This window comes from Arthrobacter sp. Bi83 (assembly GCF_918698095.1).
In the GTDB taxonomy this organism is placed as follows: domain Bacteria; phylum Actinomycetota; class Actinomycetes; order Actinomycetales; family Micrococcaceae; genus Arthrobacter.
In genome coordinates this window covers 1-57,671 of record NZ_CAKKLY010000004.1, presented here as the reverse complement: position 1 = coordinate 57,671, position 57,671 = coordinate 1, and the positions used below count along the sequence as shown (strand labels likewise).

The following is a 57,671-nucleotide window of genomic DNA, read 5'->3' as shown; positions in this document are numbered from 1 at the left end:
CGCCTCCCGTTCGGAGGACACCGTCAACGGCCTGCTGACGCAGGCACTGGATGTGTTTGGTGCCAGAGGTGCCGGAGTGTTCGCCGTCGACGGTGGAGCAACCGGTGCCACAGGAGTCCCGGACGCCGCCGGCCACGCCCCGCCGCCGGGGGACGCCGGGGGTGACAAGCTGCGGCTGCTCGCGAGCGCCGGCGAGTTGACGGAACGGGAGCGCGGCGGCGCCGATTTCGCCGGCAACACGGTCGAAAAGCTCGACGGCGGAACCTGGCTCGTGCTGTTCGGCCGGACCGTGCCGGCCGCCGAAAGCCGGCTGCTGGGTGCGTTCGCGGTCCACGTGATGGCCCAGCTTGAACGCCAGCAACTGGCAGCCAGCCGCCTCGAGGTTGTGCGGCTGGCCGAAGGGAACACCATGCGCACAGCGATTCTGCGGGCTGTGTCCCATGACCTCCGGACGCCGCTGGCCGGGATTAAGCTCGCGGTGGGCGGCCTTCTCCAAACGGCAGTGACGTACAGCCCGGGGGAGGAAAAGGAACTGTTGGAAACCATCGATGAATGCACGGACCGGCTCGATGTCCTGGTGGGAAACCTCCTGGACATGTCAAGGATCACGGCCGACTCGGTACGGCCGCTGCTCAGGCCCGTCCGGTGGTCCGAAGTGGTTCCTCCGGCCCTCCGGGGACTTCCCGACGGCGCAGTGCGGGTGGAACTTGCGGCCAACATGCCGGCTGTTGATGCTGATCCGGGATTGCTGGAACGCGTCATCGCCAACATTGCCGAGAACGCAGTCAAGTACGCGCCCGGTTCGGACGTCGTTGTCAGCGGGGTGCCAGGAGGCCTGAGCCTGTCCGACCTTGAAGGACGTCCCGCGGGCGAGCTCCGAATCATCGATCACGGAAGCGGCGTGCCTGCCCGGAATGTGGTGGATATGTTCAGGCCGTTCCAGCGGCTGGATGACGTGCCGCAGACCACCGGCGTGGGCCTTGGCCTCGCCGTTGCCAAGGGATTCGTTACCGCGATGGGAGGCGAACTTTCTGCCACCGAAACCCCCGGCGGGGGCCTGACCATGGTTCTCCGGCTTCCCCTGTCTGCCGGCCCCGTGGGCGGGACCGGCGGGGCCGGGTTCCCGGATTCGGCGGCCGGCAGCGGCGCGGACTACCCCAGGGAGGCGGCCCTGTGACCGGAGTACTGGTGGTGGACGATGACCAGCATCTGCTGAAGGCCCTTCGGATAACCCTGCAAGCCCACGGGTACAGCGTGGACACTGCTGCCGACGGCAGGTCGGCCTTGCTGGCGGCGTCACAGCACCCGCCGGCCCTCGTGGTCCTGGATCTCGGTCTGCCGGACATGGACGGAGCTGAGGTGCTCCGGGAGCTCCGCCGCTGGAGCGCCGCGCCTGTCCTGGTGCTCTCGGCGCGGCACGGTTCCGCCGACAAAGTGGAAGCCCTCGACGCGGGGGCAGATGACTACATCACCAAGCCGTTCGGCCTTGAGGAACTCCTGGCCCGGCTGCGCGCCCTGCGGCGACGGGCTCCCGGGCCGGAGGCCGAACCCAAGGTGACGACGGCCGAGTTCACCGTGGACCTGGGGCAGCGGCTCGTCACACGGAACGGACAGCCCGTGCGGCTCACTCCGACCGAATGGAGCATCCTTGAACTGCTTGTCCGCAACCCGGGGAAGCTCATTACGCAGCAGCAGATCCTGGCGACAGTCTGGGGACCTGCCTACGAGAAGGAAGCCAACTACCTGCGGGTGTACATCGCGCAGCTCCGGCGCAAGCTCGAGGTAGACACCGGTAACCCGCGGCATCTGCTGACCGAAGCGGGCATCGGCTACCGGTTCCGGCCCTGAGCCCAGCGAAGCCCTATGAAGCGCAGCCGGATTGGGGCAACATGTGTAGTGCGGTCCGCCACAGACGTGGCACCTCACCAGTTCAGCCCTTAAGGAGAATCCTGTGCCCACTGTGCTCAACCCGTACCTTGGCTTCCGCGACAACGCCCGCGACGCGATGACCTTCTACCAGTCTGTCTTCGGCGGAGATCTGGTTCTCAGCTCGTTCGGGGATTTCCAGGCCAGCCAGGACCCCTCCGAAGCGGACAAGATCATGCACGGAATGCTGACCACGGACACCGGTATGGTCCTCATGGGCGCCGATACGCCCAACTCCATGGACTACACGCCGGGGAACACCATCTCGGTCTCTCTCAGTGGCGACGACGACGCTGAGCTGCGCGGCTACTGGGACAAGCTGTCGGTCGACGGCGGCTCCGTCACAGTGCCGCTTGAACAGGCGCCGTGGGGTGACACCTTCGGCATGTGTACCGACAGGTTCGGCGTTGCGTGGCTGGTGAACATCGCCGGTTCGCAGGCAGCGCCTGCTTCTTAACAGCGCAGCGGCGCAACGTTACGGCGGCGCAACCGGCACCTGAAGGATCTCTGCAGTCGACCATTTCACCAGTCGATCACTTCACCACGGCCGGTTGCCCGCCGTTCCCTTGAGGTACGGGCGGCCCGGTGCAACGATGGATGCGTGCAGCCTATCCTTGATTTCCTTGCCCACTACTGGTGGCTCGTTTTTCCACTGAGCGGGCTGGTCGGTGGTTGGACCCGATCATGGTCCAAAGCGAGCGAGCGCAGGCACCAGCGCAGGATCGAGCTCTACCGGCTCAGGAACCAGGCAGTGACCGCAGAACGAGCCAGCGAGTCCGAAGTGGCGGCACTGCTGGCCGCACATGATGACGTGAACAGCAGGTGGCTCGACTATGAGCTTGATGTCGGAAAGCTTATCGACTATCCGGTCATGACGGATGTCCGGGAGCCCCTGACTGTCGCGTTCCTGAGGGCAAAGCGGGAAGCGGACGGACTGCGTCCTGCCGGTCCGGGGGATGTGGAGAGCAGGTCGCGCCTCGATGAGTACCGGGCGGCCGTGCGCGGATACGAAGTCGCCTTTGACGTCGCCGAGCGGGAGGCACGGAGAATCAAGGACAGCAACTTTTCCGGGCCAGAGCGCCAGCGTCTGGCCACCGCCCGGAAGTTGCTGCGGATCGCTGAGGATAAGGCCGCTACGCCCGCCGAGCGACAGACCGCCTATAAGCGGGCGCGGCGGGAGCTGGACGGTCTGATCGCCCTGCCGGACGCCACCCGGGCGGCGCTGGAAGCGAAGATCGCGGGGATGCTGGACGCCGCCTCCTGAAACCATCGCGGGCGGCCAGGCGGGGGCGGTCAGGCGGGAGCGCTCAGCGGGGAGGGCTCCAGGCCCACTCGCGGATCTCCGGAAGATCCTCAAAGTGCTCACGAATATACTCGGCGTGGGCTGCCAGCTGCCGGTTGCAATGATCAGCCAGGTCCTCCGCTCCCGGGAGCTCCCGGGGCAGCCGTCGCAGTGCTTCCAGCGCCAGGTGGTAACGGCTCATTCTGTTGACCACCACCATGTCGAAAGGTGTGGTGGTGGTTCCCTGCTGGCTGTAGCCCCGGACGTGGAACCGTTCCGGGTTGGGACGCCCATGCAGCAGCTGGTGGAACGAGCGGGCGTAACCGTGCCAGGCGACAACGACATCGCACTTGTCGGTAAACAGGCGGCTGAACGCAGTGTCGTCGAGGCCATGCGGGTGGGTGTCCCGGGGCGGCAGCACCATGGCGTCCATGACGTTGACCACGCGGATCCGGGCCTGGGGCACGTGACGCTGAAGCAGCCAGGCCGCGGCCAGCGCCTCCTCCGTGGGGATGTCCCCGGCGCAGGCCAGGACAAGGTCAGGATCGGCGGTGGTCGCCGGCTCCTCGTTGCCGGCCCAGTCCCACCGCGATGCACCGGCCGCGGCGTGGGCCCGCGCTTCCGCCAGGGTGAGGTACTGCGGATGGGATTGCTTGTCCACGACGACGAGGTTGACGTAGTCCGTGCTCAGCAGTGCGTGCTCCGCGGCCACGAGCAGCGTGTTGGTGTCCGGCGGCAGATAGATCCTCGTCACCTCGCCCGAGAGTGAAAGCACGGTATCGATCAGGCCCGGGCCCTGGTGGCTGAAGCCGTTGTGGTCATTGCGCCAGCACGTTGAGGTCAGCAGGATGTTGAGGCTGGGAACGGGGGAGCGCCATTCGAGGTCACGCGCATGCTGCAGCCACTTGGCATGCTGGACGGCCATCGAGGCGCTGACCATGGCGAACGCCTCATAGCTGGCGAAGAACCCGTGCCGGCCGGTCAGGGCGTAGCCTTCCAGCCAGCCCTGGCAGAGATGCTCAGACAGCACCTCCATCACCCGTCCGTCAGCGGAGACATGATCCGCCGGAGCATCCCCGGCCTTCGGCGGAACCAGGAGGCACCTGTCGGTCGCCGCGAACACGTCGCCCAGGCGGTTGCTGTTGGTCTCGTCAGGGCAGAAGAGCCGGAACCGGGGCATATCTTCTGTGGCGCGGTAGAGATCGCGGAACAGTTCCCCGAGCGGTTTGGTGGTCTCACTGCTGGTGGAGCCGGGCCGGCCCGGCTCCACCGCGTACTGCGCCAGATCCGGGATGACGAGCGGCACCGACGGCTGGCCGTTGGCCCACGGCGCAGATCCCATCCTCAGCCTGCCTTTGGGCGCGAGCGCGGCCAGCTCAGGAACGAGCCTCCCCTCGGCGTCGAACAGCTCTTCGGGTCTGTAGGAACGCATCCACTGTTCGAGCAGCGCGAGGTGTTCCGGATTGTCCTTGACGCCGGACAGCGGAACCTGGTGGGAACGGAAGGTTCCCTCCACCGGGCTGCCATCCACCGATTCCGGACCCGTCCAGCCCTTGGGTGTCCGCAGGATGATCGCGGGCCAGCGGGCCGCGGCTGTGACACCGTTGCTGCGGGCGTCCGCCTGGACTTCCCGGATGGTGGCATAGGCACCGTCCAGCGCGGCCGCCATGGCCCGGTGGACGGCGTCGGGCTCGTCGCCCGCAACGGTGACCGGATCCCAGCCGTTCGCCCGCAGGAGCGCCTCCACCTCCTCGTCGGAGCGGCGCCCCAGCACCGTGGGCCCCGAAATCTTGTGCCCATTGAGGTGGAGGATCGGCAGGACAGCGCCGTCCCTGGCGGGATTGAGGAAAAACGGAGCCACCCAGGAAGCGGCCAGCGGTCCAGTCTCGGCCTCGCCGTCACCGATCACGCAGGCGGCAATCAAGTCCGGGTTGTCCATGACCGCCCCGGTGCCGTGCATGAGCGAGTACCCCAGCTCACCGCCTTCGTGGATGGATCCCGGCGTGGCGGGCCCGACGTGGCTGCCGACCCCTCCTGGCGTCGAGAACTGCCGTGCCAGCCGCCTCAGGCCGGCAAGGTCCTGGCTGATGTCCGGATAAATCTCGGAGTAGGTGCCTTCCAAATACACGTTCGCCACCACCGATGGGCCGCCGTGTCCCGGGCCGGCGATGAAAAGGACGTTCGCGGCCGTCCTGCTGATCAGCCGGTTGAGGTGGACGTAGACCAGGGACAGCCCCGGTCCTGTGCCCCAGTGCCCGAGAAGCCTCGGTTTGATGTGGAGGGATTCCAGCGGTTCACGGAGCAGCGGATTCTCCTGGAGGTAGATTTGCGCCACCGTGAGGTAGTTGGCGGCATTCCAGTACCGGTGCAGCAGCTCAAGATCTTCAGCCGATAGTGCTTCGGCTGCGTCGGTGTTGTCCGTGCCCATGCCCCGTGCCTCTCGTCGGATCTGCTCCAGCGTTGACGGCCACAGTCTAACCCCGGAGTTGGCGGCCCAATCCGCGGCAAGGTGGGGTCGACGTCAAGAAGGTGAGATCAGATCCAGTTCGGTGCTGCCGGCACCTCGGGTAGGACTGTTCCGTTCTGTTCGGCGGTGACACCGGAGATGCCGCGGCCGGTGGCCCAGCGGACCACGTCTGCGAGCGTGCCCGAGATCACCAGCGGCGCGTCCGCCCCGGTGTCGCCGAACGTGAGCTCGGTCCCCGTCACCTTGATGAGGAGCCCTGTATCGGTGCCGCGGGTGTGCCAGGCGCCGGCGATGTCCTTCAGCAGCCGACTGAGTACCGGTGCGGGGATGTCGGTGAAGGTGGCGCCGTTGTTCAGGTCGACGGCGTGGACCCAGACTTCGCGGGTGCGCATCCACACTGTCTCTTCGGCGGGGACGGTCCGGCCCTGGACGGTCTTGACCTTGTGGTGCCAGGCGTCCTCGGGCAGGTCGCGCCACTCGACGTTCAGGTGCACGGCGGAATGGTCGAAGAGGTTCCGCAGCGCGATGGGGCTGAGCGTGGCACCGAAGTCGATTTCGTGGTCCCGCACCGACGTGGAGGCGTACATGGGTGTCTCCACGCCGGTGCCCGCCCACTCGACCAGCCGCGCGATGGCCCGCGCGTTGTAGCCGATGTGCGCCGTGACGTGGCGTCGGGTCCAGCCGGGCAGCAGCGAATCACCGTCGAGGTCCTGGTCGGAGAGTTCGTTGAGTTTGCGGGCGAAGAACGCCGTGCCCCGACGCGCCTGCAGCAGCCCCTCGAGCAGCTCTGGGTCCGTGGTCTGGTCGGTGCGGGCGGCCATCAGGCTTCCTTGACCACGCGGTTGTTCAGCTGGCCCAGGCCCTCGATGGTGGTCACGAGGACCTGGCCTTCCTGCAGGTACCGCTTGGGGTCCTGGGCGTGGCCCACCCCGCCGGGCGTGCCGGTGGCGATGACGTCGCCGGGGTTCAGCGTGATGATGGTGGAGATGTAGGAGACCAGGAATTCCGGGGTGAAGACGAGGTCGCCGGTGGGGGTCTGCTGCTGGATCTCGCCGTCCACTGCGGAGGTCATCAGCGGACCGGCGGAGAACTCATCCTTGGTCACCAGGGCCGGACCGAACGGAGTGCTGTTCTCCCAGGTCTTGCCCTGGAGCCACTGGATGGTGCGGAACTGGTAGTCGCGCATGCTGATGTCATTCAGCACGGAGTAGCCGGCGATGTGCTCTGCGGCGTCCGCTTCGCTGATCCGGCGGCCCTTCTTGCCGATCACGACGGCGAGCTCGGCTTCCCAGTCCACGGTGTCCGATTCCTGCGGGAGGGCCAGGTCATCGTTGGGGCCGATCAGGGATTCCTGGTACTTCGCGAACAGGGTGGGGTACTCCGGGATATCCCGGCCCATTTCCTTGATGTGGTTGCGGTAGTTGTGGCCCACGCAGATGATCTTGCCCGGGGCAGGGACGACGGCGGCGAGGTCGGCGCCGTCGAGCGGGTGCGTTGCGCCGCTGGCCGCCTTTGCCTTCTCTTCCCAGGCGGAGTCGCGGAGGAGTTCCCCGACGTCGGCGAAGCCGTCGATTTCGGTGAGGGTGTCGCCGTCCTGGCGGACGGCCGTGGTTCCAGTTTTATCCCCAATGGAGAGGCGGAGGGTAAGGAGTCTCATTTACTTGCGTCCTTCGGTGTAGGTGCGGTTGAAGTTCAGGCGTTCGAGGATGGGGGCGTCGCTGAAGCGGAACAGGTCAAACTCCGTCTCGGCCTGGAGGGACCATTCCTGCCAGGACGGGACGACGAACAGGTCGCCCTTGGCCAGGGTCCTGGTTTCGCCGTTCAGCACCACGGTGCCGGTGCCCTCGAAGACCTGCCAGACACTGGAGCCGACCTCGCGCAGCGACTCGGTGGTGGCGCCGGCGCGGAGGCGGTGGAATTCGGCCCGGATGGTGGGCATCACGTCCCCGCCGGTGGTGGGGTTGGAGTACCGGATGGCGGCGTGGCCCTGGGACACGGTGGCCGGATGCCCCTCGTCCTCGAGCAGCAGTTGCTCGCGCAAGGCCCGGTCGGTGTGCTCCCAGCGGTACGCGGCGATGGGGGAGTTCGTGGTGTCATCCAGGCCCGAAAGCGGCCGCAGGCCCGGGTGCGCCCAGAGCCGTTCGGAACGGGAAATGTCAGGGGTGGCCTCGTCCGTGACGCGTTCGGTGCCGAATTCGAAGAACCCGGCGTCCGCATAGTGCACGAACGGGATGTCCAGGCCGTCGATCCAGGCCATCGGCTGGTCGGTGTCGTTGTGGTGGCCATGGAAGTTCCAGCCCGGCGTCAGCAGGAAATCCCCGCGGCGCATTGCCACCGGATCCCCGTTGACCACGGTCCAGACGCCTTCGCCCTCCACGACGAACCGGAACGCGTTCTGGGAGTGCCGGTGTTCCGGGGCGGTCTCGTGGGCGCCGAGGTACTGGATTGCCGCCCACAGGGTAGGCGTGGCATACGGCGTACCGGACAGGCCCGGGTTCGCCAGGGCAATGGCGCGGCGCTCACCGCCCCGGCCCACCGGGACCAGGTCCCCGGCGCGGGCGGCCAGCGGGTACAGGTCGCTCCAGCGCCAGACATGCGGCACGGCCTTCGGGGACGGGACCATCGGCATCAGGTCCGCGATCTCGGTCCACAGCGGGATCAGGTTACCGCTTTCGAAGTCGCGGTACAGCTGCTCGAGCTGGACGGTCTCTTCGGCCGTCGGCTCCGGGACGGTCTGCCCGGCGGCAACTGATTTTTGCGTTGCGTTCTCGGCGCTGATGGACACAGGGGCCTCCTCGGTGGGTGCGGATAGCGTTTGGGCGTACATCCGACTGTAGAGACCTACCGATGTGATCCCCACGATATTCTGCCTGCCAGAATTATCTAGGGGGTAACCCGCTGGGAGCGCTTAGCCCGGCTCGGCGGGATTGGCGGCGATGTCTATTTCCAGCTGCCGCCGCGTCTCCAGCATCACAGCCACCAGGCCGGCATCGAACAGCCTGCGGAACCTGGCCACCGGAGTGGCGACGCTGAGGGCGCCTACCACTACGCCCTTCCCGTTATGGAGGGCCATGCCCAGGGCGCTGATCCCGTCCTCGGTCCCTTCGAAGTTGGCGGCAAAGCCGTTGGTGCGGACGGTCTCCAGTTCCCGCAGGAAGGCCGGATACTCAGCGTCCGGAATACTGTCGCCGCCGATCTCAGCGTTCTGGCTGCGGAACAGCTGGTCGATCATCGCAGGCTCAAGCTCGGCGAGCATCGCCTTGCCGCCCGACGCCTTGCTGGCCGGCAGCACTGTGCCCTGCCGGTCACCCACGCGGAGAACATTGGTACTTTCAACCGTGTCCAGGAACCGGACCTTTGTCCCCACCCGGATCATCAGGTTGACCGTCTCGTTCACCCGGGAGCACAGCAGCTCCATATGGGGACGGGCCAGGTCTCTCAAAAGCCGCGTCCAGCTGACCCCCGCGGGACCCGCCCCCATGGCGGGCCCCGGCACGTAGCGGCGGGATTCATCCTGGACCGCAAAACCGCGGTACACCAGCATGGCTAAGAGCCGGTGGGCAGTGGAGGGCGCAACCCCGAGCTCCTTCGCCGCATCCTTCAGACGGAGGCTCCCGCCGTCGCGCAGCAACTGAAGCAGCTGGAGCGCGTTGTCCACCGCCTCAATGGAGTATGTGGGTTTCTTCTGGAGGGGCAAGTTCTGCACGACAGAATTTTATAGGTTCCCGATGGCGACTGCCACCACAGTGGTGGGATGAATCACATACCTTCCGCTGCGGCGCCGGAGCGGTCCACCAACGGCGCAACCCTGGCGGCCGGGCCCTCGTCCCGGTTCCCCAAACAAACTGCCATGGCAGTTCTTGTTTGCTGGCTCCTGGTCGTCTTCGACGGCTACGACCTCATCGTGTACGGCACTGTGCAGTCGTCGCTCATCAACAACACCGGCTGGGGCCTGACGAAGGCCACAGCCGGCACCGTCGGTTCCATGGCTTTCCTGGGGATGATGATCGGCGCCATATTTGCCGGCCGGATGTCTGACACCTTCGGGCGCCGCCGGACGATCCTGGGATGCGCGATCGTGTTCTCGGCCTTCACCATCCTGTGCGCCTTCGCTCCGAGCGCCCCTGTCTTCGGCGGGCTCCGGCTGCTGGCCGGCATCGGGCTCGGCGGGCTGGTTCCCTCGGCCAACGCGCTGGTGGCGGAACTGGTGCCGGCAAAATGGCGGTCCACCATTGCCACCCTGATGATGTCCGGTGTTCCGATCGGCGGCTCCATTGCAGCGCTGGCGGGCATTCCGCTCATTCCTGCCTTTGGCTGGCCGGTGATGTTCCTCATCGCGGTTCTGGCACTGCTCGTTGTCATTCCGCTGGGATATCGCTACCTGCCCGAGACTCTGGCCCCGGTGCGTGCCGGTGGCCAGGCCACGGAACCTGCCGGCTTTGGTTTCCTGCTCCGCGCCCCTTACCTGGGCATGAGCGTGCTGTTCGCCATTTCCACCCTGGTGACGCTCTTCGCCTGGTACGGCCTGGGCACCTGGCTGCCCAACCTCATGCAGCTTGCGGGCTACAACCTTGGCTCAGCACTGACGTTCGCCCTGGCGCTGAACCTCGGTGCTGTCGCCGGCTCGGTCATCACCGCCTGGGCAGGCACGCGCTTCGGACCCATTCCGACGGCGATAGCGGCGGCCGCCGTCGCCGCCGTCGCCCTGGTGGTCCTGGTGGCGGGGCCTCCCGTCACCGTCGTTTATCTGATGCTGGTTCTTGCAGGCGTCGGAACGCACGGCACCCAGTGCCTGATCATTGCGGCGGTGGCCAGCCACTACCCGGCGCACCTCCGCGGCACCGCGCTGGGCTGGGCACTCGGCGTCGGCCGCATCGGTGCCGTCGCGGCGCCCCAGGTGGGTGGGCTGCTGCTCGCAGCCGGCCTGGGCGTCAATTCGAACTTCCTGGCATTCGCGGGAGCGGCCGCCGTGGCCGCCGTTCTGCTCGGAGCCATCGGAATCAAAATCAATTCAAAAACCCCAACCTCAGTAGGAGCTCACAATGTCTGACCGGAAAACGTCCACCGATGTCCTCGTTATTGGCGGAGGAATGGCCGGCCTGGCCGGAGCCCTGGCGCTGCGCGAGAACGGCGCCGACGTGACGCTCGTTGAACGTGCACCGGAATTCGGCGAGGTCGGAGCCGGCCTTCAGATGGCCCCGAACGCCTCACGGGTTTTGAAGCGGTGGGGCCTTCTGGACAAGGCGCTGGAGATCGGCGTCCAGCCCAAGCACCTTGTTTTCCGCGATGCAGTCACCGGCGAGGAGCTCACCCGCCAGACGCTCGGCGGCGAGTTCGAGGAACGCTACGGCGCGCCGTACGTCGTGATCCACCGCAGCGACCTGCACCGGGTCCTCCTGGAAGCTTGCCAGGATGCCGGCGTCCGGCTGGTCAACGACGTCATGGTGGAAAGCGTGGAGACCGTGAACGGCCGGGGCGTGGCCCACACCGCCGGGGGCACCGACTTCGAAGCCGATGTTGTGATCGGCGCCGACGGCCTCAAGTCCACCCTCCGCCCCGCAATTGCGCAGGACGGCCCCGTCTCGTCGTCCTACGTCGCCTACCGGGGCACTGTGCCGATCACGGAGAACACCCCCAAGGCCGATCTGGAAGACGTCATCGTCTACCTCGGACCGGACTGCCACCTCGTGCAGTACCCGCTGCGCAAGGGCGAACTGCTGAACACCGTGGCCGTCTTCAAGTCGCCGTCGTTCGAGCGCGGCGAGGAGCAGTACGGCGGCGTGGACGAACTCCAGGCCGCCTATAAGGACTGTGTGCCGGCAGTCCAGGAGGCGCTCAAGAACCTGGCCACGGGCATCCGCTGGCCCATGTACGACCGCGACCCGATCGAAAACTGGGTTGCGGGCCGGATGGTCCTGATGGGCGACGCCGCGCACCCGATGCTGCAGTATCTCGCCCAGGGCGCGTGCCAGGCCCTCGAGGACGCCGCTGTGCTGCAGGACGCCAGCCACGGCACGGTGTTCACCGACGACGGCGTGGACCCAGCCGCCTGGGACCAGGCCATCAGCGACTTCAACGCACGGCGTGCCGCCCGGACGGCCCGCGTCCAGCGCACCGCGCGTGTCTGGGGCGAGTCCTGGCACGTTTCGGGACTGGCTCGGACCCTGCGGAACCTGCTCTTCAAGAGCCGCAAAGACGGGGACTTCCAGTACAACGACTGGCTGTACGGCCAGGACAACGACGGCGTTCCCGCCGCCTCGGCCCCGGCCGGCCGGGTCAGGGTGCCCGCCTGAGCCCTCGGGTTCCGACAACGTCAACAGCTTGTCCAGGAAGGCCGGACGCGGCAAAAACCGCGTCCGGCCTTCCTGTGTCCCCATAAGCTGGAGATGGACCGAATCGGGCGGCTCGGTGTTCAAGGCGCCGTGTGCAGGACGGCGCTTTATCCAAGAGGCACTGTGATCAGGAGGCATCGTGGCCAATTCATCCTCGGGTGAATCCGTCATCCGCCGCTTCGTCACGATCGTCGGCGCCTTCGACGAGATCCATCGAAGCATGACCGTCGCGGCCCTCGCCCGCCGCACCGGACTGCCCGTCACCACCACCTACCGGCTCGTGGACGAAATGCTGTCCGAGGGCCTGCTGGAGCGGGGACCGGCCGGCGTGCAGATCGGCACGCGCCTCTGGGAACTCGTTTTCCGCAGTTCGCGAATGCTCGGACTCCGCGAGGCCGCCCTGCCCTTCATGGAGGACGTCCAGGCCGTAGTCCAGTACTCCACCACGCTCGGCATCCTCGATTCGGACGAGGTGCTCTACATCGAGCGGCTCGGCGCCAGCTCGTCGATCGTCAACATCACCCGGATCGCCGGCCGGCTTCCGCTGCACGGCACCTCGTCAGGCCTGGTCCTGCTGGCCCACTCCGCCCCGGAATACCAGGACAGGATCCTGTCCCGGCCGCTTAAGAAGTACACGGAAACTACCGCCACAGACCCGCTGGCCCTCCGCCGGCAGCTGGCTGAGATCCGGCAGCGCGGGTACGCGGCCATGCCCGGATTCATCGTTCCCGAATCCAGCGGCATCGCCGTACCGGTCACGGGCCCCGACAACACGGTGATTGCAGCCCTGAGTGTGGTGGTGCCGCGCAACGAGGAAAACATCCAGACCCGCGTCCCCGTGCTCATGGCAGCCGCCCGCGGCATTTCCCGGTCCCTCGGCCGGCGAGAACAGCTCACGGGTACGGTGCGGCAGAGCAGGGACGTCCCGGATTACCGATGAACGGAAATGATGTGGTTCCCTTCACATCCGCCCTGCCAGTCTGTGGTGAGAGGTAAAAGAACCGCACCAAACACTGCGGAGCAGAACCGGTAGAGACCCCGTACGGGGCCACCCCACCCCACACACGAGCCGACCCGGCTCTGTTTCGTGCTGCCCGCAGGATCGGTGCCCGATCACACCAGCCGCATCGGAGCGGCAGGAGGAGCATGCAATGAACGCCAGTCGGGTAGCAGGAAAAACCGCGGTGGTCACCGGCGGCAGGGGAGACCTGGGCAGCGCCACTGTCCGCCTCCTCGCAGAGCACGGCGCAAAGGTGGCCAGCCTGGACATCGCCGGAACGCCGCCGGCTGTGAGGCACAGCGGTGGCACCGAGTACGACGTCGACGTCACCAATGAGGACAGCGTCGCCGCCGCGGTGGCCAGGATCCGCAACGACCTCGGCGCCCCCGACATCCTGGTCAACGCCGCCGGCATTATCGGCCCGGCAGGAGCATCGCACACCGCCTCGGTCCCGGACTTCGACCTCATCTTCAACGTGAACGTCAAGGGCGTCTGGCTCATGACCAAGCATGTGGTGCCCGGCATGATGGAAAACAAGGCCGGGAGCATCATCAACTTCTCCTCCATCCACGGGCTCACCGGCGGCCGCAACGTCCCGCTCTACCATGCCACCAAGGGGGCAGTCCGGCTCCTGAGCAAATCAGATGCCGCCGCCTACGGCGCCCACGGAATCCGCGTCAACTCCATCCATCCCGGATCCATGAACACCAGGATGAGCCGGCGCTCCGCGGAGCAGTCCGACGTCGGAGCCGAGCGCTACTACAGGCAGCTGGTGGGCTCCAACCCGCTGCCCCGGCAGGGCGAGCCGGACGAAATCGCCTACGGCGTCCTCTACCTGGCGTCCGACGAGTCCCGGTTCACCACCGGCTCCGAACTTGTGATCGACGGCGGCTACACCGCCGTCTGATCCGCGCCTGCGAGCGCCGCACCATTCCTTCCGCACAACCAAGCTTCAGCTGAAAGGCCATGCCATGAAATTCCTCTACGGAACCCCCGCGGACCGCTACGACGTCGTCGTCGTCGGCTCCGGCGCCGGTGCCCTGACTGCCGCCGCCACCGCGGCGCACGCCGGCAAGTCCGTCGTTGTCCTCGAAAAGTCTGCCCTGCTGGGCGGAACGTCCGCCGTCTCCGGCGGGATGTTGTGGGTGGCGGACAACCACCACGCCAGGGCTGCCGGCATCACCGACTCCAAGGAAGCCGCCCGGACATACGTCGCCGCAGTGGCGCGGGGGCGGGGGCGCCGTGAGCTCCTGGACGCCGCCCTGGACTATGGGGACACCATGCTCCGCTACACGGAAGAGGAACTGGGCCTCAGGTTCCTGTTCCTGAACAACTTCCCCGACTACCGCCAGGACCTGCCAGGCTCCGTGGAAGGCGGACGCACCGTGGAGCCCGAGCTCTTCAACATCCGCGAAGCCCTCGGCGACCTCGCCGCGCACGTGCGCTCCGACGGCCGGGCACCCTTCACCATGCAGGAATACGAAAACTGGGGTGCCTTCACCAAGTTCCCGTGGGCCGACCTCAACCGCCGCCAGGCCGAGGGCCTCGTGGCCAAGGGACACGCCCTTGTTTCCATGCTGCTCGCCAGCCTGGTCCGCGACGGCGCGGCCCTCGCCGTCGGCGCGCGGGGGCACCGGCTTCTGACCAGCGGCGGCCGGGTGACCGGCGTTGAACTGGAGACCGGGGAACAGATTCAGGCCAACGACGGCGTGGTCCTTGCCACCGGCGGCTTTGAATGGGACCGTCAGCTGGCCGACTCCCTGCTGGCGTCCCGGCTGTACGCGATGTGCTCCACGCCGTCGAACACCGGTGACGGGCTGAAGATGTCCCAGCGCGTTGGCGGCCAGACCCGGGGCACGCGCGAAGCATGGTGGGCTCCGATGGCGATCACGGGGGACACCCGGGACGGACAGCCGGTGGGCACCCTGCTCCGCTTCGAACGCCAGGGTCCCGGGTCCATCATGGTCAACCGCAACGGCGAGCGCTTCGCCAACGAATCCCAGAACTACAACGACCTCGCCCGCTGCCTGCAGTCGTGGGATTCGCCCAACAACCGGACACTGAACACGCCGGCCCATGTGGTGTTCGACCACACGTACCTGGAGCGCTACGGCGTCCTGGCCCACCGCGCAGGCATGCCCACGCCGGACTACCTGATTGAGGCGCCCACCCTGGCAGAACTGGCAGTCAGGATCGGCGTGCCTGCGGGCAAGCTGACCGCCACCGTGGACCGGTTCAACGAGTTCGCCGTCAAGGGCGAGGACCCCGATTTCGGCCGGGGTGAGAGCGCCTACGACAAGTACTGGGGTGACGACGACTGCCCATGGCCCAACCCGTCCCTCGGACCGCTGCAGAACGGTCCCTACTACGCCCTGGAAGTAGTCAACGGTGCGTTCGGCAGCAACGGCGGCGTGGCCACCGACGGCCGGGGACGGGTGCTCGACGTCGACAACCAGCCGATCGCCGGGCTGTTCGCCGCCGGCAACACCACCGAAAATGCCTACGCGGCCGGTTACCCGGGCGCCGGGGCGACCCTGGGCCCCATCATGACGATGGGCTACCTCGCAGGACGGACAGCCGCCGGCCAAAGTGCCAGCTACCCGGCCGGGGAGCGGGCAGCCGCTCTCGCCGGAGCCCGGCCATGATGCGGCACGCCGTCCTGTTCCGCTTCAAACCGGACTTCCCGGCGTCCGACCGGCAGGCCTGGATCGACGGCCTGAACCGCATGGATGGAAACATCCCCGGCCTGCTGTGCCTCACCCACGGCCCCGACGTCATGGGCACCGAACGGTCGTTCGACTACGCCATCGTGGCCGACTTCGCGTCAGTGGACGACGTCGCCGTCTACAACACGCACCCGCTGCACGAACCGCTGAAGAAATACTCCTTTCCGAACAGCGAACAAATCCTCTCGGTCGATTTCCACCTCTAGTCCCGTCCATCCGGATACGGTCCCGTCCGGGTGGACAAGATCCCGTCCATCCCGACAAGACCCCGTCCGCCCGGACTACGACGTCCCAAGGAGATTCACATGTCCACAAATTCACCTGCCGGCGCAGCAGAGTTTGCGCCACCGCGCAAGACGCCTGGCAAGGCCGCCCTCGCATCCTTCCTGGGCAGCACGCTCGAGTACTACGACTTCTTCATCTACGGCTCTGCCGCAGCGCTGGTGTTCAGCCACTTGTTCTTCCCCAGCGGCAACCCGGCCGTCGGACTGGTGGCCTCCTTCGCCACTTTCGGCGTCGCCTATGTGGCGCGGCCCATCGGCGGGCTGGTCATGGGGCACTTCGGCGACAGGCTGGGACGGAAACGCACGCTGCTGTTCACTCTCGGCATGATGGGACTGGCGTCGCTGGGCATCGGGTTCCTTCCCACCTATGAGCAGGTGGGTGTCTGGGCGCCCATCCTGCTGACCGCCGGCCGGCTGCTCCAGGGATTCTCCGCGGGCGCAGAGTCAGCGGGTGCCTCCACGCTCACGCTTGAGCATTCCCCGGAGGGGCGGCGCGGCTTCTTCACCAGCTTTGTCATGACCGGTTACGCCTCCGGCATGGTGTTGGCCACCCTGGTATTCATCCCGATTTCAGCCCTGCCGCAGGACCAGCTGATGAGCTGGGGCTGGCGCGTCCCCTTCTGGCTCTCCGTGGCAGTGCTGGCCATCGCTTACTGGGTCCGCACGCATCTGGACGAGACCCCCGTCTTCGAAGAGGCCCAACAGTTCGACGAGGTCAAGTCACTGCCTATCCGCGATGTGTTCAGATTCCAGACGCCTGACGTGCTGCGCGTGATCGGCATGTCCATCATGTCCGTCATGCAGACAGTCTTCACGGTGTTCGGCCTCGCCTATGCCACCGGCACGGTAGGTCTGGACAAGGCCTCAGTCCTCACGGTGAATGCCGTCTCCATTGGGCTGTCGATGTTCGTGATGCCCGTGACGGCTCAGCTCTCGGACCGCGTGGGGAGGCGCCCGCTCCTCATCACGGCAGCCCTTGGCTGCTCTGCGACCATCTTCGGGTACTTCTGGGCCCTGGGCACCGGGAACATGACCCTGATCTTCCTGGCCGCCTTCGTCAACATGACCCTCTTCTACTCATGCTTCAACGGCATCTGGCCGGCCTTCTTCGCGGAACAGTTCGCAGCGCCCATCAGGTATTCCGCCATGGCCATCGGAAACCAGCTTGGCCTGATGGTGGCAGGATTCGCCCCGATGATCGCCGGGCTGTTGCTGGGCGCTGGACGGAACGGCTGGATTCCTGTGGCCCTGTTTGCCGCAGCCTGCATGGTGATCGCCGGAATAGCTGCCTACTTCTCCCGGGAGACGGCCCGGACGCCCATAGCGGATCTGGGCGGCCCATACCTGAAGGGCGTGGCGGACCGTCGAAGTGCCAGGCCCTTGCCCGCCCGGACGCCAGTTCCGTAGCGTTGGCCTCAGAGCCTTGGGCGGCCCGAGCCCGGGCCGCCCAAAGCCGGCGTCCGCCCAGACGCATCGCCAGGCGGCCTGGCGGGAGAGGCCGTGGCCAGGACCGCGCCGGAAGGACCAAGCCATGGGAAACGTGTCGCTGTACCTGGACGTCGACGGCGTGGTGTGCCCGTTCGGGGCCACCGGCGACACCCCCTGGGGCTCGGCGTGGACGTACGCCTACGCCGGGATGCTTGAGGTTGCGTATGCGGGGGAGCTGGTGGTGGCCCTGAACCGGCTGGCACCGACCCCCGGTCTCCGCTGCGTGTGGCTCACGAGCTGGGAAGAACTGGCACCGGCGGTCCTTTGCCCGGTCACCGGGCTCGACGGCGGCCAGTGGCCGGTGCTGACCGCGGACGGCGCGGGAGGCGGGGCGGACTGGTGGAAGCTCGAGGCAATCCAGGCGGACGTCGAATTCACCCGTCCCGAGCGGATCATCTGGATTGACGACCAGCTCGCCTTCGAGGGCCGGGCCCAGGCATGGGCAGGAGTGCTCGGTGCCCGCGCCCTGCTGGTTTCGCCTGACCCGAGGCGCGGACTGTCACCGGTGGAGCTCGACTCCATCCGGATTTTCGCGGAGGACACGGTTTGACCTGATCCTCAGGGCGCGTACGATCTATAAGGTTTCAAACCCGTCCTGCAACCACCCGCAAGTCACACCGGCCGAACAGCCGGTGAACTATGCTTTGCAGGGCAGGCAGGGGAAAGTGGAACTGCTGACCGTCGACTCTGCAGATTGGGCAACAGGTGGATATCACCTTCATGGTGGCGCTGGTCATAGCGCTGGCATTATTTTTCGACTTCACCAACGGCTTTCACGACACGGCGAATGCGATGGCTACACCCATTGCCACCGGTGCCATCAAACCGAAGACGGCAGTTGCGCTCGCGGCGGTCCTGAACCTGGTGGGCGCCTTCCTGTCAACGGAAGTGGCAAAGACCGTCTCAGGCGGCATCATCCGCGAGGGAGCCGACGGCGTCCAGATCACCCCGGACATCATCTTCGCGGGGCTCATGGGTGCCATCCTCTGGAACATGGTCACCTGGCTCAAAGGGCTGCCGTCGAGTTCCTCGCACGCCCTGTTCGGCGGACTGATCGGCGCAGCCATTGCAGGCATCGGGTTTAATTCCGTGAACCTCGAGACCCTGCTGCAAAAGGTCATTCTGCCGGCCGTCTTCGCCCCGGTCATCGCCGGCGTGGTCGCTTACATCTGTACCCGCATCGCCTACGCGCTCACGTCCCGGCACGATCCCGAGACCGGCAGCAAGCTCACGCAGAAACGCGGCGGCTTCCGGACCGGCCAGATCTTCACCTCAAGCCTGGTGGCACTGGCGCACGGCACGAACGACGCCCAGAAGACCATGGGCATCATCACCCTGGTGCTGATCGCGGCCGGCACGCAGAGTCCGGGCACCGGACCGCAGCTGTGGGTCATCGGCGCTTGCGCCCTGGCCATCGCCGTTGGCACGTATGCGGGCGGCTGGCGGATCATCAGGACCATGGGCGCCGGGCTTACCGAAGTGAAGCCCGCGCAGGGCTTCGCGGCAGAGTCCAGCACCGCCTCCGCCATTCTTGCCTCGTCGCATCTGGGCTTCGCCCTCTCCACCACCCAGGTGGCCTCCGGATCAGTGATCGGCTCGGGGATGGGCCGCAAGGGCACAACCGTCCGTTGGGGGATGGTGGGGCGCATCGCCCTCGGCTGGCTCTTTACCCTTCCCGCTGCCGGCATCGTTGGCGCCCTCACCGCGCTCCTCGTCAAGACAGGTGTTGTGGGCGTGGTCATCGCTGCGGTCGCCGGCACCGGAGCCGTGCTCTATATGTTCCTGGTTTCACGCAAGTCCGAAGTGGGCCACCACAACGCCGTGGAGGTCGAAGAAGCCGGACAGGCTGTCCGTTTCGCGAAGAAGAAAGCCCTCGCCCGGGCACGTGCCAAGGCGAACAATCCGAAGGATTCTCAGCAATGAAGTGGTTGGAACTCCTCACAGTAGCCGGAGCCACGCTCGTGGCCGCGGTAACCGTAGTGGTCCTCTATTCCCTGGGTGTCCGCCTGACTGCCATTGCCGGAGACCGCCAGGTCACCGCTCCCGTGTGGGTCCGCTACCTCGCCTACGCCTGCTTTGGGCTCTGCGGCATCGCCGTACTCTTCGGGCTGTACCTGATCATCCCTTACTTCAGCGGCTAACCCACCGACGCCACACAAGCCTCTGCGGCCTCTGGGAACCACGGCCGGGGATGGCTAGTCTTAGACCATGCCCAGCGTCCAGTACTACGTTGCATCGTCCCTCGACGGATTCATCGCCACCGCTGATGACGATCTTGCCTGGCTGCTCCAGTTCGACGGCTTCGACGGCGGCAAGGAGAGCTACGACTCGTTCATGGCCGGCGTCGGCTGCATCGTCATGGGCGGCACCACCTACCAGTGGCTGATGGACCACGAGTCCGGCAATTGGCCCTATCCCGAAACCCCTTGCTGGGTCTTCACCCACCACGAATTCACAGCACCCCCGGGCGCAGACGTCACCTTCGTGCGGGGGCAGGTCCAGGAGTTCGCCAGGGACTTCACGGGCGATGCCGCCGGGAGGAATGTGTGGGTGGTGGGCGGCGGTGACCTTGCGGCCCAGTTCGCCGATGCCGGCCTGCTGGACGAGCTCATCGTCTCGATCATCCCCGTGGTGCTGGGCCAGGGGAAGCGGCTGCTTCCCCTGAACGTCCCGACGCCGCCACTTGAGTTGGTTGAGTCCCGCACCCAGGGGCGGGGGATCGTGGAGCTCCGCTACCGTTTCGGCGGAGAGGCCGGATAGGCCGGATAGCGTACCCGGCACGCCGGAAGGCGGCCTGAGCGCCGCCAGACGCCAGTGTGGCCGGCCCGGTGATGCTACGTGTTGATGTCCCGGATCAGGTTGGTGATCCGGGCTGTCGAAAGCCTGCGGCCGTGCTCATCGGTCATGACGATTTCGTGGGTGGTGAGCGTGCGGCCGAGATGGATGGCCGTGCAGGTTCCCGTCACGGTGCCAGCCGCGATGGCCCGGTGATGCGTAGCGCCCACCTCGATGCCAAGCGCCTGGCGCCCGGGGCCGGCGTGCATGCCGGCCGCGAAGGAACCGAGGGTTTCCGCGAGCACTACATGGGCGCCGCCGTGCAGGATCCCTGCCACCTGGGTATTCCCTTCCACCGGCATGGTGGCCACCGTCCGCTCGGGGCTCATTTCCAGGAAGCGGATCCCCATCTTCACCACCAGGGCGCCGATGCCGAACTCGCCGAGCCAATCGTGCAGCTGCTCCGGGACGCCGGCCGTGATCAGTTCGTCCTTGAACCGCACCTCTTCGGCGGGCTGGCCGGGCGTGAAATTGTCCATCATGGCAACTAGGCTGGCACCTGTGAGTGAAACTACCAAACCGGCCCCTTTCCCGTCCGACGCCGACACCCTGCAGGATATTGCGGTCCCGCGTCCCGCCGGCCCCGCTGCTTCCGCGACCGTGGCCCCGGTTATTCCCCTGACGGACCAGCCGCGCCTCCTGGTGCTGGACGGACACTCCATGGCGTTCCGGGCCTTCTTTGCCCTCCCTGCTGACAAGTTCTCCACGTCCGCTGGCCAGCACACCAACGCCATCCACGGCTTCACGTCCATGCTCATCAACCTGATCAAGGAGCAGAAGCCCACCCACATTGCCGTGGCCTTCGATGTCTCGGACGAAACCACCCACCGCAAGGCCGAGTACAGCGAGTACAAGGGCGGGCGCAATGAGACGCCCAGGGAGATGAGCGGCCAGATCGATCTCATCGACAAAGTCATGGGCGCGTGGGGCATCAAGACCATCAAGATGCCCGGCTACGAAGCGGACGACATCCTGGCGACCCTCGCCGCAATGGGTGAACAGGCAGGCTTCGAGGTACTTCTCGTGTCCGGCGACCGTGATGCCTTCCAGCTGATTACGGACAACGTCTTTGTGCTGTACCCCAGGAAGGGCGTCAGCGACATTCCCCGGATGGATGCCACAGCCATCCAGGAAAAGTACTTTGTCAGCCCGGCCCAGTACTCGGACCTCGCCGCCCTGGTCGGGGAGACCGCGGACAACCTCCCTGGCGTTCCCGGCGTCGGCCCCAAGACGGCGGCCAAGTGGATCAACCTGTACGGCGGGCTGGAGGGGGTTCTGGAGAACCTCGACGCGATCGGCGGGAAGGTGGGGGACGCCCTCCGCGAAAACGTCGAGGACGTCAAGCGCAACCGGCGGCTGAACAGGCTCCACACTGATCTTCAGCTCCCGGTAACGCTGGACGAACTCGCGGAACCCCGCCCGGACGAGGCCGCCCTGGAGCAACTGTTCGACGACCTTGAATTCAAGACCATCCGTACGCGGCTCTTCGCCCTCTACGGCAGCGACGACGTGGAATCCGCTAAGCGGGAGAGCATCGACACGCCGGCTTTTGTGGCCCCTTCCGGCGCTACTGAGCTGAGTGCTTTCCTGGCGGCCGGAGCCGGTAAGCGGTCGGCCGTCGCCGTTGACCTGGTGCCCGGCCGCATCGGCGAAGACGCCGCAGCACTGGCCATTGTCCGTGACGACGCCGCCGTCTACATCGACCTCGCCGCCCAGGACGCCGCAGCGGAAAACGTCCTGGCGGAGTGGCTGCGTGACGGGCAAGCCCCGAAGGTCATGCATGGCTACAAGGCAGCCCTGAAAGCCCTGTCCAGCCGTGGCCTGGGCCTGGAAGGTGTAGTGGATGACACCTCCATCTCCGGGTACCTCATCCAGCCGGACCGCCGCACGTATGAGCTCGCCGAACTGGCTCAGCACCACCTCAACATCAGCATGTCAGCCGAGACCGCCAAGGCAGGCCAGCTTGAGCTGTCGTTCGACGGCGACGACGCCGCCGCTGCCGACGCGCTGGTCCGGGTAGCCGCGGTAGTCCAGGCCCTGAGCCGTTTCTTCGAATCGGAACTGACGGAACGCAAGGCGGCGGACCTGCTGACCACCCTGGAGCTGCCCGTCAGCCGGGTTCTGGCCGACATGGAACTCGCTGGCATCGCCATCGACATGCCGCGCATGGACGAACAGCTTGCGGATCTCGCGAAGGTGATCGACAACGCCCAGGAACTCGCCTTCGCCGCGATCGGCCACGAGGTCAATCTCGGATCGCCCAAGCAGCTGCAGACGGTACTCTTCGAAGAACTCCAGCTGCCGAAGACCAAGAAGATCAAGTCCGGCTACACCACCGACGCCGCGTCGCTCAAGAACCTGCTGGAGAAAACAGGGCACGAATTCCTGGTCCAGCTCATGGCCCACCGCGAGTCCTCGAAGCTGCGCCAGATGCTGGAATCGCTCAAGAAGTCCGTTACCGAAGACGGCCGGATCCACACCACGTATGCGCAGAACGTGGCAGCCACCGGCCGGATCTCCTCCAACAACCCCAACCTGCAGAACATCCCCATCCGCAGCGAGGAAGGCCGGCGCGTCCGCGGCATCTTTGTGGTCAGCGAAGGCTACGACTGCCTGCTGTCCGCGGACTACTCACAGATCGAAATGCGCATCATGGCCCACCTCTCGGGGGACGCCGGCCTGATCCAGGCCTACAAGGAAGGCGAAGACCTCCACCGCTTCGTGGGTTCCAACATCTTCCATGTGCCCACCGATCAGGTGACCAGTGCCATGCGATCGAAGGTCAAGGCGATGTCCTACGGCCTCGCCTACGGCCTGACCTCGTTCGGCCTCTCCAAACAGCTGGAGATCTCCGTCGACGAGGCACGGACACTCATGAAGGACTACTTCGACCGGTTCGGCGCCGTCCGCGACTACCTCCGCGGCGTGGTGGACCAGGCCCGGATCGACGGTTACACCGCCACGATCGAGGGGCGCCGCCGCTACCTCCCGGACCTCACCAGCACGGACCGGCAGCTGCGCGAGAACGCTGAGCGCATTGCCCTGAACTCTCCCATCCAGGGGTCGGCGGCTGACATCATCAAACGCGCCATGCTGGGCGTGCACTCCGAACTCGCAGCCCAGGGCCTCAAATCGCGCATGCTCCTGCAGGTCCATGACGAACTGGTCCTGGAGGTCGCAGCGGGGGAACGCGAGGCGGTGGAGAAGCTGGTCACCGAACAGATGGGCGCCGCGGCCCAGCTGAGCGTTCCGCTGGACGTCCAGATCGGCGTCGGCCCCAGCTGGTACGACGCCGGCCACTAGCAGTTTCAGGAAGCGCAGGGCGCCGGAGCGGCGCCCTGCGCGCGTCATACATTCGCGTTCAAGGGGGAGCAGTACGTGGCAGACGAGTATGAGATCAGGCGGTTCAGGGCAGCGGACAAGGGAGCTCCGGATTATCCCTGGGGAACCGACTGGATCCGCGCGGTGGGCTTCGGTTTCCATGACAGCCGCAGGAACGACGAGTTCGTGGACAAGCTCATGGCCATGTACCGGGCGGACAACCGCGAGCTCACCGGCGTCTACCAGACGGGGGAGGTGGCGCCGCATTCCCTGGGCGCTGAGATTCCCGTGGCAACGTTCGGGACGCTGCGCAAGAATCTGAACATCGGCTACGGACGGCAGCTGGAGGCCCAGCTGGTCACCGCAGTGACAGTGCGGGGGACGCACCGGCGGCAGGGGCTGCTGCGCCGGATGATGGCCGAGGACCTCGCGGCCGCAAAAGCCGACGGCCTGGCGGTGGCCGCGCTCACTGCGTCCGAGGGGTCGATCTACGGCCGCTTCGGCTACGGCGTTGCCACGTTCGAGCGCACGGTGAAGGTGGATACCGGGCCCAGGTTCCGGCTTCGCCATACCGCAACCGGCACGGTGGAAATCGCGGACCGGAAAGTCCTCCTGGACCTGGCGCCCCAGGTGTTCGAAGGGGTCCACCGGCTGACTCCGGGCTCGATCGTGCGGCAGGAAGCCTACCGCCAGACTGTGTCCGGCACGTGCGGCCGCGACGGCGCCGAGGATGAGTCCATCAAGTGCGCCCTCCACTATGACGCGGCGGGCTCGGTCGACGGCTACGTTTCATACAAGTTCGCCGGCTGGGACACCAAGCCCTACACCATCGAACTGGTTGACCTGGTGGCAGCCACCGATGCCGCCTACCTGGAACTCTGGCAGTTCCTCGGCAGCATCGACCTGACCGGCCGGGTCAGCTGGGCAGACGCCCCTGTGGACGACCCCCTGACGTGGGCGCTGGAGGATCCGCGGTGCATCGAGTCTTCGGACCAGAGGGACATGCTGTGGCTCCGGATCCTGGACACCGGCAAGGCCCTTTCCGCGCGGCACTATTCCGCGGACGGGTCCCTGGTTCTTGGGGTCAGCGACGGCCTTGGCTTTGCGGGCGGCACGTTCATCCTGGATGTCACCGGAGGCAGCGCGAGGGTCACGGAGGCTCCGGCCGGATCGCGCCCGGAGCTTTCGCTGGACGTCGCTGAACTCGGTTCCATCTACCTTGGTGCGGTCTGTCCGGTGACGCTGGCCTCGGCCGGGCGGATCACCGAGCATGCCCTGGGAGCTGCGCTGAAAGCGCGCCTCATGTTCGCCGTCGAACGCGCGCCGCACTGCCTGACGCACTTCTGACGGTGTTCGCGCAGGTCGCGGGCCTGCACGGCAGCCCAGGCGCTTTGACCGGCCTTGGCGCGGGCCACTATAATAAACGGGCGTGTACTACGTGCACGTATCTACAATCCACAAAATCAGGATGACCCGGCAAATCCACCGGATTTGCCGAGACCTGCGCCTGCGTTCAATAACGCGGGCGTGGTGGTTTGCCTGACCGACTAACTATCCACAACGGAGCCCCTACTACATGACCATCACCTCCACCGAGAAGCCCGGTACCCCCGTAGTCGCGATTAACGACATCGGTACCGCTGAGGACTTCCTCGCAGCTGTCGACGCCACCATCAAGTACTTCAACGACGGAGACCTCGTCGAAGGTACCGTCGTCAAGGTCGACCGCGACGAAGTTCTGCTCGACATCGGTTACAAGACCGAAGGTGTCATCCCCTCCCGCGAGCTTTCCATCAAGCACGACGTTGACCCCGGAGACGTCGTCTCCGTTGGCGATCAGGTCGAAGCCCTGGTGCTCACCAAGGAAGACAAAGAAGGCCGCCTGATCCTCTCCAAGAAGCGTGCTCAGTACGAGCGCGCCTGGGGCGACATCGAGAAGGTCAAGGAAGAAGACGGTGTCGTCACCGGTACCGTCATCGAGGTTGTCAAGGGTGGTCTTATCCTCGACATCGGTCTGCGTGGCTTCCTGCCCGCGTCCCTCGTCGAGATGCGCCGTGTGCGCGACCTCGCTCCGTACATCGGTCAGCAGATCGAAGCCAAGATCATCGAGCTGGACAAGAACCGCAACAACGTTGTGCTGTCCCGCCGTGCATGGCTCGAGCAGACCCAGTCCGAGGTCCGCTCCACGTTCCTCAACAAGCTGGAAAAGGGCCAGGTCCGTCCCGGCGTCGTTTCCTCCATCGTCAACTTCGGTGCCTTCGTGGACCTTGGCGGCGTAGACGGCCTCGTCCACGTTTCCGAGCTGTCCTGGAAGCACATCGACCACCCGTCCGAGGTTGTCGAAGTTGGCCAGGAAGTCACCGTCGAGGTTCTCGAGGTCGACCTGGACCGCGAGCGCGTCTCCCTGTCGCTCAAGGCTACGCAGGAAGACCCGTGGCAGACCTTCGCCCGCACCCACGCCCTCGGCCAGGTTGTTCCGGGTAAGGTCACCAAGCTGGTTCCGTTCGGTGCGTTCGTTCGCGTCGAAGACGGCATCGAAGGCCTGGTCCACATCTCCGAGCTCGCTGTCCGCCACGTTGAGCTGGCTGAGCAGGTTGTCTCCGTTGGTGACGAGCTGTTCGTCAAGGTCATCGACATCGACCTCGAGCGCCGCCGCATCTCCCTCTCCCTCAAGCAGGCTAACGAGGGCGTTGACGCCGACAGCACCGAATTCGATCCGGCACTCTACGGCATGGCCGCTGAGTACGACGAAGAGGGCAACTACAAGTACCCGGAGGGCTTCGACCCGGAGTCCAACGAGTGGCTTGAAGGCTACGAGAACCAGCGCGCCGCCTGGGAGCAGCAGTACGCTGACGCCCAGACCCGCTGGGAAGCACACAAGAAGCAGGTTGCCCAGCACGCTGCCGACGACGCTGCAGCTGCAACGTCCGGCGACAGCGACTCCGGCACCACCAGCTACTCCTCCGAGCCGGCTGCAACCGAGACCGGTGCAGGCACGCTTGCTTCGGACGAGGCTCTTGCAGCACTGCGCGAGAAGCTGACCGGCAACTAATTGCCCCAGCGCTGGTGACACCGGCGTGCTGCTAGCCGGCCCCTAAGGCCGGAGAGCAGGACGCCGGCACAGCACGCGGAAAGGTGGCCGTCCCTTCGGGGACGGCCACCTTTTTGCATATGTCCGGTGCGTATCACCGCGCGCTGTGTGGGCTAACACCAGTAACCCTGGGAAGCAAGAAACTAAGCTGATTAATAATCAGCAGCGGAGCGGCCCGTCAACCCAGTCCGTGCCCTCCGGCTCCAGGTCCGCTCTTCCGGCCGTCATGGCGGCGAGCCGCCCGGCCGCATCTGCCAGGACACGCGGTGAGTCCGGCAGGGCGAGCCGCAGGACTGTTGACTGGGACTCATAACCGGTTTCGGCCATGACGTAGCCGGCGGCCCGGAGATCGTTCTCCAGGCGCCCGGCCGCGGCATGGGCCACCCGGACGGCACAGAGGCGCAGCCGGCTGCGGTTCACCAGGGGAGCGAGTTCGAGGGCTGCGGACACCGATTCGGAGTAGGCGCGCACCAGCCCGCCGGCACCCAGGAGTATTCCGCCAAAGTAACGCACGACGACGGCACTGATGTCGCTGAGGTCCGTCACCCCCGGGGCGGTTTCCCGCCGGATCAGCGCCTCCAGCATGGGGATCCCGGCCGTCCCGGAGGGTTCGCCGTCGTCGCTGGAGCGCTGGATGTCCCGGTCCGGGCCCAGAACGAACGCCGAGCAATGGTGCCGGGCGTCGTGGAATTCGCGGCGCAGGCCCGCCACCAGGGCCCGTGCGCCGTCTTCGCTGTCCGTGCGGCGCAGCACTGTTATGAAACGCGATCGCTTGATCTCCAGCTCGTGGCGGAAATCGGGTCCAGCGGCAAGGGTCGTGTATGACGACGTCCTGCTCTCCTGGGAATCTGCGTCGTCAGCCACCGGTTCAGTTTAGTCTTGGGGAGTGCTGAAGATCGGATTGACGGGCGGCATCGCCTCGGGGAAATCGATGGTGGCGTCACGCCTTCAGGAGCTGGGGGCGGTCCTCGTCGACGCAGACGCCATAGCCCGCGATGTTGTGGAGCCGGGCACGCCTGGCCTAGCCGCGGTGGTGCAGACGTTCGGGCCGGATATCCTCGGCGCCGACGGGCGGCTGGACCGGCCGCGGCTCGGGGCCGTCGTGTTCGGGGACCAGGAACGGCGGGCAGTGCTGAATGGCATTGTCCATCCCCTGGTGCGGCAGCAGGCCGCCGCGGTGATCGCCGCCGCCCCCGCGGACGCCGTCGTGGTCCAGGACATCCCGCTCCTGGTGGAAACCGGTCAGGAAAGCAGTTTTCATCTCGTGGTTGTGGTGGATGCGGCGGGAGACGTCCGGGTCCGGCGGATGGTCGAGCACCGCAACATGACCGAGGAAGAGGCCCGCTCCCGGATGGCGGCCCAGGCGGCCCGTGATGTCAGGCTCGCGGCCGCCGACGTCGTGCTGGACAACTCCGGGACGCCGGAGGACCTGCGGCTTGCCGTGGACCGGCTGTGGGAGGACCGGCTCGTGCCCTTTGCCCGGAACGTCAGCAAAGCTGCCGTTGCTCCCCGGCATGGTGGACCGGTATTGGCCGCGCACGACCCTGACTGGCGACGTCAGGCATCCCTGCTCATGGCCCGGCTCCGGGCGGCCGCCCCTGACGACGTCCTGGCCGTGGACCACATCGGATCCACGGCCGTGCCCGGACTCTCCGCCAAGAACGTCATCGACCTTCAGCTGGCGGTGAAGGACATGGACGCGGCGGACCGCATCGCGCCATTGCTGGGCGACGCCGGCTTCCCCGTCTGGCCAGGGGTCCTGCTCGACAGCCCCACCTCACAACATTCGGATCCCGCAGCGTGGTCCAAGCGGCTCCACGGCAGCGCGGATCCGGGACGTCCCGTCAACGTCCATGTCCGCGTGGCCGACTCGCCTGGCTGGCGGTTCGCCCTGTGCTTCCGCGACTGGCTCACCGCGGACCAGGCTGCGCGGGATGCCTACGGGGCCGAGAAACACCGGGTCGCGGCACTCCATGCCTCAGACTCCTCCACGTCCGGGTACGCCGCGGACAAGGAACCCTGGTTCACGGAGACCGCCGGACCGGAAATGGAGCGGTGGGCCGAAAGCAGCGGCTGGCGGCCGCCGTCGTGGGAATCCGGGAGCACCTCCGGCGGCACGTCCGGCACAGCCTAAAGCTGAATCAGGAGTTCCTGTCCGTGCCCCGCTGTAGATTAGGTACATGAGTCTTGCCCAGGAAATCAACCGCATCGTGGCGCCCTTCGAGGTCATCAGCGAGTTCCAGCCGGCGGGTGACCAGCCAGCCGCCATCGCGGAACTGACCGAACGAATCAAGAACGGTGAGAAGGACGTCGTGCTGCTGGGCGCCACCGGTACAGGCAAGAGCGCGACAACGGCCTGGCTGATCGAGCAGGTCCAGCGGCCTACCCTGGTGATGGTGCAGAACAAGACCCTCGCTGCGCAGCTGGCCAACGAATTCCGCGAACTGCTCCCGAACAACGCGGTCGAGTACTTCGTCTCCTACTACGACTACTACCAGCCGGAAGCCTACGTGGCGCAGACGGACACCTTCATCGAAAAGGACTCGTCCGTCAACGAGGAAGTGGAGCGGCTCCGGCACTCCGCCACCAACGCTCTGCTGACGCGCAGGGACGTGATTGTGGTGGCTACGGTCTCCTGCATCTACGGCCTCGGCACTCCGGAAGAATACATCGCCGGCATGGTGACCCTCCGGAAGGGGGCGGAGATGAACCGCGACGATCTGCTCCGGAAATTTGTCTCCATGCAGTACGCCCGCAACGACATGGACTTCCACCGCGGCACGTTCCGCGTCCGCGGCGATACCGTGGAGATCATTCCGATGTACGAAGAGCTGGCCATCCGGATCGAGTTCTTCGGGGACGAGATTGAGAACATCCACACCCTTCATCCGCTGACCGGTGAAGTGATCCGGGACGAGGAGGAAATGTACGTCTTCCCGGCATCGCACTACGTGGCCGGTCCGGAACGCATGAGCAGGGCGATCAAGAGAATCGAAGACGAACTGGCCGAGCGCCTCGCTGTACTGGAAGGCCAGAACAAGCTCGTCGAAGCCCAGCGGCTCCGGATGCGCACCACCTATGACCTGGAAATGATGCAGCAGATGGGGTTCTGCAACGGCATTGAGAACTACTCCTCGCATATCGACGGCCGCGCCCGCGGGACCGCTCCGCACTGCCTCATCGACTACTTCCCGGACGATTTCCTCCTGGTGATTGATGAGTCCCACGTCACCGTGCCGCAGATCGGCGCCATGTACGAGGGCGACATGTCCCGCAAACGGAACCTGGTGGACCACGGCTTCAGGCTGCCCTCGGCGATGGACAACCGACCGCTCAAGTGGGACGAGTTCCAGGACCGCGTGGGTCAGGCGGTTTACCTGTCCGCTACCCCGGGCAAGTACGAGCTCGGCAAGGCCGACGGTTTCGTCCAGCAGATCATCCGGCCCACCGGCCTGATCGATCCCGAGGTCGTCGTCAAGCCCACCAAGGGCCAGATCGACGACCTCCTGGGTGAGATCCGGACCCGCACCGAGAAGAACGAACGCGTCCTGGTCACCACCCTCACCAAACGGATGGCAGAGGACCTCACCGACTACCTGCTGGGGCACGGCGTCAAAGTGGAGTACCTGCACTCGGACGTGGACACCCTCCGCCGTGTGGAACTGCTCCGCGAACTGCGCATGGGTGTCTTCGACGTTCTCGTAGGCATCAACCTGCTCCGAGAAGGCCTCGACCTCCCGGAGGTGTCGCTGGTCAGCATCCTGGACGCGGACAAGGAAGGCTTCCTGCGCTCCTCGACATCCCTGATCCAGACCATCGGGCGTGCCGCCCGCAACGTTTCCGGCCAGGTTCACATGTACGCGGACCGGATCACAGACTCGATGGCGCACGCGATCGACGAGACGAACCGGCGCCGCGCTATCCAGGTTGCCTACAACACGGAGCGCGGGATCGATCCCCAACCGCTCCGGAAGAAGATCGCGGACATCACGGACCAGCTCGCCAAGGAGGACGCCGACACCCAGGAGCTGCTGAACAACAACCGCCTGGCCAAGGGCGGCAAGCGGGGTAAGTCCGCGGCAAAGGGGGCAGCTACCGTGCGCGCGGACGGGCTCGCGGCCGCGCCGGCCGAGGACCTGGTGGGACTGATCGAGCAGCTGACCGAGCAGATGCACGGAGCTGCCGCGGAACTTCAGTTCGAGCTCGCGGCCCGGCTCCGCGACGAAGTGTCCGAGCTCAAAAAGGAACTGCGCCAGATGCAGGCTGCCGGCCACGCCTGAGCGGGTTGGCCAAAGCCAATGCGGGGGCGTTGTGTCCGGACAGTGGAACGCTGTCCGGGCTTTGGCACGTCCAGGGCGCGGGCAAGTGCCGGTGTGGGGTAAAGTTGAGGTCACGTAGGGGAGTATCCCAAGCGCTACGAACGTCAACACGCAAGGCACAGATGCCCTGCCGGGCGTAGCGGGCAACCACATCAGCACCAAGTGCATAGGTTCGCCGGAGAGACTTACACCGGTTTTCTGTACCCTGCGAAAGGTATCCCTGTGCAACTTCCCGTCTGGTTCGAGGTCGGCTCGTTCGTCGTCCTCGGCATCATCCTCGCTCTGGACCTGCTCCTGGTGCTGCGGCGCCCGCATGAGCCCTCGATGAAGGAAGCCGGCCTCTGGGTGACGTTCTACGTGGCCCTGGCCCTGCTTTTTGCCGGCGCAATGTTCCTGTTTACCGGCCCGGAGTTCGGCGGCCAGTTCGTTGCTGGCTGGGTGACTGAGTACAGCCTCAGCATCGACAACCTCTTCGTGTTCATCATCATCATGGCGCGCTTCTCCGTGCCGCGTAAGTACCAGCAGGAAGTGCTGATGGTGGGCATCATCATCGCCCTGATCCTGCGCGGCATCTTCATCATGCTCGGCGCCATTGTCATCGAGCAGTTCAGCTGGGTCTTCTACATCTTCGGTGCCTTCCTGCTCTGGACCGCTTGGAAGCAGGCCCAGGACGAAGGCGAAGACGAAGAGGACAAGGAAAATCCCCTCATTGCCCGCATCCGCAAGGTGATACCGATGTCGGAGAAGTTCGACGGCGGCAAGCTCCGCACCGTTGTGAACGGCAAGAAGGTCTTCACGCCGATGCTGATCGTCTTTGTGACCATCGGCATGACGGACCTGCTGTTCGCCGTGGACTCCATTCCGGCAATCTTCGGCCTGACCCAGAGCGCGTTCATCGTCTTCACCGCCAACATTTTCGCCCTCATGGGATTGCGGCAGCTCTACTTCCTGCTCGGCGGCCTGATGAACCGCCTCATTTACCTGAAGCACGCACTGTCGGTCATTCTGGCGTTCATCGGCGTGAAGCTCGTGCTGCACGCCATGCACGTTAACGAACTTCCGTTCATCAACGGCGGCCACCACATCGAGTGGGCCCCGGAGATCCCCACGTACCTCTCCCTCGCGGTCATCGTGGGCACCATCATCATCGCCGTGATCGCGAGCCTGGTCAGTTCCGGCGCACAGAAGGCCAAACTGGACGCCCGCCTCGAGGAGGACGCCCGGAAGAGCCTGAGCGACGTCGACTAGGTTTAGCAGGCGCCCAGTTCAGCGGGCGGCAGCCACGCTTGGCGGCGCTGAACAGACAACCCCGGCCGGCGGCCGGGGTTGTCTGTTTTTGCTATGCAGGCGGCGGGGGCTGAAGTGTCCGTTCGCGCCGGGGCGGAGGCTGTGTGCTGTCGTCAGCTGCGGACTGAACGGACCATGCCCAGCAGGCGGCTGAAGATCGCCTCGCCGTCGTCGGCAATGCCGTCGTGGTGGAAATCGCTTGATTCCCAGGTCTGCAGCCCCCGGACGGCTGCTGCAGTCTCCAGCGAGAGGCCCCGCTCCACATAAATGTCGTCGCTGTACACGGCGGCGGCGGCCGGGACGGTATTGGCTGCCAGCTGCGCTGTGTCGTACAGCGGCTTCCAGTCCGTCTTCGCGGCCAGCAGCTCCGCCACGTCTTTCAGCGGGCGCAGTGCCGCGTCCTGCTCGAAGTACCACGGGTAGACCATTTCGCCGGTCAGGAGCACCTCCGGGGCGTTCGGGCTAAACTCCGGGAACTCCCTGAGGACCCGCCATGCGGCCCAGTCCGTTGCCCGTCCCTGGCCGTAGATGGATTCGTGCATCAGCGCGTAGAGAGGGTTGCCCGCCCGAGAGACCAGCGAGCGGACCTGCTCCAGGAAGGCATCGGACAGCCGCGCACCGCGGGGTGTGTCCACGAAGGCGTCTTCCAGCAGGTGGTGCAAACCGTCCACCCGGGTGTTCCCGCCGAGGAAGGAGCCCACCATCTGGAACCGTTCCACGGTCAGGCGTTCGCCGCCCGGCAGGAATTCCTCGGTGTCGCGCAGGTGGCGGGCGATCCGGTTCACGGCCCCGCGGTCTTCCGGGTACCAGCCGTAATACTCGGCATTGCGGGCGGCCACGCGCTTGAACGTCTCGCGGTAGACCCTGTCGGCGGGTCCGGTGAGCGGGGCCAGGCCGCCGGTGATGAGGACCTCGCGCAGGCCGTCTGGCGCGAACGAGAGGTAGGTCAGTGCGCAGAAGCCGCCGTAGCTTTGCCCGTAGATGGTCCACGGCTCCGAGCCCAGGGCATGGCGAATCAGCTCGGCGTCGGCAACGATTGAATCGGCCCGGAAATGTTCAAGGTAACGGGCCTGGGCCGGGGCGTCACCGCGCGCGGGCAGCGTGTTGCGGTCGATGGGGGAGGACAGCCCGGTGCCCCGCTGGTCCAGCATGAGGATGCGGAAGTCCTTCGCGGCCGCCTTGCTCCAGCCGCCCAGGGACATCAGCCGGTTGCCGCGGCCGCCGGGGCCGCCCTGCAGGTACACGAGCCACGGCAGGCGTTCCGCGGCCGCTTCGCTGTGTTCTGTCGAGACGTATTCGCGGGCGAACACCGTGATGGTCTCGGAGTCCGCGCCGTTTGCGGCTGGACTGAAATGGTCCAGCGGGACGGAGAAGTAGTGTTCCGCGGTGCGCATCCCGCGGTATTCGTGCCTCGCGCGGACAGTATGGATGGCGGCATCCACCGCAGCCTCAGCCACGGACGCCGGCCCCGCTGCGGGTTCCGAACGCCGCCAGGGCGGCGCCGGTAAGCCGGAAGGTGGACCATTCCTCCATCGGGTTGGCACCGAGGTTCCGGTAGAAACTGATGGACGGTTCGTTCCAGTCCAGGACACTCCACTCAACCCGTGCGTAACCGCGTTCGACGGCGGTGGCGGCCAGATGCTGCAGCAGCGCCTTACCGTGGCCTTCGCCCCGCGCCTCCGGAGTGACGTAGAGGTCCTCCAGGTAGATGCCGTGGACACCTTCCCAGGTCGAGTAGTTCAGGAACCACAGTGCGAAGCCCCGGACCTGCCCGGCGTCGTTCTCCGCCATGTGGGCAAACACACGGGGGGTGTCGCCGAACAGCGCGGCCGTCAGCATCTCCGGAGTGTTCCGGACGGCGTCCGGTTCCTTCTCATAGATGGCCAGTTCATGGATCATCTGCAGGATTGCGGGGACGTCGTCTGGGGTTGCGGGACGGATTGCGCTCATGTATCCGAGCTTACTGTGTCCTCCCGTAAGGGGCTGGCCGTCAGAGCCTGTTGACCTCGGTCACCCGGACAACGGCGGTGCCGGTTTCGTCGGAGGCGGCCAGATCCACTTCGGCGGAGATGCCCCAGTCGTGGTTGCGGGCGGGGTCGTCGAAGATCTGGCGGACCTTCCATGCTTCCGGCCCCTCGGTGATCATCAGCAGTCCCGGCCCGCGGGCGTCGGGGCCGGTACCGATGTCGTCGTGTTCGTCGAAGTAGTCGTCCAGGACGTTCTCCCACCGGTCGGCGTCCCAGCCTGCATCGCCGTCGAGCTCGCCCAGCGCGGCCGCATTCTCGTCCGCGAAAAGCTCCACGCGCCGGAACATCTCGTTCCTGACCATGACGCGGAAGGCGCGGATGTTCGACGTCAGCGACGGCGGCGGGGGAGGCGGGGCGTCGTGGGGAGTCGGCGCCGCACCGGACGTCAGCTCCTCCCACTCGTCCAGCAGGCTCGAGTCGACCTGGCGGACCAGCTCGCCGAGCCAGGCGATGAGGTCCTCGAGATCATCCCGAAGGGCGTCCTGCGGCACGGTCTGCCGCAGGGCCTTGAAGCCGTCGGCGAGGTACCGCAGCACGATGCCTTCGGAGCGGGCCAGCCCGTAGAACTGGACGAACTCGCCGAAGTTCATGGCGCGTTCGTACATGTCCCGGATGATGGACTTCGGCGCCAGTTCAAAGTCGCCCACCCACGGCGCCGCCTTCCGGTAGACCTCAAAGGCTTCACCAAGGATTTCCCCGAGGGGCTGCGGGTACGTGACCTCATCGAGCATCGCCATGCGCTGGTCGTACTCGATGCCGTCCGCCTTCATCGCGGCGATGGCCTCACCCCGGGCCTTCTTCTGCTGGGCGGAGAGGATCTGACGCGGCTTTTCCAGCGTGGACTCGATGACAGAGACCACATCCAGTGCGTACGACGGCGATTCCGGATCCAGCAGTTCCAGCGCGGCCAGGGCAAAGGGGGAGAGCGGCTGGTTCAGGGCAAAGTTGGCCTGCAGATGGACTGTCAGGCGGACGCTCCTGCCGTCGGCGCCCTGCTCTGCCGGCGGGATGCGCTCTACCACCTCGGCGGCGAGCAGCTCGCGGTAAATCGCGAGCGCCTTCTTCATCAGCCGCAGCTGCGAAGGCCGCGTTTCATGGTTCTCGGTGAGCAGGCGCCGGGCAGCAGTGAAGGGATCACCGGGCCGTTCCATCAGGTTCATCAGCATCGCGTGGGTGACCGTGAAGCTGGAGGTGAGCGGGTCTGGAACAGATTCCACCAGGCGGTTGTAGGTGGGCTCGCCCCAGGACACGAAGCCTTCCGGCGGCTTCTTCTTGACCACCTGGCGCAGCTTCTTCTGGTCATCGCCGAACTTGGCGGTTGCCTTGGCCATCGCCTTGACGTTCTCGACCACGTGCTCCGGCGCCTGGACCACGACTGTGCCGGCGGTGTCGTAGCCGGCCCGGCCTGCGCGGCCGGCGATCTGATGGAATTCGCGGGAGTTGAGCAGGCGGGTGCGGACACCGTCGTATTTGCTCAGCGCGGTAAGCAGGACCGTACGGATGGGCACGTTGATGCCGACGCCCAGCGTGTCGGTGCCGCAGATGACCTTCAGCAGGCCCGCCTGGGCGAGCTGCTCCACCAGGCGGCGGTACTTGGGCAGCATGCCGGCGTGGTGCACGCCGATGCCGTGCCGGACCAGCCGGTTAAGGGTCTTGCCGAAGCCCGCGGCGAAGCGGAAGTTCGCGATCAGCTCGGCGATCCGGTCCTTCTCCTCGCGGCTGCAGACGTTGATGCTCATCAGCGTCTGGGCCCGTTCGATGGCTTCGGCCTGGCTGAAGTGAACCACATAGACGGGAACCTGCCTGGTGGACAGCAATTCCTCGAGCGTCTCGTGGACGGGGGTCTGGTGATAGTAGTAGTGCAGCGGAATAGGACGTTCCGCGGAACTGACGGTGGTGGTGGGCCGGCCCGTGAGCTCGGTCATCCCGGCCTCGAAGCGGCTCACGTCCCCGAGCGTGGCGGACATCAGGAGGAACTGGGCCTGCGGGAGCTCCAGGAGCGGGACCTGCCAGGCCCAGCCGCGCTGCGGATCCGCATAGAAATGGAACTCGTCCATGATGACCGCCCCAAGGTCCGCTGCGGCACCTTCCCGCAGCGCGATGTTGGCCAGGATTTCCGCCGTGCAGCAGATAATCGGGGCGTCCTGGTTGACGCCGGAATCGCCGGTGATCATGCCCACGTTCTCAGCCCCGAAAATGTCGCATAGGGCGAAGAACTTTTCCGAGACCAGGGCCTTGATGGGAGCCGTGTAGTAGCTGCGCTCCCCGCGGGCCATCGCCTGGAAGTGCGCGGCAATGGCCACTAGGGATTTGCCAGAACCGGTTGGTGTCGCAAGGATCACGTTGGCGCCGGAGGCGAATTCCATGATGGCTTCGTCCTGGGCGGCGTACAGCTCCAGTCCCCGGCTTTCCGTCCACTCCACGAACCGCAGGTAAAGAGTGTCCGGGTCAACCTCCGCCGTTGCGATCCGTGCGGCCGGGGAGGGGAGCTGTTCAACGAGTTTCATTGCTTTCCAGCTTAGTGCGTGTGCCTGCCTTGCGTGCTTTCTCCCGTGCCCGCCGCTAGGCTCGCGGTGGCTGCACGTTCAGGGCGGCCGCGGCGCAGGCTGACCGCACCTGACGCTGACCGCGCCGTCACGACCCACCGGAGGCCAAGTGCACTGGGATCCCGCGAAATACGTCCAGTTCGGCGACTACCGACAGCGCCCGTTTTTTGACCTGACCGGCCGCATAGACGCCGCCGCACCCCGTGAAGTGGTGGACCTGGGGTGCGGGCCGGGCAACCTGACGGCGGCCCTGGCGGAACGCTGGCCCGGGGCCCGGGTAGTGGGCCTCGATTCCTCGCCGGAGATGCTGTCCAAGGCTGAAATCCACGCGGCGGCACCGCGCCTGGAGTTCCGCCTCGGCGACATTGCCGGCTGGACGCCGTCGCCCGAGACCGACGTTGTGGTGAGCAACGCCGCGCTGCAGTGGATCCCGGAACACCGGGAACTGCTCCCAGGTTGGCTGGAAGCGCTGGGGCCGGGTGCGTGGTTCGCGCTCCAAGTGCCGGGCAACTTCGAGTCCCCTTCCCACACGCTCATGCGGGAACTCGCCGAGTCGCCGGGCTGGGCCGCAAGGCTCGACGGCGTCCTCCGCCACGATGACGCCGTTGCCGAGCCCGCACGGTACCTGGAGATCATGCTCGACGCCGGGTGCGCGGCTGATGCGTGGGAAACCACCTACCTGCAGCTGCTTTCCGGGGAAGACCCGGTGTTGGAGTGGGTGCGGGGGACAGGCCTGCGGCCTGTCCTGGCTGCTCTCACGCCGGAAGAGGGGGGCGAATTCGAGACCGAATATGCCGCGCTCCTGGCAAAGGCGTACCCCGGCACGGCCCATGGAACCGTCTTTCCGTTCCGAAGGATCTTCGCCGTGGCACGGAAGCTTTAGGGCGCGGTTCCCGGGTTCTTCTCCGGCCCTCTTTAATTGGGGCCGGCGGTGAACCGTAGGCGTTTCCGGCGCGTCTTTATAGACAACGAAGTGACGAATGTGATGTAGCTTACAATGGCGAGGCGGGCATGGGGACCGGTTAACCAGGCCCGTGTTCTGCCCCGGCGATGGAGGAGGCGCGGTGCTCTTTGGTTTGATGCGCCGCCTCCTCGGAGAACACCGCGCCACGGTGTGGGGCATCATCGTGCTGCAAATGCTCCAGACCGCCGGCAACCTGCTGCTCCCCACGCTGAACGCCAGCGTCATCGATGAAGGGATCCTGCCGCGGCGGACGGACGTGATCCTCCGCCTCGGCGGCTGGATGATCGGACTCTCCGTAGTCCAGGTGGCCGCCGCCCTCGGCGCGGGCTATCTCGGTGCCGCGGTGGCCATGAAGATCGGCCACCGTCTCCGGCGCGAACTTTTCGCTAAGGTCCAGGCCATGTCCTCCCAGGAAGTGGGTGCCTTCGGCGCTCCCAGCCTTGTCACCCGGGCCACGAACGACGTCCAGCAAATCCAGACCTTCGCCGTGCTGGTCTTCACCATGCTGGCCGCCGCGCCCGTCATGGGCATCGGCGGCATCATCCTGGCGATCCAGCAGGACGCGGCCCTGTCCGCCGTCGTGATCGCCATTGTTCCGCTCCTGGTGGTCATCATGGCCCTCATCGTGCGGCGCCTCATTCCGCTCTACCGCCAGGGCCAGGCTCTGATCGACGGCGCAACCAGGATCCTGCGCGAACAGATCATCGGTGCCAGCGTTATCCGGTCCTTCGTACGCCAGGACCACGAGGCGGCACGCTTTGCCGAGGCGAACCGCAAACTGACGGGCAACAACCTCCAATCGGCCCTCCTCGTCGCCGGCATGCTGCCCATGATCATGATCGTGGTGAACCTGTCGTCCGTGACGGTGGTCTGGTTCGGCGGCCACCTCATCCAAAGCGGCCAGATGCAAGTGGGGGCACTCACGGCCTTCATCGCGTACATCCTGCAAATCCTGCTCGCCATCATGATGGCCATGTACGTGTTCATGACCGCTCCCCGCGCGGCCGTCTGCGCTGAGCGCATCCAGGGCGTGCTGGACGTGGACCCGGCCATTGCGGGTCCGTCCCCGATCTCCCCGACCGGCGCTTTCGTCGACGGCGCTTTCGTCGAGGGTGCCGCTGCTGGCGGAATATCCGACGCCGGCACGCCGACCGGAGGAACGGTGGAATTCCGAGACGTCGTTTTCGCCTATCCGGGCGCAGAAACTCCGGTTCTGGCCGGCATCTCTTTCACGGCCGGCCCCGGGTCCGTCACCGCCATCATCGGTTCCACGGGAAGCGGCAAGAGCACACTGCTGAATCTGCTGCCGCGCTTCCTGGACGCCGTCGGCGGTGAAATCCGGTTCGGCGGACGGGACATCCGCACACTGCAGCTGGACGAGCTGCGGGGCCGGATGGCGGTGGTTCCACAGCGTGCCTACCTCTTTTCCGGCACCATCGCAGGAAACCTGCGCATGGCATCGCCCGCGGCCACGGACGAAGACCTGTGGCTGGCCCTCCGGCGGGCGCAGGCGGAAGAGTTTGTCCGCAACCTCCCGAACGGCCTGAACGCCGCGGTCGGGCAGGGCGGGGCCGGACTTTCGGGTGGCCAGCGGCAGCGTCTCTGCATTGCGCGCGCCATTCTCCGCAAGGCGGAGCTTTTCCTCTTCGACGACAGCTTCTCCGCTCTGGACTACGCCACGGAAGCCAGTGTCCGGGAGGCGCTGGTGCCCGCCCTGGAATCAGCCACCGTGATCATTGTTGCCGAGCGGATTTCCAGCATCGTGGACGCCAGCCAAATCCTCGTCCTGAATGACGGCCGACTGGTGGCCCAAGGGACCCACCCGGACCTCCTCCGGACTTCCCGGACCTACCGTGAGATCGCCGAATCGCAGCTCGCCCTGGACGAACTGCCATGAGAGGCGCACATGCCGCCGTGAGGCCGGTGAACATATTCTTGGCGGCTGCCGCCCGGCTCATCGGGCTGCTGCGTCCAGTCCGGGGCCGCATGTCCATTGCCGTTGCTGCCACCTGCGGTTTCGCAGCGCTCAACGTCGCGGCGCCGAAACTCCTCGGCGACGCCACGGACGTAGTGGTGGCGTCCTTTGTGGGCGGCACTTTAGACGAAGGCAAGCTGGCAGGGCTGCTCCTGTTGGTGGCGCTGATGTACGTCGGCACGTCGCTCTTCAACTGGCTTCAGGGCGCACTCACCGCCAGCGCCGTGCAGCGGCTCGTCTTCGGCCTCCGCGCTGCCGTCGAAGCAAAACTGCACCGGCTGCCGTCGTCGCACTTCCAGGAGCAGACGCGCGGTGACGTGCTCAGCCGGGCGACCAACGACGTCGACAATATCTCGCAGTCCCTCAACCAGTTGCTCACGCAGGTGATCATGGCCGTCCTCATGCTGTTGGGCTCACTGGCCATGATGCTCTGGATCTCGCCGCTGCTGGCGGCAATCGCCCTCATTTCCGTGCCGATATCCACTCTCATCACCGTGCTGATAGCCCGGAAGTCGCAGGCAGACTTCGCCGACCAGTGGGCTTCGACGGGAACGCTGAACGCCCACATCGAGGAATTCGTGACGGGCCACGAGGTGATCAAGGCATTTGGGCAGCAGGAAGCCGTGGCGGAGATTTTCGGGCACGGCAACGACCGCCTGGCCCGAACATCCGCCAGGGCACAATACGTTTCCGGCGCAGTGCAGCCGCTCATGGTGTTCATTGCAAACCTCAACTACGTGGCTGTGGCCGTGGTGGGTGCCCTCCAAGTCGCGGCCGGGACCATGACCATTGGCGGCATCCAGGCCTTCATCCAGTTCAGCAGGCTCTTCACGCAGCCCATGGGCCAGATCGGTGGAATGCTGACCCTGATGCAATCCTGCGCGGCGTCAGCGGAACGGGTTTTTTCCCTCCTGGACGCCGAAGAGATCCCTCCGGAGACTGCACCCGCCCTCCGGGAGCCAGAGAACCTGGGTGGGCGCATCGACTTCGATGACGTGACCTTCGGGTATGTCCCGGGCGTGCCCGCCGTGAGGGGGCTGACCTTTTCAGTCCTGCCAGGACAGACCGTGGCCATCGTCGGCCACACAGGCGCCGGGAAGACCACGGTAGTGAACCTGCTGATGCGTTTCTATGAGCTGGACTCCGGCCGAATCACTTTTGGCGGCACCGATATCGCCACCGTGCCGCTGGATTCACTGCGGTCCAACTTTGGTGTGGTGCTTCAGGACGTCTGGCTCTTCAGCGGGACGATCCGCGAAAACATTGAATACGGCTGGCCGGGGGCAAGCGACGCGGAAATCATTGCTGCAGCCGAAGCAACCCATGTTGACCACTTCGTCCGCGCCCTGCCGGGCGGCTACTCCACAGAGCTCGGGAACGACGGCGACTCGCTGAGCCAAGGGCAGCGGCAGCTCATCACCATTGCGCGGGCGGAACTGGCGGGGCGCGGCGTCCTGATTTTGGATGAGGCCACCAGCTCTGTCGACTCGCGGACAGAGGTGCAAATCCGGCTGGCCATGAACAGGCTGCGGCAGGGAAGGACCAGCTTCGTCATTGCCCACAGGTTGTCCACCATCCGCGACGCTGATCTAATCTTGGTCATGGATCACGGACGCATCGTTGAACAGGGAACCCACCAAAGCCTGCTGTCCGCGGGTGGACATTACACACGCCTCTACAACTCACAGTTCCGCCGCCTCGACCGGGCATACGTCACCGGGGACGCGGCAGCGGCGCGTGAGGGTGCGGGGCAGGGGAGTGCACGGCACCGGGGCGCCGGCAACGGTGGTACCGGGGTGTCGGCCCTGTGAGCGCCGGTCAGTCATTCCCCGGAGAGTGGAAACCCAACCACGGAAGTTCCGTGGCCCTCTACGAACAACTCCGGCTCCACGTCATCGAGCAGGCAGACCAGGGAAAGATTGCCCCCGGGACCCGGCTGCCCGCTGTCAGGAACCTTGCCGAGCTTCTCGGCGTCGCTCCCCACACGGTCGCCAGGGCCTACAAGGAGCTCGAAGCCGCCGGAGTTGTGGCCACCAAAGGGCGGAACGGGACGGTCGTGTGTGCCCGGGATGAACGCTGGGGTGCGCTCTCGGCGGCCGCCGCCGCATACGCCGACGCCGCCAAGTCGCAGGGCGCCAGCTTCGCCGAGGCCGTCCACCTGCTCGCCGCGGCCTACGACGCCGAATAGCAGGCCCGCATGGATATTCGAAGAAGTTTTCGATTAGCATTAGTGGGTGCCTAAAGCCGTAGCTGAAGAATCAGCCGTTGATGCCCACTCCGCCGTCGTGCCCCTGAACCCTGCGAAACCGGAGCGCGCGACTCCTGCGCGCCCGGATCTGTCCCGCCTGGTAGTCAAGGGCGCACGGGAACACAACCTGCGCAACGTGGACCTCGATCTTCCGCGGGACGCGATGATCGTCTTCACCGGCCTCTCGGGTTCGGGGAAGTCGTCCCTTGCCTTCGACACCATCTTCGCCGAGGGCCAGCGCCGCTACGTCGAGTCGCTCTCGGCCTACGCCCGCCAGTTCCTCGGGCAGGTGGACAAGCCCGACGTCGACTTCATCGAAGGCCTTTCCCCGGCGGTGTCCATCGACCAGAAGTCCACGAGCAAGAACCCGCGCTCCACGGTCGGCACTATCACCGAGATCTACGACTACATGCGTCTGCTGTGGGCGCGAGTGGGCCGCCCGTACTGCCCGGTCTGCGGCGAGCCCGTCATCAAGCAGACACCGCAGCAGATCGTGGACCAGCTGCTGGAACTGGAGCACGGCACCCGCTTCCAGGTCCTCGCACCCGTGGTGCGCGGCCGCAAGGGCGAGTTCGTCGACCTCTTCAAGGAACTGACGGCAAAAGGCTATTCCCGCGCCCGGGTGGACGGGGAGCTCATTCAGCTCAGCGATCCCCCCAAGCTCGGCAAGCAGTTCAAGCACACCATCGAAGTCGTGGTGGACAGGCTCGTGGTCAAGGAGGGCATCAGCCAGCGGCTGACGGATTCCATCGAGACGGCCCTGGGACTGGCCGAAGGCCGCGTGCTGGCTGAGTTCGTGGACCTCGACGCCGATGCCCCCGGCCGCCTGCGTGCGTTCTCGGAAAATCTGGCGTGCCCCAACGAGCACCCGCTGGCCATCGACGAAATCGAGCCGAGGTCGTTCTCCTTCAACAACCCGTTCGGCGCCTGCTCGGCCTGCAGCGGCATCGGAACCAAGCTCGAAGTCGATGAGGACCTCATCGTTCCGAATGCGGAGCTTTCGCTGGCCGAAGGTGCCATCGCGCCGTGGTCCCTCGGCACCGCCACCACGGAATACTGGAACCGGCTGCTGGACGGACTCGCCAAGGACGTCGGCTTCTCCATGGACACCCCGTGGGAGAAGCTGACGGCCGACGTCCGCCAGACCGTCCTCCACGGCAAGGACCATAACGTGGTGGTTCAGTACCGCAACAGGTTTGGCCGGGAGCGCAAATACAGCACCGGGTTCGAAGGCGCCATCCAGTACGTACACCGCAAGCATGGCGAGACGGATTCGGACTGGGCCCGCGACCGCTACGAGGAATACATGCGGCAGGTTCCCTGCCCTGCATGCAACGGCGCGAGGCTCAACCCGGCGTCGCTGTCTGTCCTCATCAACGGCAAATCGATCGCGGAGGTGGCAGCGCTGCCCATGCGCGATTGCGCCGAATTCCTCAGCAATCTCGTGCTGACCGGACGCGAGGCACAGATCGCCCACCAGGTCCTCAAGGAAATCCAGGCCCGGCTGACGTTCCTGTTGGACGTCGGGCTGGAATACCTGAACCTTGAACGGCCCTCCGCGACCCTTTCCGGCGGCGAGGCACAGCGGATCCGGCTTGCAACGCAGATCGGCTCCGGTCTGGTGGGCGTGCTGTATGTCCTGGACGAGCCCTCCATCGGGCTGCACCAGAGGGACAACCGCCGGCTCATCGAGACGCTCACCCGGCTCAGGGACATGGGCAACACCCTCATCGTGGTCGAGCACGATGAAGACACCATCCATGAAGCGGACTGGATCGTCGACATCGGGCCCGGGGCAGGGGAGCACGGCGGCCAGGTGGTCCACTCCGGGTCCTACGAAGCCCTGCTCGAGAACACGGCGTCCCTCACCGGTGACTACCTTTCGGGGCGGAAGAAGATCGACGTCCCCAAGAAACGGCGCAAGTACGACAAAAAGCGTGAGCTGAAAGTCATCGGCGCCCGGGAAAACAATCTCATTAATGTCGATGCCGCCTTCCCGCTGGGCTTGTTTACGGCCGTGACGGGAGTCAGCGGCTCCGGCAAGTCCACCCTGGTGAACGAGATCTTGTACAAGGTGCTCGCCAACAAGCTCAACGGCGCCAAGCAGGTGGCGGGGCGGCACAAGACCGTCCAGGGGCTGGAGCACCTGGACAAGGTGGTCCATGTGGACCAGAGCCCCATCGGGCGCACACCGCGCTCCAACCCGGCCACGTACACGGGGGTGTTCGACAACATCCGCAAGCTGTTCGCGGAAACCACCGAGGCCAAGGTCCGCGGATACTTGCCGGGACGCTTCTCCTTCAACGTCAAGGGCGGCAGATGCGAGGCCTGTTCGGGTGACGGAACACTGAAGATCGAGATGAACTTCCTGCCGGATGTGTATGTTCCCTGTGAGGTCTGCCACGGTGCCCGGTACAACCGTGAGACGCTCGAAGTGCACTACAAGGGCAAGACCATCGCGGACGTGCTGAACATGCCGATCGAGGAAGGGGCCGAATTCTTCGCGGCATTCTCCCCGATTGCCCGTCACCTCAACACGCTCGTGGATGTCGGACTCGGCTACGTGCGCCTCGGCCAGCCAGCCACCACGCTCTCCGGCGGCGAAGCCCAGCGTGTGAAGCTCGCTGCGGAGCTCCAGAAGCGCTCCAACGGCCGCAGCATCTACGTCCTGGACGAGCCGACCACCGGCCTGCACTTCGAGGACATCCGGAAGCTGCTGCTGGTACTTCAGGGCCTGGTGGACAAGGGCAACACCGTCATCACCATCGAGCACAACCTGGACGTCATCAAAAGTGCGGACTGGGTCGTGGACCTCGGCCCGGACGGCGGCTCGGGAGGCGGACGGATCGTGGCATCAGGAACGCCGGAGCAGCTTGCCAAGTCGACGGAGAGCCACACCGCCAGCTTCCTGGCGGAGATCCTCGGCTAGAGCAGGCAGCTGACCAGCCCATTCGGCGGACGGCGGTGAAATTCACCATGCCGTGCGGGGAAGTATTCCCTGCACGGCATGTGAGTTTGAGCAAAGGTGCTGTCATGAGAAACTAAGCCGGTGACTTCAACAACAGTGCCCGTGATTTTCGACCTGGACGGCACTCTTGTCGATCCGGCCGGCGGAATAACAGACGGAATTGCGTCGGCCCTCCGGGAATTTGGCCTTCCCGTCCCCGCCCAGGACGTCCTGGACGCCATGATCGGGCCCAAGCTGAGCGATTCACTGCTGAATATCGCGGCCGTTCCACCGGCCATGCTTGCTGCAGTCATCCGGAGCTACCGGATGCATTACCTTGACACCGGCATATCGCAGAGCCGCCTGTACCCAGGGATTGTGGAGCTCCTCGACAGCTACGTGGCCGCAGGACGGCCCGTCGCCGTAGCCACGCAGAAGCCGGAAACCCTGGCGCAGCTTGTCCTGCAGCACCACAAGATAGCAAACCGGTTCCAGTCCGTCCGGGGATCCGCGGTCAACGAAACCGCAGCGGCGGCCGGACCGGTCGGCAAGACGGGCATCATTGCTGCCGCCATGGCCGACCTCCGCACGCAGCATGCCGTGATGGTGGGGGACCGCGCCCAGGACGTGGCAGGAGCACTCGCCAATGGCCTGGACTGCGTCGGTGTCGGCTGGGGTTTTGCCCTTGACGGCGAACTGGAGGAAGCCGGGGCAGTCGCCGTGGTTCACGACACCCCCAGCCTGCGCACCACCATCGAGGAACTGGAATCAGTCCGCGCCGCCGCCCTGAGTGAGGTGCGCAACGATGGAGCTGTTTGACGGCATCCGCTGGACCACCCGCGGGCTGATTTCGGGAACGTGCCGGCCAACGGTCATCGGACTGGAAAACGTCCCCAAGGAGGGCCCGTTCATCGTGGCCCCCAACCACCTCTCGTTCCTGGACAGCGTGATTGTGCAGGCGCTGATGCCGCGGCCGGTCGCTTTCTTCGCCAAAGCGGAGTACTTCACCACCAGAGGCTTCAAGGGGCGGCTCATGAAGTCGTTCTTTGAAGCCGTCGGCTCCATTCCCGTTGAGCGCGGGGAGCAGGCCGCCAGCGTGCAGGCGCTGAAGACGCTCCTGGACATCCTGGAGGACGGGAAAGGCATCGGCATTTACCCCGAGGGCACACGGTCGCGGGACGGGATCCTCTACCGTGGCCGGACCGGCGTTGGCTGGCTTGCACTCACGACGGGCGCGCCAGTCATCCCGGTGGGCCTCATCGGAACCGAGAAGCTGCAACCCGCCGGCCGCAATGCCGTCAAACCCCAGCACTTCACGATGAAGGTCGGAGAGCCGCTCTATTTCGAGAAGACCGGCCCGGACCACTCCCTGCCGGCACGCCGCCAGGTCACTGACCGCATCATGGACGCCATTGCCGGGCTGAGCGGCCAGGAGCGCTCCACGAGCTACAACCAGAGCAAGGCCGTCGAGTAGGCAGTGCCCCCGCACCCAGGCGTCGTCCGGCGCCTCCAGGGCCGGGCAACGGGCCTGCCTGAAGCTCAGTAGACTTGAAGCGTGGCAGATCCAGCAAGTTACCGACCCCAGACGGGTGAAATTCCGACCAATCCGGGCGTATACAGGTTCAGGGATCCCCACGGCAGGGTCATCTACGTGGGCAAGGCCAAGAACCTCCGCTCCCGCCTGAACTCGTACTTCGCCAACCCCGCGGGCCTCCTGCCCAAGACCCACGCCATGGTCCATACCGCCAGCAGCGTGGAATGGACGGTGGTGGGCAGCGAGCTTGAGTCGCTGCAGCTGGAGTACACGTGGATCAAGGAATTCAAGCCGCGGTTCAATGTCGTGTTCCGGGACGACAAGACCTACCCGTACCTCGCCGTCACCATGGGGGAGAAGCTGCCCCGTGTGCAGGTCATGCGCGGCGAGCGGCGCAAGGGCACCCGCTACTTCGGCCCCTACACGGCGGGCGCCATCCGGGAAACCATGGACACCCTGCTGCGTGTCTTCCCGGTGCGCAGCTGCAGCCCGGGTGTCCTCAAACGAGCCCAGGCCAGCGGCCGGCCGTGCCTGCTCGGCTACATCGACAAATGCTCGGCCCCCTGCGTCGGCCGGGTTACGCCCGAGGAGCACCGGGCTCTGGCCGAGGACTTCTGCGCCTTCATGGGAGGCGAGGCCAAGCGCTTCATCTCCCGGCTGGAAAAAGAGATGGCAGCCGCCGTCGCCGAACTTGACTACGAACGGGCCGCCCGGCTCCGCGACGACATCGTCGCCCTCCGCAAAGTCTTTGAACGCAACGCCGTGGTGCTCGCTGAAGACACGGACGCCGACGTTTTCGCGCTGTACGAGGACGAGCTCGAAGCTGCGGTTCAGGTGTTCCATGTGCGCGGCGGCCGCGTCAGGGGCCAGCGCGGGTGGGTGGTTGAAAAGGTGGAGGATTCCACGACGCCGGACCTTGTGGAGCACCTGCTGCAGCAGGTCTACGGGGAGGACGGCGATACCCAGGGTCGGCTGCCCCGCGAGGTGCTGGTTCCGGTGGAGCCGAGCAACGCAGCTGAACTGGCGGTGTGGCTGGGCGGCCTTCGGGGCGCGAAAGTGGACATCCGGGTGCCGCAGCGCGGCGACAAGGCCGCACTGATGTCGACGGTCCGGGAGAACGCGGAGCACGCGCTCAAGCTCCACAAGACCAGGCGTGCCGGCGATCTCACCGTGCGGTCCCAGGCCCTGCAGGAACTGCAGGAAGCCCTGGAGCTGCCCGTGCCGCTGCTGCGGATCGAGTGCTACGACGTCTCCCACGTCCAGGGAACGAACGTCGTGGCCTCGATGGTGGTGGTGGAAGACGGTCTGCCTAAGAAATCCGACTACCGTAAATTCTCCATCACGGGAGCGGCGGCTACGGATGACACCGCGGCCATGCACGACGTCCTCACCCGGCGCTTCCGTCACTATCTGCTGGATAAGACGGCACAGGTGGAGGCCTCCGACCTGGGAACCGTCACGGCGAAGCCTGCCGGGTCGGCCGACGCGCCGGTAGAGGACACCACCACTCCCGCACCGCGGGCCAAATTCGCCTACCCTCCCAACCTCGTGGTGGTGGACGGAGGAAAACCGCAGGTCAACGCGGCTGCACGCGCCCTCGCGGGGCTCGGTGTGGACGACGTCTATGTTGTGGGACTGGCCAAAAGGCTTGAGGAGGTGTGGCTGCCGGACAGTGATTTCCCGGTCATTTTGCCCCGTTCGTCGCAGGGCCTGTACATGTTGCAGCGCATCCGCGACGAGGCCCACCGCTTTGCCATTTCGTTCCACCGGCAGAAGCGCGGAAAGGCCATGACCGTCTCGGTCCTTGACGGCGTGCCCGGCCTCGGCGACTCCAAGCGCAAGGCGCTGCTGGCGCACTTCGGCTCCGCCAAGAAAATCAAGGCGGCGTCCATCGACGAGCTCACCGCGGCTAAAGGCATCGGCCCGTCGCTTGCCGCGGCCATCGTCACCCACTTCAGCTCGAACGGAGCCGGGAGCGAGTCCGCCGACGCCATGCCAGCCATCAACATGACCACCGGCGAAGTCCTGGAAACTTAGCTAGCGTCCTGAATCTTAGCTAGGGTAAGTACGGGAATCCTGCCGCGCGCACTGGCGTGCGCAGGCACACAAGAAGCGCAGAGCAGGAATGGGGCTGGATTTAATGGCAGAGTCGACGGCGGGATCGGGCGCGGACGAGGACGGCCTCACACCGGTCAAGCCAGTCGAGGCAGAACTGCTGGTGGTGACCGGCATGTCCGGGGCGGGCCGCAGCACAGCGGCTGACGCCCTCGAAGACCACGGCTGGTACGTCGTCGAAAACCTGCCGCCGCAGATGCTGGGCACCCTCGCCGAGCTGGTCTCCCACGCCCCGCAGTCCATTCCCAAGCTGGCGGTCGTCATGGACGTGCGGAGCAAGGCGCTGTTCGCGGACATCCGCGCAGCCCTCGGCGCCCTGGCGGCCAGTGGAGTCACATTCCGGGTGCTGTTCCTGGATGCGAGCGACGACGTCCTGGTCCGCCGGTTCGAGCAGGGCAGGCGCCCGCACCCGCTCCAGGGCGGGGGCCGGATCCTGGACGGCATTGCCGCCGAGCGCGAACTCCTCAAGGAGCTGCGGGATTCCTCCGACCTCGTCCTCGACACGTCCGCGCTCAATGTGCACGGGCTGGCCACCGCCATCACGGAACTGTTCACGGAGACTGGCCCTGTGGCCCTGCGGCTGAACGTCATGAGCTTCGGCTTCAAGTACGGCCTGCCCGTGGATGCGAACTATGTGGCGGACGTCCGCTTCATTCCCAACCCGCACTGGGTGCCGAAGCTCCGCCCGCACACCGGCCTCGACCAGGACGTGAGCGACTACGTCCTCGAGGCCGAAGGCGTTCCGAGTTTCGTCGAACGCTACGTCCTGGCACTTGAACCCGTCCTCGACGGGTACCGCCGCGAGAACAAGCACTACGCCACCATCGCCGTGGGATGCACCGGCGGGAAACACCGCTCGGTGGCGGTCGCCGTCGAGCTTTCCAAGAAACTGGCGCAATATCCGCGCGTCACGGTGACCACCACCCACCGGGATCTGGGCCGCGAATAATGGGAGTTCTCACCGGCCCGCTGCCGCTCATTCCGCCCTCCGGCCTGGCCGGCTCCCAGCAGGCAAAGGGACCTTCGGTCGTGGCCCTCGGCGGAGGCCACGGCCTCTCGGCCTCGTTGTCGGCGCTGCGGCTGCTGACGTCCGAGCTGACCGCTATTGTCACCGTGGCGGACGACGGCGGATCCTCCGGCCGCCTCCGCGAAGAGTACGGAGTCCTGCCCCCGGGCGATCTCCGGATGGCGCTGTCCGCGCTGTGCGACGACACCGACTGGGGCCGCACCTGGCGCGACGTCATGCAGCACCGCTTCCGGTCAGGGCCGGGCGGCGGCTCGCTGGACGACCACGCCATGGGAAACCTGCTGATCGTTACGCTCTGGGAGCTGCTCGGCGATGCAGTGGCCGGGCTGAAGTGGGCCGGCGCACTACTCGGGGCCCGCGGCCAGGTGCTGCCCATGTCCACGGTGCCGCTCACCATCGAGGGTGACGTCCGCGTTGCCTCGCCCGACGGCAGCAGCACGCTCACCACCATCAAAGGCCAGGCGCGCTGCGCCGTCGCCGGCTCGCTTGAGAGCGTCAGGCTGCTGCCCGAACATGCACCGGCGTGCGTGGAGGCTTTGACGGCAATCGAACTGGCCGACTGGGTGGTTCTCGGTCCGGGGTCGTGGTACACCTCCGTCCTGCCGCACCTGTTGCTGCCGGAGATGCGGCAGGCGCTGTGTGACACGCCGGCCAAACGCTGCCTGACCATGAACCTCGCCATGGACACCAAGGAGACCTCGGGGATGTCCGCCGCCGACCACCTGCACGTCCTGCGCACCTACGCTCCGGAGTTCAGCGCGGACGTGGTGCTCGCCGACCCCGCGTCCGTTTCGGATATGAAGGAGTTTGAGCGGGCCGCCGGGATGATCGGAGCCGAGGTTGTCTTGGGTAAAGTGGGGGCTCCGGGTCGGCGTCCTGTACACGACCCCCTGCGGCTCGCAACGGCCTACCAGGATATTTTTGGGAACAGTTAGGAAGGTGCCATGGCACTGACAGCATCAGTCAAGGAAGAACTGTCCCGCCTGGACATAAAGAAGTCTTCGGTCCGCAAGGCCGAAGTCTCGGCCATGCTCCGCTTTGCCGGCGGACTGCACATCATTTCCGGCCGGATTGTCATCGAGGCCGAAGTGGACCTGGCCTCCACGGCCCGGCGCCTGCGGGCAGCCATCGCCGAAGTCTATGGGCACCAGAGCGAAATCATCGTCGTCTCCGGCAGCGGGCTGCGACGCGGCAGCCGTTACGTGGTGCGGGTAGTCCGCGACGGCGAGGCCCTGGCCCGGCAGACCGGCCTCCTGGACACCCGGGGCCGCCCGGTGCGCGGACTGCCTTCGGTGGTGGTCAACGGCTCGGCCGCCGACGCCGAGGCGGTGTGGCGCGGTGCTTTCCTGGCCCACGGTTCCCTGACCGAGCCCGGCCGGTCCTCCTCCATGGAAGTCACCTGTCCCGGCCCGGAATCCGCATTGGCCCTGGTAGGTGCCGCGAGGCGGCTCGGCATCCAGGCGAAGGCGCGTGAAGTCAGGGGAGTGGACCGCGTGGTGATCCGCGACGGCGACACAATCGCCGCACTGCTCACCCGGATGGGCGCCCACGACGCGCTGATGGTCTGGGAGGAACGGCGCATGCGGAAGGAAGTGCGGGCCACCGCCAACCGGCTCGCCAACTTCGACGACGCCAATCTCCGGCGCTCGGCCCAGGCGGCGGTAGCCGCAGGAGCACGCGTCGACCGAGCCCTGGAGATCCTCGGCGACGACGTTCCCGAACACCTCAAATACGCAGGGGAGCTCAGGGTTGCCCACAAACAGGCCAGCCTCGATGAACTTGGACGGCTCGCCGATCCGCCCATGACCAAGGACGCCATCGCCGGACGCATCCGGCGTCTGCTGGCCATGGCCGACAAACGTGCCTCTGATCTCGGCATTCCCGGGACGGATGCCAATGTGACGCCGGAAATGCTGGACGAGTAGCGGCGCCCCTAGAATCAAGACCAGATGGTGGAGATACCCTGGCTGGCCGGGAGCTTCGGCTCAGGAACCGGTGAGGGTGCCAGGATCCAGCCATTGGAAATTTCCGGGTGACCAGTCATCCGGATGCACAATCCGAGAGTTACCAAACCGGACAAGCTGTCCACTACATTGGAGGATTTTGTGACCGAGTACGTTCTGCCCGAACTCAAGTACGACTACGCAGCGCTGGAGCCCCACATCTCCGCGAAGATCATGGAGCTGCACCACAGCAAGCACCATGCAGCCTACGTAACGGGCGCCAACAACGCGCTGGCCCAGCTCGCCGAGGCCCGCGACAAGGGCGACTTCGCCAACATCAACCGTCTTTCCAAGGACCTGGCCTTCCACACCGGCGGCCACATCAACCACTCCGTGTTCTGGAACAACCTCTCGCCGGACGGCGGCGACAAGCCGGAGGGCGAGCTGGCTGCAGCCATCGACGACGCCTTCGGCTCCTTCGACGCTTTCCGCGCCCAGTTCTCCGCAGCCGCCCTCGGCCTGCAGGGATCCGGCTGGGGCTTCCTGGCGTACGAGCCCATCGGTGGCAACCTCGTCATCGAGCAGCTCTACGACCAGCAGGGCAATGTGGCACTTGGCACCACGCCGCTGCTCATGCTGGACATGTGGGAGCACGCCTTCTACCTCGACTACGTCAACGTCAAGGCGGACTACGTCAAGGCGTTCTGGAACATCGTGAACTGGGCAGATGTCGCGCAGCGCTTCGCCGCCGCCCGCGCCAATGCCACCGGTCTGATCACGCTCTAGGACTGTGATGTGCGCAACGCACACTGGTAACAAACTTCACATTCGGCGTCTTTAGGGCCGAATTGTGGACGGTCTGCCCCCGCACTTGCGGGGGCAGACCTTCTTAAACGTAAGATGGATCACGGAAGGCGGTTAGCCTTCAGCAATGTGGCTGGTCGCCCTCCGATCTGGTAATCATCTCTGCCCAATGGCGTGCGGGATCTGTTAGTTGGCTAGAACGCCCGCTCAACTAGTTGTGCTTCAACAAGCACCAAGGAGACTGAAAAAAGTGACCACCCGTATTGGTATTAACGGCTTTGGCCGCATCGGCCGCAACTACTTCCGCGCAGCACTTGCACAGGGTGCGGACCTCGAAATCGTTGCTGTCAACGACCTCACCAGCCCCGAGGCACTTGCCCACCTGCTGAAGTACGACTCCGTCGGCGGCCGCCTGACCGAAACCGTTGAGGTCAAAGAGGGCAACCTGGTCGTCAACGGCAACGCCATCAAGGTCCTTGCCGAGCGGGATCCGGCCAACCTTCCCTGGGCTGACCTGAACGTTGACATCGTCATCGAGTCCACCGGCTTCTTCACCAAGGCCGCCGCAGCGCAGAAGCACATCGACGCCGGCGCCAAGAAGGTCCTGATCTCCGCCCCGGCCTCAGACGAGGACATCACCATCGTGATGGGCGTGAACCACGAGCTGTACGACCCCGCAGCCCACAACATCATCTCCAACGCGTCGTGCACCACCAACTGCCTGGGCCCGCTGGCCAAGGTCATCAACGACGAGTTCGGCATCGAACGCGGTCTCATGACCACGATTCACGCCTACACGGCCGACCAGAACCTGCAGGACGGCCCGCACAACGACCTCCGCCGCGCCCGCGCCGCAGCGATCAACATGGTCCCCACCTCCACCGGTGCGGCCAAGGCCATCGGCCTGGTCCTTCCGGAGCTCAAGGGCAAGCTGGACGGCTACGCCATCCGCGTACCGGTCCCCACCGGCTCCGCAACCGACCTTACCGTCACGGTTTCCCGGGAGACCACGGTTGAGGAAGTCAACGCAGCACTGAAGAAGGCGTCTGAGTCCGAGGCACTCCAGGGCTTCCTGACCTACACGGATGAGCCGATCGTCTCCTCCGACATCGTTGGCGACCCTGCTTCCTCCATCTTCGACTCCGGACTGACCAAGGTCATTGGCAACCAGGTCAAGGTTGTTTCCTGGTATGACAACGAATGGGGCTACTCAAACCGTCTGGTGGACCTCACGGAGCTCGTCGCATCCAAGCTGGGCTAGGGTTAGCTACATGACATTTCACACCCTCAACGAACTGATCGCTGAAGGTGTCCGCGGGCGGTACATTCTTGTCAGAAGTGACCTGAATGTGCCGCTCGACGGCTCTACAGTGACTGACGACGGCCGTATCAAGGCCTCACTGCCAGTGCTGGGAAAGCTCACGGACGCCGGTGCCCGCGTGCTGGTAACAGCCCACCTGGGCCGCCCCAAGGGCGCCCCGGAAGACAAGTACTCGCTCAAGCCCGCTGTCACGCGGCTGGCCGGGCTCGCGTCATTCCCCGTCTCGCTGGCGGAAGACACGGTCGGACCAGCAGCGAAGGAGCTCGCCTCCTCCCTGCAGGACGGGCAGGTTCTCGTTCTCGAGAACGTCCGCTTCGACGCCCGCGAAACAAGCAAGGACGACGCCGAGCGCGGCGCCTTTGCGGACGAGCTGGTGGCCCTGACCGGAGAAAACGGCGCCTATGTGGATGACGCTTTCGGTGCCGTGCACCGCAAACACGCCAGCGTTTACGACGTGGCCACCCGGCTTCCGTCGTACCAGGGCGACCTCGTCCACACCGAGGTAGAGGTGCTGCGCAAGCTCACGGCAGACACCCAGCGTCCCTACGTCGTGGTGCTTGGCGGCTCCAAGGTTTCTGACAAGCTCGCTGTCATCGACAACCTCATCGGCAAGGCGGACACGATCCTCGTTGGCGGCGGCATGCTGTTCACGTTCCTTGCAGCCGAAGGCCACAAGGTCGCCGGCAGCCTGCTGGAAGAGGACCAGATCCCGGTCGTCCAGGACTACCTCAAGCGTGCAGCCGACGCCGGCACGGAATTCGTGGTGCCCACCGACGTAGTGGTGGCAGCAAAGTTCGCCGCCGACGCGGACCACGAGACCGTCAGTGCGGAGGCCATCGAAAGCAGCAGCTTTGGTGCGCAGGGCATCGGCCTGGACATCGGCCCGGACTCCGCAAAGGCCTTCGCCGAGCGGATCAAGGCTGGCAGGACCGTCTTCTGGAACGGGCCCATGGGTGTCTTCGAATTCGAGGCGTTCTCGGCCGGCACCAAGGCCGTGGCACAGGCTCTGACCGAGACGGATGCCTTCACAGTGGTGGGCGGCGGCGACTCAGCCGCGGCAGTCCGGACCCTCGGCTTCGCCGATGACCAGTTCGGCCACATTTCCACCGGCGGCGGCGCCAGCCTGGAATACCTTGAAGGCAAGGAACTCCCCGGGCTGAGCGTCCTGGACCGCTAAAGCACTCCCAGCCGGCAGGGCGCCAGTATGCGTGCGCCCTGCCGGCTGTTTCACCTGACACGCACTTTTGACCTGCACTTTTGGAGAACACGTGACAACGTCAACAAACGGCACCTTCGACCGCAAGCCTCTGATTGCGGGCAACTGGAAGATGAACATGGACCATGTCCAGGGCATCACGCTCCTGCAGAAGCTTGCGTGGACCCTGTCCGACGCAAAGCATGATTACAGCCGCGTGGAAGTTGCCGTCTTCCCGCCGTTCACGGACCTTCGCGGCGTGCAGACGCTCGTCCAGGGCGACGAACTCGACGTAGCCTATGGCGGCCAGGACCTGTCCCAGTTCGACTCCGGCGCCTACACCGGGGACATCTCCGGGCAGTTCCTGAACAAGCTCGGCTGCACGTACGTCCTGGTCGGCCACAGCGAACGCCGCACCATCCACAACGAGTCTGACGACGTTCTCAACGCCAAGGTCAAGGCCGCCTACCGCCACGGCGTCACGCCGATGCTGTGCGTCGGCGAAGGTCTGGAAATCCGCCAGGCAGGCACCCACGTCCAGCACACCCTGGATCAGCTCCGCGCCGACGTCGAAGGGCTCAGCGCAGAGGAGGCCGCGGAACTCGTGGTCGCATACGAGCCCGTCTGGGCCATCGGGACCGGTGAAGTTGCCGGGCCCGAAGACGCCCAGGAAATGTGTGCCGCCATCCGGGCCGAACTGACTGAACTGTTCAGCGCGGACATCGCGGCCAAGGTGCGGCTTCTCTACGGCGGCTCTGTGAAAGCCAACAATGTGGCGGCGATCCTGAATGAGCGCGACGTCGACGGCGTGTTGGTGGGCGGCGCCAGCCTTGATCCTGCCGAGTTTGCTAATATTGTCAGGTTCGAGAGTCACCTGGTGACGGACTAGTCCGGACGCAGGCCAGATTCCCGCATTTCCTATCTTCTGAAAGGCCGTCGTGGACGTTCTTCATGTCATTCTGCAGATCCTCCTGGGCATCACCAGCCTCCTGCTGACCTTGCTCATCCTGCTCCATAAGGGACGTGGCGGCGGTCTGTCGGACATGTTCGGCGGCGGAATGAGTTCCGGCCTGAGCTCCTCCGGCGTTGCCGAGAAGAACCTGAACAGGTTCACCATCATCCTCGGGATCACCTGGGGCGTGGTCATCATCTCGCTCGGTCTGCTGATGCGGTTTACCGGCGTCGCTGACTCCTAGCGGGCCCTGCCTGGCCGGCCCCGCAGGCCCGGCGCCGCGCATGACCCTGCCGCCATCGGGAACTCCGCACTAAACTGTGGCTGTTGACCTTAACAGCAATGGTGCTAGTAGCGAGGAGTTCCCGGTGGCGCATTCATCTTCCGGTTTCCGGGGTACCCGTGTAGGTGTCACGGAAGGGACCGGGCTGAGGAATCAGGGCGAAGACCCGCTCGGTGAGCGGTTGCCGCGTATTTGTGTCTCCTACTGGTGCGTCCAGGGGCACGAGACGCGGCCTGTTTTCGTTAAGCTGCCCGAAGAGCAGATTCCCGAAGTGTGGGATTGCCGCAGATGCGGGAAAGCCGCCTCCCGGCACCCCGGGGCAGCCTTGGGGGAGGAAGCAAACGAGGATGGCTACAAGAGCCACCTGGATTACGTTAAAGAAAGACGCTCCAGCCAGGACGCGGAAGATGTCCTGGCCGGAGCGCTTCAACGGCTACGAGCCCGCGGGGGCCTTGCGGACTAGCTGCTCAGGCACGCGTGACGCCGCGTTTTCGTCGATCAGCCACAGGGTGCGGGAGCGCCCGGCCGGTCCGGCCGCGGGAACCTGCACAGGGTTGGCGCCTGCAAGAGCCAAACCGACCGCTCCCGCCTTGTCCTCGCCCGCAACAACCATCCACACCTCTGCCGCCGTGTTGATCGCGGGAAGCGTCAGCGAAATCCGCTCCGGCGGCGGCTTGGGTGAGTTGCGCACCCCGACCACCGTGAGCTGCTTCTCGCGGACGCCGCCCTGTTCCGGAAACAGCGACGCCACATGGGCGTCCGGCCCCACACCAAGCAGGACAACGTCGAAGCGCGGCAGGTTCCCAGGGTTCTCGGGCCTGTCGTCAGACATGTCAGCGGCGTGTTCGGACGCCGCAGCGTCGGCGAGCCGGCGGGCATAATCCTCGGCGGCCAGCTCCGGGCCTTCGAAATCGTCCGAAGAGCCCGGCTCGTGGACGCGTGCAGGGTCCACCGCGATGTGCTTCAGCAGTGCCTCATGGGCCTGGAGCGTGTTGCGGTCGGGATCCTTGGCGCCGACAAAGCGTTCGTCACCCCACCAGAAGTTCACCTTGGACCAGTCCACCGCGGGCGCCGCCGGTGAGTCCGCCACCGCCTTGAGAGTACCGATGCCCACCGTGCCCCCGGTCAGCACCACCGTTGCCTCACCGAACCTGTCCTGGACATCGACGAGCTTGGTGATCAGGCGAGCCGCGATGGCGGCCATGAGGACGGAAGAGTCTGGATGGATGCTTACTCTCGGGTCAGCGCTCACTGGGACGGACACTCCTTAGATTGGTACGTGGCAGTCCAATAGTAATCACTTCGCCGAACACTTCGTCGGGATCCAGACGCCGCAGTTCCTCGGCCAGGCAGTCCCGCAGGCTTCGCCGCGGCAGGGAAATCCGCTGGGCAGGCTGGCCCGGTTGGGTCAGTTCGGCCACTGACAGTCCGG

At 65.7% G+C, this 57,671-nt stretch carries 50 protein-coding genes (1 of these 50 running past the window's edge); 38 read left to right on the top strand and 12 right to left on the bottom strand.

Translation table 11 applies throughout. From position 1 onward, the window contains the following. The 4 genes from LQ144_RS03830 to LQ144_RS03815 all read left to right on the top strand — a co-directional run. Positions 1-1,177 carry the 3' portion of a DUF4118 domain-containing protein gene (locus tag LQ144_RS03830; protein WP_230117241.1) on the top strand. The gene continues 809 nt to the left of window position 1, outside the view, so 1,177 of the gene's 1,986 nt are visible here — the last part of the coding sequence; its start codon lies beyond the left edge, outside the window; the stop codon is at positions 1,175-1,177. Further along, on the top strand, positions 1,174-1,848 hold the full coding sequence (locus tag LQ144_RS03825) for a response regulator (RefSeq protein ID WP_230117240.1): 675 nt from the start codon (positions 1,174-1,176) through the stop codon (positions 1,846-1,848). Before LQ144_RS03830 ends, LQ144_RS03825 begins: the two co-directional genes overlap by 4 nt. Before the next feature lie 103 nt (positions 1,849-1,951). After that, the gene (locus LQ144_RS03820; RefSeq protein ID WP_230117239.1) at positions 1,952-2,383 is read left to right on the top strand and encodes a VOC family protein; all 432 of its coding nucleotides are present in this window, start codon (positions 1,952-1,954) and stop codon (positions 2,381-2,383) included. Between the two features lie 144 nt (positions 2,384-2,527). Then, positions 2,528-3,190 carry a hypothetical protein gene (locus LQ144_RS03815; protein ID WP_230117238.1) on the top strand — a complete coding sequence of 221 codons (663 nt, stop codon included), beginning with the start codon at positions 2,528-2,530 and terminating at the stop codon, positions 3,188-3,190. A 43-nt stretch (positions 3,191-3,233) separates the two neighbouring features. On the opposite strand, the gene LQ144_RS03810 is transcribed toward LQ144_RS03815, so the two are convergent. The 5 genes from LQ144_RS03810 to LQ144_RS03790 all read right to left on the bottom strand — a co-directional run bounded on the left by LQ144_RS03810 (position 3,234) and on the right by LQ144_RS03790 (position 9,381). Next, a complete protein-coding gene (locus LQ144_RS03810) occupies positions 3,234-5,636 on the bottom strand; it encodes a phosphoketolase family protein (protein WP_230117237.1) in 2,403 nt (800 codons plus the stop codon). Positions 5,637-5,743: 107 nt separating this feature from the next. Next, positions 5,744-6,496 (bottom strand): maleylpyruvate isomerase family mycothiol-dependent enzyme, encoded by a 753-nt coding sequence (locus tag LQ144_RS03805; RefSeq protein WP_230117236.1) that lies wholly within the window; start codon positions 6,494-6,496, stop codon positions 5,744-5,746. Then, positions 6,496-7,332 carry a fumarylacetoacetate hydrolase family protein gene (locus tag LQ144_RS03800; protein WP_230117235.1) on the bottom strand — a complete coding sequence of 279 codons (837 nt, stop codon included), beginning with the start codon at positions 7,330-7,332 and terminating at the stop codon, positions 6,496-6,498. The genes LQ144_RS03805 and LQ144_RS03800 overlap by 1 nt, the downstream gene beginning before the upstream one ends. Continuing rightward, a complete protein-coding gene (locus LQ144_RS03795; RefSeq protein ID WP_230117234.1) occupies positions 7,333-8,460 on the bottom strand; it encodes a cupin domain-containing protein in 1,128 nt (375 codons plus the stop codon). A gap of 123 nt (positions 8,461-8,583) precedes the next feature. Beyond that, on the bottom strand, positions 8,584-9,381 hold the full coding sequence (locus tag LQ144_RS03790; RefSeq protein WP_230117233.1) for an IclR family transcriptional regulator: 798 nt from the start codon (positions 9,379-9,381) through the stop codon (positions 8,584-8,586). A gap of 48 nt (positions 9,382-9,429) precedes the next feature. Between LQ144_RS03790 and LQ144_RS03785 the strand changes: the two genes are divergently transcribed. From LQ144_RS03785 to LQ144_RS03735, 11 genes are all read left to right on the top strand, one after another. Next, the gene (locus LQ144_RS03785; RefSeq protein ID WP_230117232.1) at positions 9,430-10,725 is read left to right on the top strand and encodes an aromatic acid/H+ symport family MFS transporter; all 1,296 of its coding nucleotides are present in this window, start codon (positions 9,430-9,432) and stop codon (positions 10,723-10,725) included. Beyond that, complete coding sequence (locus LQ144_RS03780; protein WP_230117231.1) at positions 10,718-11,968, top strand: FAD-dependent oxidoreductase; 1,251 nt, start codon at positions 10,718-10,720, stop codon at positions 11,966-11,968. The genes LQ144_RS03785 and LQ144_RS03780 overlap by 8 nt, the downstream gene beginning before the upstream one ends. A 178-nt stretch (positions 11,969-12,146) precedes the next feature. Continuing rightward, positions 12,147-12,947, top strand: coding sequence for an IclR family transcriptional regulator (locus tag LQ144_RS03775; protein WP_230117230.1), 801 nt, complete (start codon positions 12,147-12,149; stop codon positions 12,945-12,947). A 211-nt stretch (positions 12,948-13,158) separates the two neighbouring features. Further along, positions 13,159-13,914, top strand: a complete 756-nt coding sequence (locus LQ144_RS03770; RefSeq protein WP_230117229.1) for an SDR family oxidoreductase — start codon at positions 13,159-13,161, stop codon at positions 13,912-13,914. 64 nt (positions 13,915-13,978) lie between these two features. Next, positions 13,979-15,652: an FAD-dependent oxidoreductase gene (locus tag LQ144_RS03765; protein WP_230117228.1), complete on the top strand. Its 1,674-nt coding sequence runs from the start codon at positions 13,979-13,981 to the stop codon at positions 15,650-15,652. After that, a complete protein-coding gene (locus tag LQ144_RS03760) occupies positions 15,649-15,939 on the top strand; it encodes a Dabb family protein (protein ID WP_230117227.1) in 291 nt (96 codons plus the stop codon). Before LQ144_RS03765 ends, LQ144_RS03760 begins: the two co-directional genes overlap by 4 nt. Positions 15,940-16,038: 99 nt before the next feature. After that, complete coding sequence (locus LQ144_RS03755) at positions 16,039-17,424, top strand: MFS transporter (RefSeq protein ID WP_230117226.1); 1,386 nt, start codon at positions 16,039-16,041, stop codon at positions 17,422-17,424. A gap of 124 nt (positions 17,425-17,548) precedes the next feature. Continuing rightward, positions 17,549-18,055 carry an HAD domain-containing protein gene (locus LQ144_RS03750; RefSeq protein ID WP_230117225.1) on the top strand — a complete coding sequence of 169 codons (507 nt, stop codon included), beginning with the start codon at positions 17,549-17,551 and terminating at the stop codon, positions 18,053-18,055. A gap of 155 nt (positions 18,056-18,210) precedes the next feature. Then, entirely contained in the window at positions 18,211-19,428 is a 1,218-nt protein-coding gene (locus LQ144_RS03745; protein ID WP_290369706.1) for an inorganic phosphate transporter, read from the top strand. Then, positions 19,425-19,646 (top strand): hypothetical protein, encoded by a 222-nt coding sequence (locus tag LQ144_RS03740; protein ID WP_230117224.1) that lies wholly within the window; start codon positions 19,425-19,427, stop codon positions 19,644-19,646. Before LQ144_RS03745 ends, LQ144_RS03740 begins: the two co-directional genes overlap by 4 nt. A 67-nt stretch (positions 19,647-19,713) precedes the next feature. Next, positions 19,714-20,265, top strand: a complete 552-nt coding sequence (locus LQ144_RS03735) for a dihydrofolate reductase family protein (protein WP_230117223.1) — start codon at positions 19,714-19,716, stop codon at positions 20,263-20,265. A gap of 74 nt (positions 20,266-20,339) precedes the next feature. Here the strand turns inward: LQ144_RS03735 and LQ144_RS03730 are convergent, their stop codons facing one another. Further along, positions 20,340-20,822 carry a hotdog fold thioesterase gene (locus tag LQ144_RS03730; protein WP_230117222.1) on the bottom strand — a complete coding sequence of 161 codons (483 nt, stop codon included), beginning with the start codon at positions 20,820-20,822 and terminating at the stop codon, positions 20,340-20,342. On the opposite strand from LQ144_RS03730, the gene polA reads away from it, so the two are divergent. The 3 genes from polA to rpsA all read left to right on the top strand — a co-directional run bounded on the left by polA (position 20,821) and on the right by rpsA (position 26,713). Next, positions 20,821-23,643 (top strand): DNA polymerase I, encoded by a 2,823-nt coding sequence (gene polA / locus LQ144_RS03725; RefSeq protein WP_290369705.1) that lies wholly within the window; start codon positions 20,821-20,823, stop codon positions 23,641-23,643. The two genes, LQ144_RS03730 and polA, sit on opposite strands and share 2 nt — an antisense overlap. Positions 23,644-23,718: 75 nt before the next feature. After that, a complete protein-coding gene (locus LQ144_RS03720) occupies positions 23,719-25,008 on the top strand; it encodes a GNAT family N-acetyltransferase (RefSeq protein WP_230117221.1) in 1,290 nt (429 codons plus the stop codon). Positions 25,009-25,237: 229 nt separating this feature from the next. Further along, entirely contained in the window at positions 25,238-26,713 is a 1,476-nt protein-coding gene (gene rpsA / locus LQ144_RS03715) for a 30S ribosomal protein S1 (protein WP_230117220.1), read from the top strand. Between the two features lie 198 nt (positions 26,714-26,911). On the opposite strand, the gene LQ144_RS03710 is transcribed toward rpsA, so the two are convergent. Next, positions 26,912-27,616: a YigZ family protein gene (locus tag LQ144_RS03710; protein ID WP_230117219.1), complete on the bottom strand. Its 705-nt coding sequence runs from the start codon at positions 27,614-27,616 to the stop codon at positions 26,912-26,914. Positions 27,617-27,638: 22 nt separating this feature from the next. Between LQ144_RS03710 and coaE the strand changes: the two genes are divergently transcribed. From coaE to LQ144_RS03695, 3 genes are all read left to right on the top strand, one after another. Continuing rightward, positions 27,639-28,886, top strand: a complete 1,248-nt coding sequence (gene coaE / locus LQ144_RS03705; protein WP_230117218.1) for a dephospho-CoA kinase — start codon at positions 27,639-27,641, stop codon at positions 28,884-28,886. A gap of 46 nt (positions 28,887-28,932) precedes the next feature. Further along, positions 28,933-31,032, top strand: a complete 2,100-nt coding sequence (gene uvrB / locus LQ144_RS03700; RefSeq protein ID WP_230117217.1) for an excinuclease ABC subunit UvrB — start codon at positions 28,933-28,935, stop codon at positions 31,030-31,032. Between the two features lie 261 nt (positions 31,033-31,293). Then, positions 31,294-32,319 (top strand): TerC family protein, encoded by a 1,026-nt coding sequence (locus tag LQ144_RS03695; RefSeq protein WP_230117216.1) that lies wholly within the window; start codon positions 31,294-31,296, stop codon positions 32,317-32,319. A 152-nt stretch (positions 32,320-32,471) separates the two neighbouring features. On the opposite strand, the gene LQ144_RS03690 is transcribed toward LQ144_RS03695, so the two are convergent. The 3 genes from LQ144_RS03690 to LQ144_RS03680 are packed head-to-tail and all read right to left on the bottom strand — an operon-like array spanning position 32,472 to position 36,892. After that, the gene (locus LQ144_RS03690) at positions 32,472-33,752 is read right to left on the bottom strand and encodes an alpha/beta fold hydrolase (RefSeq protein WP_230117315.1); all 1,281 of its coding nucleotides are present in this window, start codon (positions 33,750-33,752) and stop codon (positions 32,472-32,474) included. 55 nt (positions 33,753-33,807) lie between these two features. Continuing rightward, positions 33,808-34,308 (bottom strand): GNAT family N-acetyltransferase, encoded by a 501-nt coding sequence (locus LQ144_RS03685; RefSeq protein WP_230117215.1) that lies wholly within the window; start codon positions 34,306-34,308, stop codon positions 33,808-33,810. 40 nt (positions 34,309-34,348) lie between these two features. After that, on the bottom strand, positions 34,349-36,892 hold the full coding sequence (locus LQ144_RS03680; protein ID WP_230117214.1) for a DEAD/DEAH box helicase: 2,544 nt from the start codon (positions 36,890-36,892) through the stop codon (positions 34,349-34,351). A gap of 148 nt (positions 36,893-37,040) precedes the next feature. Between LQ144_RS03680 and LQ144_RS03675 the strand changes: the two genes are divergently transcribed. The 17 genes from LQ144_RS03675 (at position 37,041) to LQ144_RS03595 (ending at position 56,702) form a co-directional block, all read left to right on the top strand. Beyond that, a complete protein-coding gene (locus LQ144_RS03675; RefSeq protein WP_230117213.1) occupies positions 37,041-37,814 on the top strand; it encodes a trans-aconitate 2-methyltransferase in 774 nt (257 codons plus the stop codon). Positions 37,815-37,995: 181 nt separating this feature from the next. Continuing rightward, positions 37,996-39,792 carry an ABC transporter ATP-binding protein gene (locus LQ144_RS03670; protein WP_230117212.1) on the top strand — a complete coding sequence of 599 codons (1,797 nt, stop codon included), beginning with the start codon at positions 37,996-37,998 and terminating at the stop codon, positions 39,790-39,792. An 89-nt stretch (positions 39,793-39,881) separates the two neighbouring features. Next, positions 39,882-41,681: an ABC transporter ATP-binding protein gene (locus LQ144_RS03665; protein ID WP_230117211.1), complete on the top strand. Its 1,800-nt coding sequence runs from the start codon at positions 39,882-39,884 to the stop codon at positions 41,679-41,681. Next, on the top strand, positions 41,678-42,058 hold the full coding sequence (locus LQ144_RS03660) for a GntR family transcriptional regulator (protein WP_230117210.1): 381 nt from the start codon (positions 41,678-41,680) through the stop codon (positions 42,056-42,058). Before LQ144_RS03665 ends, LQ144_RS03660 begins: the two co-directional genes overlap by 4 nt. 46 nt (positions 42,059-42,104) lie before the next feature. Further along, positions 42,105-45,047, top strand: a complete 2,943-nt coding sequence (gene uvrA, locus LQ144_RS03655) for an excinuclease ABC subunit UvrA (RefSeq protein WP_230117209.1) — start codon at positions 42,105-42,107, stop codon at positions 45,045-45,047. Positions 45,048-45,167: 120 nt separating this feature from the next. Then, positions 45,168-45,884 (top strand): HAD hydrolase-like protein, encoded by a 717-nt coding sequence (locus LQ144_RS03650; protein WP_230117208.1) that lies wholly within the window; start codon positions 45,168-45,170, stop codon positions 45,882-45,884. Continuing rightward, positions 45,871-46,539, top strand: coding sequence for a lysophospholipid acyltransferase family protein (locus tag LQ144_RS03645; protein ID WP_230117207.1), 669 nt, complete (start codon positions 45,871-45,873; stop codon positions 46,537-46,539). Before LQ144_RS03650 ends, LQ144_RS03645 begins: the two co-directional genes overlap by 14 nt. 81 nt (positions 46,540-46,620) lie before the next feature. Then, positions 46,621-48,636 carry an excinuclease ABC subunit UvrC gene (uvrC, locus tag LQ144_RS03640; protein WP_230117206.1) on the top strand — a complete coding sequence of 672 codons (2,016 nt, stop codon included), beginning with the start codon at positions 46,621-46,623 and terminating at the stop codon, positions 48,634-48,636. 103 nt (positions 48,637-48,739) lie between these two features. Further along, entirely contained in the window at positions 48,740-49,663 is a 924-nt protein-coding gene (rapZ, locus tag LQ144_RS03635; protein ID WP_230117314.1) for an RNase adapter RapZ, read from the top strand. Continuing rightward, positions 49,663-50,676 carry a uridine diphosphate-N-acetylglucosamine-binding protein YvcK gene (gene yvcK / locus LQ144_RS03630; RefSeq protein WP_230117205.1) on the top strand — a complete coding sequence of 338 codons (1,014 nt, stop codon included), beginning with the start codon at positions 49,663-49,665 and terminating at the stop codon, positions 50,674-50,676. The genes rapZ and yvcK overlap by 1 nt, the downstream gene beginning before the upstream one ends. A 9-nt stretch (positions 50,677-50,685) precedes the next feature. Beyond that, complete coding sequence (whiA, locus tag LQ144_RS03625; protein ID WP_230117204.1) at positions 50,686-51,666, top strand: DNA-binding protein WhiA; 981 nt, start codon at positions 50,686-50,688, stop codon at positions 51,664-51,666. 180 nt (positions 51,667-51,846) lie between these two features. Continuing rightward, the gene (locus LQ144_RS03620) at positions 51,847-52,470 is read left to right on the top strand and encodes a superoxide dismutase (protein ID WP_230117203.1); all 624 of its coding nucleotides are present in this window, start codon (positions 51,847-51,849) and stop codon (positions 52,468-52,470) included. Positions 52,471-52,738: 268 nt separating this feature from the next. Then, entirely contained in the window at positions 52,739-53,749 is a 1,011-nt protein-coding gene (gene gap / locus LQ144_RS03615; RefSeq protein ID WP_230117202.1) for a type I glyceraldehyde-3-phosphate dehydrogenase, read from the top strand. A gap of 10 nt (positions 53,750-53,759) precedes the next feature. Next, positions 53,760-54,986, top strand: a complete 1,227-nt coding sequence (locus tag LQ144_RS03610) for a phosphoglycerate kinase (protein WP_230117201.1) — start codon at positions 53,760-53,762, stop codon at positions 54,984-54,986. 91 nt (positions 54,987-55,077) lie between these two features. After that, complete coding sequence (gene tpiA, locus LQ144_RS03605; protein WP_230117200.1) at positions 55,078-55,893, top strand: triose-phosphate isomerase; 816 nt, start codon at positions 55,078-55,080, stop codon at positions 55,891-55,893. Positions 55,894-55,942: 49 nt separating this feature from the next. Beyond that, on the top strand, positions 55,943-56,200 hold the full coding sequence (gene secG, locus LQ144_RS03600) for a preprotein translocase subunit SecG (RefSeq protein WP_230117199.1): 258 nt from the start codon (positions 55,943-55,945) through the stop codon (positions 56,198-56,200). A 76-nt stretch (positions 56,201-56,276) separates the two neighbouring features. Further along, positions 56,277-56,702, top strand: coding sequence for an RNA polymerase-binding protein RbpA (locus LQ144_RS03595; protein ID WP_354962124.1), 426 nt, complete (start codon positions 56,277-56,279; stop codon positions 56,700-56,702). Here LQ144_RS03595 and pgl read toward each other — a convergent pair. Together pgl and LQ144_RS03585 are read right to left on the bottom strand one after the other, a co-directional pair. Next, positions 56,673-57,491: a 6-phosphogluconolactonase gene (gene pgl / locus LQ144_RS03590; protein ID WP_230117197.1), complete on the bottom strand. Its 819-nt coding sequence runs from the start codon at positions 57,489-57,491 to the stop codon at positions 56,673-56,675. The two genes, LQ144_RS03595 and pgl, sit on opposite strands and share 30 nt — an antisense overlap. After that, positions 57,481-57,671: OpcA/G6PD domain-containing protein (locus tag LQ144_RS03585; RefSeq protein WP_230117196.1), on the bottom strand; the 191-nt coding region annotated here is incomplete at its 5' end. The genes LQ144_RS03585 and pgl, both read right to left, overlap by 11 nt.

Coding starts and splice junctions, on each gene's coding strand:
- LQ144_RS03810 (WP_230117237.1), bottom strand. CDS start 5,636: ATGGGCACGGACAACACCGACGCAGCCGAAGCACTATCGGCTGAAGAT.
- LQ144_RS03805 (WP_230117236.1), bottom strand. CDS start 6,496: ATGGCCGCCCGCACCGACCAGACCACGGACCCAGAGCTGCTCGAGGGG.
- LQ144_RS03800 (WP_230117235.1), bottom strand. CDS start 7,332: ATGAGACTCCTTACCCTCCGCCTCTCCATTGGGGATAAAACTGGAACC.
- LQ144_RS03785 (WP_230117232.1), top strand. CDS start 9,430: ATGAATCACATACCTTCCGCTGCGGCGCCGGAGCGGTCCACCAACGGC.
- LQ144_RS03780 (WP_230117231.1), top strand. CDS start 10,718: ATGTCTGACCGGAAAACGTCCACCGATGTCCTCGTTATTGGCGGAGGA.
- LQ144_RS03770 (WP_230117229.1), top strand. CDS start 13,159: ATGAACGCCAGTCGGGTAGCAGGAAAAACCGCGGTGGTCACCGGCGGC.
- LQ144_RS03765 (WP_230117228.1), top strand. CDS start 13,979: ATGAAATTCCTCTACGGAACCCCCGCGGACCGCTACGACGTCGTCGTC.
- LQ144_RS03760 (WP_230117227.1), top strand. CDS start 15,649: ATGATGCGGCACGCCGTCCTGTTCCGCTTCAAACCGGACTTCCCGGCG.
- LQ144_RS03755 (WP_230117226.1), top strand. CDS start 16,039: ATGTCCACAAATTCACCTGCCGGCGCAGCAGAGTTTGCGCCACCGCGC.
- LQ144_RS03750 (WP_230117225.1), top strand. CDS start 17,549: ATGGGAAACGTGTCGCTGTACCTGGACGTCGACGGCGTGGTGTGCCCG.
- LQ144_RS03740 (WP_230117224.1), top strand. CDS start 19,425: ATGAAGTGGTTGGAACTCCTCACAGTAGCCGGAGCCACGCTCGTGGCC.
- LQ144_RS03735 (WP_230117223.1), top strand. CDS start 19,714: ATGCCCAGCGTCCAGTACTACGTTGCATCGTCCCTCGACGGATTCATC.
- polA (WP_290369705.1), top strand. CDS start 20,821: ATGGCAACTAGGCTGGCACCTGTGAGTGAAACTACCAAACCGGCCCCT.
- LQ144_RS03730 (WP_230117222.1), bottom strand. CDS start 20,822: ATGATGGACAATTTCACGCCCGGCCAGCCCGCCGAAGAGGTGCGGTTC.
- rpsA (WP_230117220.1), top strand. CDS start 25,238: ATGACCATCACCTCCACCGAGAAGCCCGGTACCCCCGTAGTCGCGATT.
- uvrB (WP_230117217.1), top strand. CDS start 28,933: ATGAGTCTTGCCCAGGAAATCAACCGCATCGTGGCGCCCTTCGAGGTC.
- LQ144_RS03690 (WP_230117315.1), bottom strand. CDS start 33,752: ATGCGCACCGCGGAACACTACTTCTCCGTCCCGCTGGACCATTTCAGT.
- LQ144_RS03685 (WP_230117215.1), bottom strand. CDS start 34,308: ATGAGCGCAATCCGTCCCGCAACCCCAGACGACGTCCCCGCAATCCTG.
- LQ144_RS03680 (WP_230117214.1), bottom strand. CDS start 36,892: ATGAAACTCGTTGAACAGCTCCCCTCCCCGGCCGCACGGATCGCAACG.
- LQ144_RS03665 (WP_230117211.1), top strand. CDS start 39,882: ATGTCCATTGCCGTTGCTGCCACCTGCGGTTTCGCAGCGCTCAACGTC.
- LQ144_RS03645 (WP_230117207.1), top strand. CDS start 45,871: ATGGAGCTGTTTGACGGCATCCGCTGGACCACCCGCGGGCTGATTTCG.
- rapZ (WP_230117314.1), top strand. CDS start 48,740: ATGGCAGAGTCGACGGCGGGATCGGGCGCGGACGAGGACGGCCTCACA.
- yvcK (WP_230117205.1), top strand. CDS start 49,663: ATGGGAGTTCTCACCGGCCCGCTGCCGCTCATTCCGCCCTCCGGCCTG.
- whiA (WP_230117204.1), top strand. CDS start 50,686: ATGGCACTGACAGCATCAGTCAAGGAAGAACTGTCCCGCCTGGACATA.
- LQ144_RS03610 (WP_230117201.1), top strand. CDS start 53,760: ATGACATTTCACACCCTCAACGAACTGATCGCTGAAGGTGTCCGCGGG.